The sequence below is a fragment of the Limnovirga soli genome, from assembly GCF_013106755.1.
Taxonomy (GTDB): Bacteria; Bacteroidota; Bacteroidia; order Chitinophagales; family Chitinophagaceae; genus Limnovirga; species Limnovirga soli.
In genome coordinates this window covers 1-52765 of the sequence record NZ_WHPF01000022.1, presented here as the reverse complement: position 1 = coordinate 52765, position 52765 = coordinate 1, and the positions used below count along the sequence as shown (strand labels likewise).

Below are 52765 nucleotides of genomic sequence, written 5' to 3'. Positions count from 1 at the left end.
TTTACGAATGGCATGGTACTACTTACACTGAATCTGGTGATTATACATTTGAATCAATCAATGCATCAGGTTGTACCAATGTGGCTACTTTACATTTAACGGTTAATTACAGCAGCACCAGTGAAGAAACTGCAGTTGCTTGTGATAGTTACGAATGGCATGGTACTACTTATACCGAATCTGGTGATTATACATTTGAATCAATCAACGAATCAGGTTGCACCAATGTGGCTACCTTACATTTAACGGTTAATTACAGCAGCACTAGCGAAGAAACTGCAGTTGCTTGTGATAGCTACGAATGGAATGGCACTACTTACACTGAATCTGGTGATTATACATTTGAATCAACCAATGCATCAGGTTGTACCAATGTGGCTACTTTACATTTAACCATCAATCACAGCAGCACCAGCGAAGAAACTGCTGTAGCTTGTGATAGTTTCGAATGGCATGGTACTACTTATACCGAATCTGGTGATTATACATTTGAATCAATCAATGCATCAGGTTGTACCAATGTGGCTACCTTACATTTAACGGTTAATTACAGCAGCACCAGCGAAGAAACTGCAGTTGCTTGTGATAGTTACGAATGGCATGGTACTACTTACACCACTTCAGGTGATTATATATTTGAATCAATCAACGAATCAGGTTGCACCAATGTGGCTACCTTACATTTAACCATCACCAAAACTGCCACATTATCTGCTTCTGTTACTGATGTAACCTGTAATGCAGGTACCAATGGCGCTATCAATTTAACAGCTGGCGGCGGTACTGCTCCATTCACTTATGCATGGACAGGACCAAACGGTTTCACAGCTACAACAGAAGATATCAATAACCTGGCGGCAGGTAGCTATCAGGTAACTGTGTTCTCAGCAGGTACTTGCAGCAGTGCTGATACTTATACCGTTGGCCAGCCAACACCATTAGTGGTAAGCGTTTCAGCGGGTGTTATTAGCTGTAGCGGTGGTACTACTATTGTAAATGTAGATGCTACCGGCGGTACATCACCCTATAGCGGTACAGGCAGCTTTACCGTAACTGCGGGTGTATATAATTATACTGTAACCGATGCCAATGGCTGTTCAACAAGTAAATCCATTACCATTGCAGCTGGTACCGGTCATGCACCGGCCCAGCCTAAAAAGATCAATGGTCAGTTCTTTAATCTGTGTGGTGGTGGCGTATATAATTTTACCATTAATCCTGTTGCAGGTGCAACCAGTTATGTGTGGACAGTACCGGCAGGATTTAGTGTAACCAGCACTGGTACCAATGCTGTTGTTACGGTTCCTGCAACATTTACCACTACAGCAATCATTAGTGTTACTGCAAATAATGCCTGTGGTATTAGCCCGGCACAAACATTAAAAGTGTATGCAGTGGCTCCTAATCCAACAACTTCTATCAATGGACCAACTACTGTAACGGCAAATCAAAGCAATGTGATTTATCAATTGCCAAACATAGCCGGCTTTACCTATACTTGGAATGTTCCTGCAGGAGCAAGCATTACCAGCGGACAGGGTACATTTAGAATAAAAGTGAAGTTTGGAACTGCAAGCGGTAATGTTAAAGTGTTTATCAGCAATGCATGTGGTAGTTCACCAACAGGTAGTCTGGCGGTTACTGTAGCACCAGCAGCAGTAAAATCTTCTGATAATACAGATCAGGCATCTGCACTGGCACTTAGCATAAAAGCCTATCCAAACCCAACTGCTTCCATGGCCAACCTGGTATTCAGCAGTAACAAGCAGGGCGATAAATACGAGATTGTGGTAAGAGACCTGGCAGGTAAACCGGTATTTACCAAAACCGGTAATACGGTGGCAGGCAGCAATCAGGTACAAATAGACCTTAGCAAATACGCTAACGGCGTGTACATGGTATCGTTAGTGAACAATCAGGGCACGGCTACTGTTAAAATCTATAAAGAAAAATAGTTTTAGATTTCCCCGTTTAATGTTAAAGACCTGTAGCAACAGCTGCAGGTCTTTTTTTATGTAATAATATTTTTGTACCCGGCAAGGGTTTTATAATGGGCTTTAGTTGCGTCGCACACTTGGGCAGGAGTAGCAGCTATTAGCTTTTAGCTGTTAGCCAATAGCTAGTAGGCAATAGCTCATGTCTATTCTGGCGTACAAGTGTGCGACGCAAGTGAAGCTGCACAAAGCATTTGGTGTTGGGTACACAATTTGCTTTTATTCTTATATAAGTGCAGATAGTTTTTATTGAATGGAATTATTTTGTAGTGGTACTGCCCATTTGTATACCCATTTGTTCATAGGCAATATCGTTGGGTTGCCATAGCTCTATTTTGTTTTGTTCCATATCCAGTATATGCACAAATTTGCCGTAGTCAAAGCTTTCAATGCTATCTGTTATGGTTACGTTTTCTTTTTTTAATTGCTCCACCAATGCCTCCAGATTGTCTACCCGATAGTTAATCATAAAGTCTTTGGTAGAAGGGGCAAAATATTTGGTGCTTTCCTTAAAAGGGCTCCATTGGGTAAATCCTTTTTGGCTGCTGTCTGCACCCTGTCTCCATTCAAACACAGCACCATATTGATTGGTTTGAATACCCAAATGCGTTTGGTACCATTCCCTCATTTGTTTGGGGTCTTTACATTTAAAAAAAATACCGCCAATACCGGTAACTCTTTTTAATTCGGGAGTAGCATTGTTTTGCGGGGTAAGCAGCTCATTAACTGCAAAACCCGCCGTAAAGGAAGTGCTAATAATCAATACAAGTAAAATGGCTTTTTTCATTTGTTTGGTGTTTACTGATGAAGTATAGCATACATGCCGGCACTAAAGTACAAAGCTTTTTTTACCATATAACGCCCGGCCTGCAACAACCCAATTGGCAACACATGATGGTGCATGATAGTTATCGCGTAATACACAGTACTTTTAGTTTTCTAAAATTGCCATCATGAAAAAAAGCTGTTTTCTTTTTTGTGCGCTTTGCTTTGCTACCATATTGCCCGCACAGGATGTTTTTAAAGACCTGCGTGCTGCATGGCTGCAAAAAGCCGAAGACACTAAACCTGTATTAATTGAAACCACTAAACAGCCACTAACCCTGGATACACTGGTAAAAGATGCCGGTGTTTTTCAGCAATGGAAAGCAGTTCCATCGCAACCCATTGCCACTTTATACAATACCTCTTTTATAAAGCAACAAACAGCTGTGGTAGATTTTGGTGAACACCTTACCGGCTATTGCAGTTTTACAGTAGAAGAACTAAACCGGGCGGTAGATGCGCCCATACGTATCAAATTTACTTTTGGTGAAGTGCCGTCAGAACTTACTACCCCTTTTGACCCCTATACCGGCGGTTTAAGCCGTGCCTGGCTGCAGGATGAAATTATTACTATTAATGAAGTGCCGGCTACCATTACCATTCCACGCCGTTTTGCCTTCCGCTATGTAAAATTGGAATTATTGGGCAGCTCCGGTTATTCCGATTTTCGTATAAGTCAATTGTCGGTTAAAGCCACCACCTCAGTAAATACTACCCCCGCAGCACTGGCCCCCTCAACAGACGCATTGATTGCCCAAATAGACAGGGTAGGGCTTACTACCCTAAAAGAATGTATGCAAACCGTGTATGAGGATGGTCCTAAAAGAGACAGAAGATTATGGATTGGTGATTTATACCTGGAATCCCTGGCCAATATCTACTCATTTAAAAATGATGCGCTTACCAGGCACTGTTTATACCTGCTGGCCGGTCTAAGTTATAACGATGGGGTAGCACCATCCAATGTATTTGAAAGACCCAGGCCGCATCCGCAAATCAATCCTTTGTTTGATTATGCCTTGATTTATGATGTGGCCGTAAAAGAATATTTGGATGCTACCGGCGATACCCAAACCGCACAGGATTTGTGGCCCATTGTAAAACAGCAACTGGAAGTACCCAAAAAATATATTGGTGCCGATGGTATGATGGATTACCTGCGTGCCGGCAAGGAATGGTGGTTGTTCTTTGATTGGCGCAATGGCCTGGATAAACAGGCTGCTTTGCAAGGTGTAGTAATATGGGCTTATAAAAATACCTATGCTCTGGCTAAAAAACTGGGTAAAGAAAATGAAGTGGCCGACTTGCCTGCGCTGATTAAAAAAATGACTGAAGCAGCCCATAAAAACCTGTATGATAAAACTACCGGCGTATTTATTAGCGGAGAAAATAAGCAGGTTTCCTATGCTTCTCAGGCCTGGATGATATTAAGTGGCGTAGCCACACAGGCAGAAGGGGTGAAGGCTTTCACTGTGCTTCCAACCATGCAACAGGTAGTATATCCCGGTGCACCCTATTTGTATCATTATGTTATGGAAGCCATGATTCAATGCGGTATGAACAAAGCCGCCAAAGACCTGATGCTAAGCTATTGGGGCGGCATGGTACAAAAAGGCGCCGATACTTTTTGGGAAGTATACGATCCCAAAGATGATTTTTTATCGCCGTATAATTTTTTCCCGGTAAACAGTTATTGCCATGCCTGGAGTTGCACTCCGGTTTATTTCATTAGAAAATACCCTGCTATTTTTCAACAGTAAATACAGGTTGTTGGGCCCGGCCCTGGTAGCTTTTGGAGGCTTTACTTGCGTCGCACTCTTGTGCTGTAACAAGTAATGCAGCTTATACCGTAGCGAATAAAATTTAATTGTATATCACAAACGATATTATGGTAAGTTGTGATAAAATAAAAAAACATGATAGATACTTTACAAAAAACAACACTGCAAAAAATACTTCGAATAGTATTGGGTGCATTTATGGTATTGGCTGCTATTGGGCATCTTACTTTTCAGCGAGCCGAATTTCAGGCGCAGGTGCCTGATTGGCTTCCATTAAGCAAAGACCTGGTGGTTATTTTATCCGGTATTGTTGAACTGGTTTTAGGATTGAGCATGATATTCTGGAAACGCGAAAGGATACGAGTAGGTATGGCTTTGGCATTGTTTTATGTGTTGATTTATCCCGGCAATATTGCACAATATGTAAATCACACCAACGCGTTTGGGCTGGATACTGATAATGCCAGAATGATTCGCTTACTATTTCAACCTGTGTTAATATGGTGGGCTTTATGGAGTACCGGTGCGTTGAAATACCTTTTTATAAAAAAGCAATAAAAATGTTTTTTGCTGGCAAAGCAGGTTTTTTGATCAATAAAATTCTTTGGTATGCTGGCTTGTTTTTGCCATTTGCATTAAAGATAAAAGCTGCACCATTGATCCGCACGTACAAGTGTGCGACGCAAGTAAAGCTGCACTGCCATACTACAGCCGGGTACATAAAAAATAACTAAACAGGTTGGCTGCAAAAGTTTATTAGAATCAGATACTGTTATTGCTCTACTTTTAAACAACGATTATATTTTGCCATTACACCCAACACCGGGTGTACATAAAAACAACACATCATGCAAAGAAGAAAATTTATTCAGTCGGGAGCAATGGGGCTTACTGGCTTATTGCTGGCAAGGACTACCAATGCAGCATTTTTTGCCGGTAAAAAAATGCCCAATGTTGGGCTGCAATTATATACCCTTGGCGATATGATGACTACCGACCCACAGGGTACATTGGAAAAGCTGGCCGCCATTGGATATAAAGAACTGGAAAGCGCCGGCTCGCAAAAGGGCAATTTTTATGGCTATAAACCAAAGGAATTGTCGGCCATGATAAAAGCAGCTGGTATGACCTGGCGTTCGGCTCATGTAGGCGGTGCACCGTTTAATATGTCGCAGATAATGAAGATGGCCAAAACGGCGGAGGACTCGGCAAGAATTCAGAAGTATCTGGATAAGATGAAAGACCAGCCAAAATCGCTTAACCTGAAAGAGAATTATCAGGAACTGGCCGATGCAGCTGCTGAAGGCGGTATTGGTTATTTGGTTTGCTCCAGCATTCCGGTAAATACATTGGACGAAATAAAATCGGCCGTAGAAGTATTTAATAAATCGGGTGAAGCCTGTAAAAAAGTGGGTGTGCAATTTGCCTATCATAACCATACCAGTGAGTTTGATGAAATAGAAGGCCACCGCCCGTTTGATTATATTCTGGCCAATACGGAGAAGGATATGGTGAAGATGGAATTAGACCTTGCCTGGGCTACTAAGGCAAAACAAGACCCCGTAGCGCTGTTTAAAATGCATCCGGGCCGTTTCCCGCTATGGCATGTAAAAGATTTGGATAAAACTACCATGAGTCCCGCAGAAGTGGGTACCGGTATTGTTGATTTCAAAACGATTTTTGATAATGCCAAAACATCGGGGATGAAATACTATTTTGTTGAGCAGGATGGTGCGCCAAAGCCTATACAAAATGTAACCAACAGTTATAATTACCTGGATAAATTGTTACATGCATAATAGATGGCGATAGTTTTTTTAGGCTCCTTGCAAAAGGGGCCTTTTTTATTTGCTACCTGCTAGCACGTTTAGTAAAAAGAAAATGTTATTGCGTAAAAAATACGTATTGTAATATTGATGGTAAAAAGATATCTTCGGTACGGGTTTAAACAAGATTGCTTTTATTAACGCCATTTATTATGAAACATGTTCTACCATTAGCTGTACGGGCTGCTAAAAAATGCCTGCATTTGATTTGCATCCTGCTGTTTTTTACCATTGCAGCCAAGGCACAAATAAAAAAAGATACCATTAGTTATATTCAGGTACTGGATATAACCACCGGTAAAATAGATACGCTATTAGCCGTGCATCAGCACTTTGAAGCCCCTAACTGGCATCCGGATGGCTATTTATTACTAAACAGTTATGGCAAGCTATATACTTTTAATCTGGTTACTAAAAGCGTAAATCTGCTAAACACCGGTTTTGCAAATGAATGCAATAACGATCATGGTTTTTCGCCCGATAAAAAATGGTTGGCCATTAGTAACAATAACCGAAAAGACACCAGCAATAAGCCTTATCATTCGGCAGTGTATATCCTGCCGGTAACAGGTGGTGAGCCAAAGCTGTTAACAATGAAATCGCCTTCCTACTGGCATGGCTGGAGCATGGATGGAAAAACACTGGCATACTGTGCAGAGCGTAATAACAATTATGATATTTATACCATCTCTGTGGATGGCGGTGAAGAAAAGCGTTTAACTACCACCGATAGCCTGGATGACGGCCCCGATTATTCAACTGATGGAAAATATATCTACTTCAACTCTTACCGCACCAGGCATATGCAAATATGGCGTATGCATACAGATGGCAGTAACCCCGAGCAACTTACATTCGACGATAATTCCAACTGGTTTGCCCATCCTTCGCCCGACAATAAATCGATCGTGTATATTGCCTATATCACCGATGAAAAACAAAGTCACCTTTTTGGCAAACAGGTAAAACTGCGTTTAATGAATCTGGCTGATAAAACTATCAGGGATCTTACACCGGTGTTTTTTGGTGGGCAGGGTACCATTAATGTGCCCTCCTGGAGTGCCGATAGTAAAAAAATTGCTTTTGTAAGCTATTCAATTCAATAACTTAGTAACCATAAATTACATGCACCATATGTCAAATCACAACCAATCATCACGCAGAAGGTTTTTACAGCAAATAGGCGCCACCAGTTTGCTCACTGCCGCTGCACCACTCAGCAGTCTGGCAGCCAAAGAAAAAGCAGAAGAAAGAACCCTGTTTTACGAAAAGAAAATATCCGCAGGCGATAAAATTCGCCTGGGTGTAATTGGCTATGGCGTACAGGGTCATTTTGATTTGGATACCGCCTTAAAAGTGCCGGGTGTAGAACTGGCAGGTATTTGTGACCTATACACGGGCAGGCTGGTAAATGCCAAAGAAAAATTTGGTAACGACTTATTCACTACCCGCAACTATAAAGAGTTATTGGATAAAGCAGATATAGACGCTGTAATTGTAGCCACCACCGATTGCTGGCATGCACGTATTACCAAAGATGCATTGGCAAAAGGCAAAGCCGTGTATTGCGAAAAACCCATGGTGTATAAAATTAGCGAGGGGCCGGCCGTAATTGCTGCGCAGCAAAAATCAGGAAAAGTGTTACAGGTAGGCAGCCAGCGTGTAAGTAGTATTGGTTTGGCAAAAGCCAAAGAGTTATTGGCAGCCGGCGAAATTGGCAAACTAAATATGGTAAATGCGGTTTATGACAGGCAAAGTTCTATTGGTGCCTGGGAATATACCATACCCAAGGATGCCAATGCCGAAACCACCGACTGGGATAAATTTATTGAGGTAACCGGAAGGATGGAATACGATGCTAAAAAGTTTTTCTGGTGGCGTGCCTTTAAAGAAGTAGGTACCGGTGTTGCCGGCGATTTATTTATCCATTTATTAAGCGGCACCCATTTTATTACCAATTCAAAAGGCCCCGAATCTATTTATGGCACCGGACAGTTTAGTTATTGGAAAGATGGCCGTAATATGCCCGATGTAATGGCTGGCGTAATGCAATATGCCGATACTCCCGAGCATCCTGCCTTTCAATTAACATTGCAGGTAAATTTTATCAGTGGCACCGGCGGACAGGAAGTAATACGTTTTGTAGGCTCTGAAGGGGTGATGGAAGTGCAGGGTAATAGCCTTACCATCAAACATAGTTTAATGCCCGAAGCGCCGGGTTTTGGCGGCTATGATTCTTTGTTCACTTTCTCCAAAAGCATGCAGGACGAAATGCAAAAGGAATACAGTGCCAAATGGACTGATGCACAAAAGATAAGACCTAAAAAAGAAGATGTAATATTCAAAGCCCCTCCGGGTTATAGCGATCACCTGGATCATTTTACCAATTTCTTTGATGCTATCAGAACCGGTAAACCGGTGGTTGAAGATGCGGTATTTGGTTTCAGGGCGGCGGCACCTGCCTTATCCTGCAACGAAAGCTATTTTCAAAAGAAAATCATTCATTGGGATCCTGTTCAAATGAAACTGGTATAAGCGTTTTGTACAATAAAGGGCCTGCGTTGCAGGCCTTTTACTTGCAGCTAACTTCATTTGCTTTAAAAAAACATTCCCACGCAAATACAGCTACCAGCAATAATAGTAATTTGCACTATGCCAACAGGAACATTAGCCACCATACTACACACCGATATTTATTTGATAGACCAGATTTTGAAAAACCGTTATGATGCCGGAGGCACCTTATTGGATGCCGGCTGTGGCGGTGGCAGAAACCTTTCCTGGTTTGTTGAGCAGCCAAATATGGATATTTATGCCGTAGATATGGAGCAGGAACATATTCATCAGTTGCCCGTATTATATCCTTCGCTAAAAAGGGAGCAGCTTATTTGCACGCCACTGCAATCATTGCCTTTTAAAGATGCTTTTTTTGATCATATTATTTGTAGTGCCGTGTTGCATTTTGCAGAAAGTAAAACCATGTTTTTGCACATGTTTGCACAGTTAAACCGCGTATTAAAACCCGGCGGAATATTGTTTATTAGAATGGCTAGTGAAATGGGTATCGAAAACAATATTTTGCCCCTTGGCAATGGCAAATATGCTTTACCCGATGGCAGCGAAAGGTTTCTGTTAACTAGGCCGCTGTTAGAAGAACTGTTTCAGCTTTACCCGCTAACATTAATAGAGCCGGTAAAAACCACCAACGTGCAGGATCTGCGATGTATGACCACACTGGTGATGCAAAAATAATAACCACTATTAGCCTAATTATTTTTTCAAATTGTTGACCCAGCTGAAGCGCTGTAATGATGCTTTACTTGCGTCGCACTCTTGTACTTTCTCCTAGGGGGCAGCTTTTATTGTGGTAGGGTTAAAAAATACGGCACCCTGAACTAGTTCCAGGGTCTCTTAATGTGCGTTGGATGTTGTTGCCCTGAGGTATTTTCTAAGGCACAAGTAGGAAGCTCTGTAAAGGCTTGACTTGGCTGCATACTTACGCAAGCAAAGGATAATGTCTCAGTTGTATAACTCTGGAGTGACGATTATTCTAAATAAATAATCCCCGTTCCTGTCTTGATAATTAAAAAATAAAGTAGTGTTATTATCCCGATAAATTTTACAGGTTGAACTTGTTTTTACGTAATTGATAAGCGATGGCTTCATGTTATCTTTCGACAAGGTAGTGTCAACATTTACCTTGTCTGCATTGATAAATGAGTAATTAAATTGAATCTTATTGGCAGGAAGAACAACTGAATTTTCTAAACGAGTTACACTGTCAACTGTTTTCGGGCAACTTTTGTTTATTTCATCAACAAGAAGTTTGTAAGTGTCATCAAGTTTTGGTTTATTAAAAATTGCCGGAAGTGAAATAAAACAAACAACAGATACTATTGTCAATCCATAAGTTGCCCAATATGATTTTTTATTAATGCTTAATTTCATTATTGTTTCTTTCCTTAGAAATTTTACATGTTTTTGAATTGCACCTAACTCAAAATTAAACAAACTAAATAGCCTTTCCAAAAATAGTGCTCTTTTTCGGCTGCTTAAATGCTTGCAATGGGAATAGCACATTATACAATCCAACCATACAAGTGGGGCATTGTTGTGGCAAAGCAGTAAATACAAAACAAGCGACGATGCTATGAAATTCTATTGCTGGTAAAATGTTTCCATTTACTGTTTGGTAACCTTTAGATCAGTAAAGAACCCTTCTGTACCAACTTCTACCCAAAGCCCTACACTGCCAGTCTTGTCAGCACCAAGTTTTAAATCATTTACTATTAAAGCAGGTTGGTTATTATTATTTAGAAACAGTTTGGCATGTGTGCCATTTACTTCAATCCGCATGGTTATCCATTTATTCATTTCCATATCGGCATAAGATTCATAGCGCTCAGGCGCTTCTTTTCTAAGCCTGTCAAATTTATAATCTGGGTAAGAATAATATTGTATGGAATGATTGCGCCGAACCTGGTCATCTACCCTTGCATTCACCGGACGCAGATAGATGCTTTCATATTTTGTATTATTGTCGTTTATGCGGAAAGCCAGGCCAATAAAGCCTCTTGCAAAGTCGGGTGCATCTTTTAATAACCTGCTTAATACCTTTACTTCAATAATGCCATTGGTAAAATCAATATCTTTTAGTTTTATAAAGGTGGGTTCATCAACAGCTGTTATACCAGCATCTTTAATGGCTCTTATAACCGTTTTGTTTTCCATTTTAGTGATGGTTAGAAAAGCGTTTACAGGCTCGAAATTGTTTTTGTCCAGCTTAATATATTGAGCATGCAGTTGACCGGTAAAAAGTAAAAAACTGCATATCATCCAAAAAAAATATTTTGTATTCATCTGGTAATTGTATGTTGCTGGAATAATTAATTATTTAGCCGACAAGATAAATTGTTTAAGACAATCTAACACAGTTGCTGCATAAAATTACCGGAAGTACAAGTGAGTGACACAAGCGGCGATGCCATATGTACTATCGCCTGAAACAAAAAAAAATATCCATACTACTTGTATGGATATTTTGTATTTAAGCTGTAATATAAAATTCCTTAGTGCTTATAATCCTGTCGATTTTTCCATAGCCTCTGTATAGCGGGTGCCTGTTATTTCTATTTGGGCTGTAGCGGCTTCAATTTCAGCCAATTCGGCTTTTGTTAAGACAATGGCAGCTGCACCATTATTTTCTGTAAGCCTGTGTAGTTTGGTGGTGCCGGGAATAGGAACAATCCATGGTTTTTGCGCCAGTACCCAGGCTAATGCAATTTGAGCAGTAGTAGCATTTCTTTTAGCGGCAAAAGTTTGTAATAAATCTAATAAGGCTTTATTGGCAACTCGTGCTTCTTCTGTGTACCGTGGAAGAATATTGCGTATATCGCCCTCTGCAAACTTTGTGTTTACATCCATCTTGCCTGCAAGAAAACCTTTACCCAGCGGACTATAGGCTACCAATCCAATGCCCAGTTCTTCAATGGTAGGGATAATTTCTTTTTCATGTTGTCTTGTCCACAGAGAGTATTCGCTTTGCAGTGCGCTAACAGGCTGTACTGCATGCGCACGGCTTATTGTATCAGCACCAGCTTCACTCAAACCAAAGTGCTTTACTTTGCCCTCTGCTATTAAATCTTTTACTGTACCAGCCACATCTTCAATGGGCACATTCGGGTCAACGCGGTGCTGATACAGGAGGTCTATCACATCTGTTTTTAATCTTTTTAATGAAGCTTCTGTTACTGCTCTTATATGCTCAGGATGGCTGTTAACACCCGAATATTTTAGTGTTTCAGGGTCAATGCTAAAACCAAATTTTGTGGCAATTATTACTTTATCCCTATATGGTTTTAATGCTTCGCCTACCAACTCTTCATTTGTAAAAGGCCCATATACTTCGGCAGTATCAAAATAGGTAATCCCTTGCTCTACTGCGGCATGTATCAGTTGTATCATGTCATTTTTATCAGCAGCGGGGCCATAACCAAAACTCATACCCATACAGCCAAGGCCAATTGCTGAAACTTCGAGTCCGCTTTTCCCAAGTTTTCTTTTTTGCATTGCTGTATTCATGATGATAGATTTTTATGAAATAAATCTACACAGGTTTGAGCGTAGGGAATAACGAAAACGAAACAAGTAGTTACGAAATTCAAATATTCCGGAATCTTACCAGATTAAGTCGTGTGTGATTTTTTGTTTCATAATATTATTACAAAAAACTTTGTAATAAAAATTTGGTCATTTCTTTCAGACAAAGCTGCGGTGTTGAGCAATTACACAATAAATCTCCCCTTCAGTTCCTGCGGTTAAAGCGTTATCACCCTTCCGCTAATTGTGTATAGCAAAGCACAAGAATTGATGTGATAATACCTGTAACTTTCAGGTAATAGAAAGCTACCACTTACTTTTCAAATTCTATAATATGCGCCGAAGCATAAATGCTTTTATCGGGCTTTATAAATTTTACATATAGTCTGGCCCGTTTGCCGAGGTTCATACAAGTATACTTGTTGCGGATATCTTCTTCGGTATCGAGCGGCTGCAGCGAAGGGTACCATAAAAAATAGCCCGGCCTGTCGAGTAATAAACTGGGTGTGCTCCATTGTTGCGCATTATTACCCGTGCTAAGGTCTTTGTTCCTGTTAAATGAAATATATATGCTGCTGCCTGCCCAGCTAGGCCCCGTTACTTTACCCATAAGCATAACCCAGCAATTAAGGTAGTTGTTCCAGCTAACTGAAGGTCCCCAGTGAAAACCGCCTTCGGGTGACGATGCCGCACTGCCACCGCTATCAACAGCTATCTGCAGCGATGCTATAGGTTTGCCTGTACCATTCCAGGCGGCACCGAAACTGTTACCGTTCCAGCGTTGTGCTTTGCCTTGTGGATCGTCAAGGTCTTTAATGGCAATGCGTGCCACGCTGATGCATTGCCCGCTCCATTCCGTTTGTTTGTTGTAAGTGGCAGAATCGTAGGGCATTGGGTAACTGTATTCTCCAAAAAACAAATACAAATAATCTCCCGATCGCACCGCTGAAGGATCTCCAACCCCACCAGCAAAAGTGTTGGAGGTATTATATGGTTTTAGGATCATTCGTGCCTGAAGGTCTTCAATAAAGAGTCCTTTATTTACCCAATTTCGGCCGCCGTCTTCAGACTTCACAATGCCTATGCGACAAACCGCAGCAGCTGTTGCCGGGCCACGCAAACCCTGGGGCCAGAGGTGATTGATATATCCCTGCCCTGTGCTATCATTGTAAGGGAGGTTTTGCGGGTAATTTTCGTTGTGATACACTGCATACAGCGTTTTGCCACTGCGGTCTTCGTCGCTTTGATATACTGTTTCAAACCACATAGCACCATGAAACCCCGGTTGCCCAATAGGCGCTACCTCTGGCAGTTTAGGACGGCTAAACCCTTCCGCCGTTGTTGCAAATGCTTCCGGCGCATTGCTTCCATCTGCAAACATCAGTTCTTTAGCTGCACCCCACACGGTGTCTTCTCCATATTTGCCGGGAAAAATGCGAAAGGTATCGCCAATCCAGGCCTCGGCCATATTACAGTCTACAAACGAATTGAACATAACGGTATCAGCATCAAGCAGCGCAAAAGTTGATATGGCAGCTTGTTCCGTTTTTGCTTTATTACTGCAGGCGATGCTAAAAAGCAGCAGCATAGTTGTTAAAACAAACGAAACATGGGGAGTATTTTTATTCATTTGGCAGGTTTTAGTTAAAGAAAGAAGCATTGTTAATTCTGCTGTAACATATGTAAAATAATACTTCCTGTTTAATATGGGAAAGAAAAATTTGTGGTCCGGCTAAAGCTTTTGTGGCATCGGTTGTTGTTTCGTATTTATTGCTTTGCCACACAAATACCTCACTTCATCGTTCGGAAGTTGATTGGGCTTTTACCAAATCAAAGATGAAAAAAAGGCATTTGGGGATAATGCCAATAGTCGTGGAAAATAAACAGGCAAACAGTATTCATTTAAAAGAGTACATTCAGTAAAATCACCATCGCCTGGCAGATTCGCCGAAGCAGGCTGCCATTTTAAATATAAAGCGAAACAGCCTATTTGCCTTACAACGGGAAGATAATTAGGCTTATTATTATACAGTAATTTGGTTTCGGAAAAGCTTTTCCTGATACTGCTAAAAGCCTGCTGTATAGAGGCTCAAATGTATTAAACAGCTTCCACAGAAGTACAAGCGAACAGGTAAAAGAAATAACCTTTTTATAAAAGAAAATACGCTGCCAAATGCAAATAAAGTAGCAGACAATGAGCGCTATCTGTGTTCGCTTGAATATATTCAGTATACACGGATTCTTGTAAAGACAATTGAAGGTGAAACAGATTCTGTAGATATTATCGTTGTTAAAAAAGATCTCTTTAGTATTAAATATGATCTTTATGAAGATGCCACTAACTGCTTTAAAGCAAGAATGGGAAATGTAATTTTCGAAGTAAGTAAAAAAGCCCTGCCTGAAAAACCCGGTTTCCTCCTTTTATTGGTGCCGTATAACCAGCATAATCTGTGTATTGAATGTCTTTAAATCCATAATTAAACCTTAGATCTGCACCCAATGATGTATTTATTTTATAGGAAAATCCAAGGTCTATCCCTACATCAACCCGGGGATATCTTCCTGTTTGATCAAAAACACTTTTATTATACCGTACAGTAGAATTGGCAAGATAACCCAGCTCTGGCCCGAGTAGAATGGATAATTTATCGTCAGCCTTATAACAAAAGAGTATCGGCATATTTACATAGTTAAGCCTAATGGCTCCGCTATCACTTGCAAAAGGAGGATGAAATCTGTGCCCTTTACCAGCATAAAGCAATTCTGGTTGAACATAAAATCTTTTGTTTATTTTGAATTGTACAATAGCTCCTGCATTCCAACCGGCTTTATCATCCGGGCATGCATTAAGTCCTTTTGTATTGGAAATGTTTAGTCCGGCTTTAAAGCCAATGGTCTGCGAAAAAGGATACAATTGTAAATAAAGAAACAAAAAATTGGAGGAAAATTCTTTTCATAAGGAGCCATTGAATAATAATCAGTAAAAGTAAAAGAACAGATTTTTATGGAAATGCAAAAAGCACAAATGGCATACACTGGGTTTGCGGAAGATAGGTGGGTTGAAAAAAATAGGGTGGTGGGAAATATTGCTCTTTTCTCAACCTACACATCAAAGAACAATCATAAGCCGGCGGATATTTAGGTTAGCGGATGGTTGCCTGAATAAATTGGGTTGCTGTTAATGGCATTTGCGTTTGCTGATATTGCATCAGCCGTGGGTTAGTGGCAAGGGCTGCGTTGGTTAAATTATTTATGCAGCCTTTGAACATGTTTAATGGACAGTGAAATCATTTTCTTTAAAACAGCAAGATCTACATCTTCAAGCCTTTTGATATAAATACAAGCTTTGGCACTTTTATGTTTCCCTAATTTTTGCAGCAGTTCTTCTCTGTTTTCAAAACTGGAAGAAAGGTAGAGTGATATTTCATTTTTTCTGGGCGAAAATGCAACCAATGGGGCTTCAACTTCTCTGCCACTTTCATATTTGTAATGATAAGCTCCGAAACCAATGATGCTGGGTCCCCAAAGTTTGGGTTCAAATCCGGATTGCTCTTTCATTATTTCAACAAGTGCAAAACAATCCGTTTTCTTTTTTTCATCTGCAATTTGGTGTATGAAATCTACCACACTGTTATTTGTTTCAACTGTTTTAACTGTTGCTTTTGCCATGGATAAAAGTTTACAAGTTTGAGGTACAAATTGCTATTACCTAAAATTCAATTATTTAAGGGATTAGAAACTAAATTGTCTAATGAAATGAAATTGAAAATCAACAAAGGCACCTGGTAGATTTTCATTTGTTTGAATATCAATCTGGTTTGTAAATTATGACAACTAATGCTCTTTATTTACTTTTTGATACTTCCTTGCACATTTAGGAGCAAGTCGGATTGTGCGAATAATTGCATTGTAAATTAGCATTTTGTAGTAAATGATGGGCTTTTTTAATGCCTAACCTGATTCTTTTTGAGAACATTATTTTTAAAAAATTGAATAGCAACCGCAACCGACACAAGTATTGGCAAGCTGATGCTATAAACTTTAAATTTTTTCCTGATTACGATCTTGGTTATCAGGGTTTATAGGGTGTTTTAGCAAAAGATGCAGAAACTGATTTTGAATGAGTGAGATATACACTTGTATTTTTGGAATGTATAGGTTTTTTTGATTAAAAGTAAAAGTTGGTATCGGAATGAATCCAGGGGAATTATAAATTTTGAAGATGTATTTTTTTTTCCTTGCCCAATAATGGGCCGAACGTACAAGTGAGTGACACAACCGGCGATGATAGTAGCAACACTGCCGGGTAACAACAATTAATAACAGTTTTAGCTAATTACTTACACTGTAAACTATATTTGAATGTTACTGCCTTATTTGGAAATGAACAAGACATTTGACCTTCAGAAAATTGCAAGAAAAGGGTTTTAAATATAATAAGTTTGCAATAATGAAAAAAGCAATGCTGGTTCAATGGTTAATGGTTTCATGTATGCTGTTTCCTGGAATTACAGTAAGGGCACAAGATGCAAAAGTTACTGTTGCTGTGGCAGCCAATATGCAATATGCCTTAAAAACACTTAAAACCCAATTTGAAAAAGAAACAGGCATACAGGTGGAAGTAATACTTGGCTCATCTGGCAAGCTTACCCAGCAGATACAGGAAGGGGCGCCTTTTGATGTATTTATATCTGCAGATACCAAATACCCTTTAACGCTTTTTCAAAACAAGTTTGCTACCGATAGCCCTAAAGTTTATGCCAATGGTGTACTGGTTTTATGGTCAACTAAAAGCGATTTAAAACCTGAAGTAAATATGCAATTGCTTTTGATGGATAAGGTAAAAAAGATTGCTATTGCCAACCCTAAAACTGCACCTTATGGGGTAGCAGCTGTGGAAATTTTAAAACGATATAAACTGTACGATAAACTACAGAAAAAACTGGTATATGGCGAAAGTATTACCCAAACCAATCAGTTTATCATGTCTCAGTCTGCAGATATAGGGTTTACGGCCAAATCGGCTGTACTGTCTGATGAGATGTTGGGTAAAGGCACCTGGGTGGAGATAGCACACAATGGTTATTCCCCCATAGAACAGGCCGCCGTATTATTAAAGCATGGGGCCCTAAACAACAAAGAATCCTCAGAAAAATTTTATAATTTCCTGTATTCAAAAGAAGCCAAAAAAATATATGAGCGTTTTGGCTATATTGTAAAATAAACAAACGCAACTATCGTATACTGTATGATTGATTTGGAACCATTGTGGCTTACTTTACAGCTGGCAGTTGTTACTACTGCCATTCTTTTTTTTATTGGTATACCCCTGGCCAACTGGCTGGCGTATAAGAAAACAAAAGTTAAAGCAATAGTAGAAGTATTGGTAAGCATGCCATTGGTATTACCACCATCGGTAATTGGGTTTTATCTATTACTGGCTTTTAGTCCTTCGCAAAGTTTTGGTAAATTTCTGGAAACGCATTTTGATATAAGGCTGGTATTCTCCTTTCCCGGGTTGGTAATTGCCTCTGTTATTTATAGCTTGCCTTTTATGGTGCATCCTATTCAATCTGGTTTTGCTGCTGTTCCTGAAAGTTTGCGGGAAGCAGCTTATTCGCTTGGTAAAACAAAATGGCAAACCTTGATCCGGGTTTTATTGCCTAATATAAAATCCTCTTTACTATCGGCCATTGTATTAACTTTTGCACATACAATTGGTGAGTTTGGTGTGGTATTAATGATTGGGGGCAATATTCCCGGTGAAACCAAAGTAGCTTCCATTGCTATTTTTGATGAAGTAGAATCCATGAATTATGCTTCAGCCGGCACCTACGCCTTTATTTTATTTGCCACTTCTTTTATCATATTACTTAGTGTGTATCTTATTAATCACCGGCTCGATAGAATTAAATCCATATGATAAATTGTGTACTGCATAAACAATTGCACGCAGCCAATGGTGATATGCAGCTGCATGTTTCATTTAAATTGGCGCCCGGGGATTTTATAAGTATTTATGGGCCTTCAGGTGCGGGTAAAACTTCTATTATAAGAATGCTGGCCGGGTTTCTTAAACCCGATGATGGGGAAATACATTTTGAAGGCGAAACCTGGTTTAGTCACCACCAAAAAATACATCTTGCACCCCAAAAAAGAAATATCGGTTTTGTATTTCAGGATTATGCTTTGTTCCCCAATATGACTGTAAGAGAAAATTTGTTATTTGCCTTACAAAAAAATGAGCCGGTAGATATTATTGCCGAACTGATGCAGGTAACCGGTCTGGAACAGTTAAGTAACAGACAGGTGCAGGCACTTTCGGGCGGACAAAAGCAACGATTGGCACTTGCCAGGGCATTGGTACGTAAACCAAAACTATTGTTGCTTGATGAGCCCCTTTCTGCAGTAGATAATGCCATGCGGGAGAGCCTGCAGACAATACTTAAAGACATTCATATCAGGTACAACCTAACCACCGTTCTGGTAAGCCACGATATCTCTGAGATTATAAAATTAGCTAACAGAACCCTGGTGATTGAAAATGGAATTATTATCAAAGAAGGTAATCCGGCGGATATATTTTTTCCTGAAAAGCCGCATAATCAGCTGTTGGTAAACGGACAGATTACGGAAATAGTAAAGACCGAAAATGGGCAGATGGCAAGTGTTTTGCTGCCACCGCAAATAATAAAAGTTGAACTAGCTGAAAATGAGGTAGATCATTTTCAAAAAGGGGATCTAGTGCAAGTTTCGCACCAAAAGTTTAACCCGACCATAAAAAAAATTGAACCCTGAGTTATGGCAAATGCTTTGGCTTTTAGGTATGAATTTGATTAGTTTTTAAATTGTTCCAATTAGCTGCATTTGCTTATCAGATCCAGGCAAAACAGTGTACTGGAAAATGTAAAAGCCTGTTATTGTCTAAGGGCTTTTACCATGGCAGGTGTTACTGTTCCGGGTGATTTATTGCCCCAGCTATTGCGTATAAAATTCAATGCATCGGCTATTTGCAAATCATCCATATAATCCATGGCGGGCATGAGTGTATTGTATTTTTTGCCATTTACTACTATCTCATCAGATTGCCCTTTAAGCACAATGTTGATCAACTCTGCTAATGGCTTTTTTAGATAATCTGCCTTGGCCAATGGTGGATTTACATCGGGCATGCCTTCACCGTTTTCCATATGGCAATTTTGGCAGGAGAGTTCATACACCTCCTTTCCCCTCTTGATACTTTCACTAATATCCTGTGGGATAAAAGCGGTGCCAATAACAAAAATGGTGGTAATAAATAGTAAAGCTATTATTGGTTTAAACATACTGTTTGTTTTAAAAATAGATCATGTAAATTGGCTGGTTTTGTTACTATGCAGACAGAAACTGGCAGGATTGCTCCCTAATCTATACTTGTTGTTTTATTGTTCGCCAACATCCTTAGCGGGTTTGCAATGCAACAATGATGCTAAGAAACACTAGAACCTGAATCAACCTGATTAAATGCTGTAGTGTCAAAGATGTACAAATAGTAGCCCATAGCAGTTAAATACTTAGCCTTACAAGAGCAATTGCACCATACCAGAATTAGTTTCAAAACGCTATTTTAAGCTAGCTAATTTCTTGCTGCTATTGCTGAACACAACTACAACTCCTTGCTAAAAGGCTGCGTATAAAAACGCTTACCCATACTTTTATACAATGCATTTGCCACTGCAGCAAATACCGGCGGAAAAGGTGGTTCGCCCAAGCCGGTGGGGTCAATATTGTTTTCTACAAAATGTACATCAATTTTTCTGGGTGCTTCCCGCATCCTTATTATTCTGTATCGGTTAAAATTATTTTGTTCAGTAACGCCATCCTTATGTGTTAATCCCCCATACATGGCATTTCCAATACCATCCACTACCGCACCCTGCACCATATTGGTGGCCGCGTCCGGGTTTACAACAATGCCACAATCAATGGCACTGATTACCCTTTCTACATAAGGCTGACCATCTTTTTTTAGCATATCAATTACATGGGCAGCATAAGAATTATGACAAAAATAAGCTGCAACACCGCGACTATATTGTTTGTTTTCCGGGTTATTCCAACCAGATTTTTCTTTTACCAAATGTAATACACCAGCATACCTGTCAACATCATATTCATTGTTTTTACCAACAGGTTTTTCTTTTGCCCGCTGTAACAGTTCTAATCTAAAATCAATAGGGTCTTTGCCCATGGCTTCTGCCAATTCATCTAAAAATGCCTGCTCGGTTGCCCCATTAAAATTAGAACCGGGTGCACGGAATGCCCCGATAGTGATATTGGATGGAATCGCCCATCCCTCTGCAAGATAATTATCAATTGCACCAGCAGGAAACCTGTTAGGATGTACTGCATGTTCAGGAATGCCGCCACCTTTTATATGAAAGGCAATAAGGTTTTTGTTGGTATCCAATGCAGCCCGGTAAGTAACCGTATACATGGGGCGGTAAATGCCGTAAGTCATATCATCTTCCCGGCTATATACCAGTTTTACAGGGGCTTTAATTTTTTTTGAAATAAGCGCCGCTTCTGTAACAAAATGCCCATAAGCCCTTAGTCCAAAGCCGCCACCCATGCGAGCTATACGTATTTCAATTTTATCGGCAGGCAAGTTTAAAATTTTAGATATAGTAGGTTCTATCCAACCCGGCGCCTGATGAGGCCCAACCAGTAAGGCTTTTTCATCCGTAACATGGGCAAAGAAATTCATTGGCTCCATACAGTTGTGCGCCAAAAATGGTGCGGTATAGGTGCGTTCTATAATCTGTGCAGCATTCTTGAATGCCGTTTCCGAGTCACCATCTTTTCTTAATTGTTGCGCCGGTTTTTTTGCATATTCAGCCATTTGGGCTAATTGGGTGCTTGTACTTTCCAATCCGGCGGGGATAGTTACTACATTTTTACCACGAAATCCGGCAACCGTTTCTTTGGTTTCGCTAATAGGTTCCCATATTACTTTTAGCTTTTTACGTGCATTCATTACTTCCCAGGTGGTTTTACCCACTACTACCAGTAAGTCATTAAATGTTCTTGTATCAAAACCTGCCTGTTCATAGCCTTCTTCATACATTTTCATGCTAAAAACATCTGTAATGCCGGGCATTTTTAGGGTTTCGGTGGCGTCAAATGATTTTAGTTTCATCCCAAATGCACGTGGATGTTCTATCATCGCAATCAACATACCTTCCTGTGTATAATCCATTCCAAACAACGGTTTGCCGGTAACAATATTTTTGCCGGCAACATTTTTCTGGGAGTGTCGCACCACATTAAAATCCTTTGCATCTTTTAGTTTTACCACTTTGGGTATAGGAAGTGCTGCCGCAGCTGATGCAAAGCTGCCATAAGTGCCAGATTTGCCGCTTTTTTCATGATAAAGTACACCTGCCTTGGTACTTATTTCATTGGCAGGTACTCCCCAGCCTTGTGCGGCTGAGTCTATTAACATTTGACGGGCAGCAGCACCCGCTTCCCGTAGTGGTTTCCAATACATTCTTACCGAATTGCTTCCTCCGGTAAATTGTGGCCCTAATTTCACATTATCGTGAGGGCCCATTTCAACTACTACTTTTTGCCAGTCCACACCTAACTCTTCCGCCACCATCATGGGTAGCGAGGTCATTACGTTTTGCCCAAATTCCGGATTGGGATTATATATTTTAATAATATTGTCAGCCGTAATTTTTATATATCCGGTTAATTCATTCCATTGCTCGGGTAGATCCAAAGTGCCGGAGCTGCCTTTAAAGGTAAACTCAGACAGCAGCTTAAAGCTAATTAAAAGTCCACCGCCTGCCAGTACAGACGATTTTAGAAATGAACGCCTGTTTTGGGCAGTTTTATTTTTTTCCATTATTAATGCTTTGAATGGTTTGAATAGGTTTTTAGCAATAAATTATTGATGACTGGCAGCTGCTCTTACCGCTTCCTTTATTCTCACATAAGTGCCACAACGGCAAATATTGCCCGACATGGCCGCTTCTATTTGAGTATCAGTTGCATTTGGATTGGCTTTAAGTAAGGCCACAGCTGTCATTATCTGTCCGGTTTGGCAATAACCACATTGCGCCACATCGTGTTCAATCCATGCTTTTTGTACAGGATGATCCCCGTTTTCTGAAAGTCCCTCAATAGTAGTAACCGCCTTATCTCCAACAGCCGAAACGGGTAGTTGACAGGAGCGGATAGCGCTATCACCCAAATGAATAGTACAGGCACCGCATTGTGCAACACCACAACCATACTTGGTGCCAACCAGGTTAAGGTGCTCTCTGAGTACCCATAACATAGGTGTGGCAGGGTCTACATTTACCTGCTGTTTTTTACCGTTTACGTTTAATGTAAATATGGCCATATCGAAAATTTTATTAAGAAACCGTAATCAAAATAATCCTAAAATACCCCTTAGTAAAGTTGCCTGATTTTTTTGAACAATAATTGCATTAATCAAACAAAAAGCTATTTAAATCAAATAATATAACAAGACAAAGGCCATGTTGTTGCCAGCTTAGGTGTTACATGGCATCGCCGCTTGTTATGTATTTGCTGCTTTCTCACGCAAATACCTCAATTGTACTTTCTGAACATTGATGGACTTTTATTTGAAGTAAATTTCCTTTTACCATGGAGTAAATACACCAGTACTCAAAGGCACTATGTAGATGCTTACATAGGCGCATAAATTACCAACTACAACTGTATTTGTAATTCCTAAACCCAAAAATTGGATTACTGATTCTAAAAACTGAATTTATGCTTATGCCTGAATTTTATTACCAGATAAATACTTTTTGGTAAGCCATTTTCTTACTGGTATATCGTAAACTTTTAGGAATACATAGGCTAGTACTATTGAACTTATCAACAATAATAAACCCATCGGCCAGCCTTGTGCAATGGTTTTCTGATGATCTACCACCCATGCTGTATATATGTAAATTAAGGGATAATGAATGATGTACACAGGGTAGGAGATATCACCAAAAAAGCGACAGATTTTTGCCAGTAAATTATTTTGTATAGTACCACTTGCACCCAGGTAAACAACCAATGGAAAAACAAGCACAATGCTTAATGATTCATACAGGCCATTCATCCAGAAATTGTTTATATCGCTGCCTCCAACCCTTGGAATAGAAAGGATCACAATCAAGATTAAACTACACCACACAAATGTATTGCCCAGGTTTCCGGGTTTTATCAAACGCGACAGTAACATACCTGCAAGAAAGGGATAACTTAACCTGGTAAAGCCAATCCTCAACTGTTCTGCAGTTAATGACCAGCCGCCAATTAAATCGCCACGAGTACCGCTTACCCCATATTGTATTAAAACAGCAGCGGCAATGATGGTAAGTATGGCCAATACTGTTTTGGAAGTATTTCTTAACACAAGTGCATACATGATATTGGCAATGTATTCAAAGAAAAGTGTCCATGCCGGTCCGTCAAGCGGGTGCATTTCGCCCCAGCCGCGAATATCAAGTGATAGTGGTACGGGTATAAGTGTATAGCCTATCAGCATTACCAGTATCAGTTTCCAAACCGGTGTACTGCCAAGGGGAGGGAATACAATATCAGATGCACTGAAATAAAAGCAAATAGCACCAACCGTCATACCAATAATGATCATTGGGTGCAAACGAATAAGCCTGCGTTTAAAAAAGTCTTTTATACTCATATTGCTCCACCTGTCGTCATAGGCATGTGCAATAACAAAGCCGGATAACAGAAAGAAAAAATCAACTGCCAGGTAGCCATGATTGATATACATTTTGGTAGCATCCCCACCTGCAAAACTTTCCATGATGTGCATGCTAATCACCATAATGGCGGCCACGCCACGCAATCCGTCGAGTATTTTATAGTGGCTTTTTGAATCGGAGAAAACCGAGCTTACTACCTTATTATCCATGTGCAGTTGTTTACTGCAATATACATATTGGTAGCATTTTGCAATGCCCAAGGGTTGATTATTTTAAAATCTGTGTAATTATTAGACTTAGTTGGTAAAAATAATCTTGCTAAGTAAAAGATATTAACTAATAAAAAATGTGTTACTGATTTTAGGAGGTATCAGAAGTGTATATATCCTGGTATTTAACCTGGTTGTTTAAATAATATGTTGTGCAATCGCCAAATGCATAACGGCTATTGAAATAGTTTTAATAGTCAACTAACTATGTTTTTTTAAATCAACCGGATTGAAAGAAATAATGATGATACCAGCCTTTGTATGGTATGGCATCGCCACTTGTGTCACTCACTTGTACGTCCGGAAATTTGCTGGGCTTTTATCTCAGCAAAGATTGGAGCGAATGTTGTTGGTCAGGCGACCAACAATGGCGGAGAAAGCCTGGCTGCATACTTGCAACAGTGAGGGGGGAATCCCCCTTGCTTACTGGACTATGTGCCGCTATTCTTCACCAATTTTGAATTTCAATTGCCAGTATTTGCCCTTGTTGTCTTTTGTCAAAATAGAGTTTCGATAAATAAAGGAAATGTTTTCCAACAAAGTGTCTTTCTTGCCGTTTAGATAAAGCCTTTTTTTTATAACCCCATTCTTTATCTCGCAAACTTGTATCTGTTGTTCTTCGTCTGTACCAGGATTATTGATGCAAGCAAAATCTCTCATGTTTTGAGCAAATACAGGTTGTCCGATTAAAGTGTCAATAGTTCCTGTCAAACCATTAATTAGATAAAACTCTTCGCTGTTGTAGTCAGTCCTTTTTACTAATGAAAGTTTTGTCCCTTTAATGATACCTAAATAATCAAATTCATAAAAGTTCTCATCAGAATTGTCGTCTTTGAAAATTTTTGAATCTTTTCCCGAAACAGGAATTGTCAACTTACCAGCCTGTTTCTTTATTTGAGGATTTGCAATTATATAAGAGGTCTTAACGCAACTGTCAAATTGTGTTTTATTAATTTCAGTATAACGATATGAAACTCTTCTTTGACCAATAGCAGATATTGTCAGTGTCAGAAAAGCAATTATGGTTATTAGGGTCTTCATATAGTGGCACATAACGGATTAGGGCTTTGTGTTGTGGTGGGAATTAGGGAACGTCAGCCCAACCCATAACCAAAAGCCAAATTGAAAAACTAAAGATGAGCTTTGTTCGTCAGCCCACCATAACACAAAACCCATGTAAGCGGTAGTTGTGTTTACAAATTGCCCGATTCCCAATTTGTCCAATGGTTGTTGGGTTTGAGTTTAGGTTTCCAATAAGTTGTGTCCCTTGTTACTAAGATTTTGGAGATTAATTGATATGTCTCTTGACTGCTTGGCAAGTTACTTTTGTCGTAAGCACTTACAAAATGAAATTTGTCAAGTGTCATAAGTTTTGGAATGTCTTGCGGAATATGCTGTTTGATTTCATCTTCGGTTGCACTAACTAAGTCAGGGTTCGTGTCGCTGAAAAATCTAACGATCCCGCCATAGCCAATAAGACTTTTTGGATTGTCGTAGCCCCTTGGTTCAATTCCCAATGCCAAATATTTTTTTGTGTCGTGGTCGATTGTAACTTTTTTTCCGTGAATGGTTAAGTCGCTGGCATTAGGGCTAATTAGCTCAAAATCTTCCATGTCTTTGCCTTCCTTGTTTCTTATCCTTTCATATTCTTCCGAAGTTATTAAAACGATATTGCTTGCATTTGTGATGTAATTCCTTTCAGGATATTTGTCAATAGGATAGTTTATGCAATTTCCAACAAAGTCAAGTTGTATTTCCGCTCGGTCTCCACGATTTTGGTAACCACATTTTTCAAAGACAATTGCCCACCTGGTTGAGTCTGCATATAAATGAATTTTGTTACCTGCCGTTTCGCAATAACCATGTTCTAAATCAAGAAAAAAGTTGTACTTGATGTCGCCATTATTTCCTGCTGGATAGTCTTCTGCCGGTTGTCCATTAAATGCTAGGTCAAGCTTATGAAAAATATCTTTTTCAGTAAAATTCATTTTTTTGCTGTCAAATTTTAAATTGTCTTGTCGGTATGAGCAAGATGTCAACAACAGTGTTATTAAAATCAGGATTGTCCGCATACAATTACCGCTTACGCAAGGATTTATGCTATTAGACGATCTATTGAATAAAAGAAATATATTGATAATCAACAAATTAGTATTATACATTTTGTATAGTTTATAGCATCAAACTAATGTATAAAAAATTGTAATATTTGCTTTTTTGTTATTATTTGGTACGGCTTCGCATACTCAGTCACATCGTTGAGGGTGCGAATTATTGTTTGTAATGTAGCATTTTGTTATATGCAAATTGCTTTTTAAGCTTCTTTTTTTAAAGGCTATTGCTACCAATCAATTTTTCCCCCGATAATGGCGCAAGTAGGCAGGGTTGGCAATAGTTGTGTCGTACTTGTGCCCGCGATAAAGATGAGGTTTAACTGTGGTACAAGTACGCTGTGCTACCAAGCCTGGCTGCATAATTGCGCCAGTGAGGGGCGTTACTGGCTTTGTCCAATAGCTGCAACCGGTTGCTATGGTACAAGTGAGTGACACAACCGGCGATGATACAAGTTATATCGCCCGCTACATACTACTTGCATTGCTGCTAAAGGTCCTATTATTTTATACGGAACCAATCGATATCTACATATCCGCCGGTTGATTTGGTGGCATAGTTGAAGAGGCAAAATTTGTTGCCGGTGAATATTTTTAGGTTAAAAAGCATGGATAACTCATCTCCAAGGGTGGTGAAATTTTTGTTGTTGATGCTATAGGCAAAACTGGCTTTGCCTGTGCTATTTGAGGCGATGGTTTTTAGATAGATGCTAGGTTGATGGATAAGCACCGAATCGATGGTTTTTCCATTGTTTACCATAGTGATATAGTTTTGGTTATTTTGTTTTCTGATGGCAATATAGGCATAGGGATCCTGGAAGATGGCCAGTCCTGCTATATCACCCTCCTGCATATGGCTGATATCTATTTTTGTGGTAGCTGTTGTAGGTACGCTCTGGTTATAATTGGCAAAAGGCCGTTGGGTAAGCGTATTGATAGCTGTTGTAAAATTGGCAACCACTTTGGCGGTGGCTAATCTTAAATAACCGGGCCTTTTTGTTAGCGACCATTTGGTGCTATCGGGGTTATGGTTCCAGCCCCATTGCATGCCAAGGGTATTGGTATTAAATTCATCGGCAGCAGGCATTTTTTTTATGGGATATGATTTGCCCATAGTTGGTTTTTTATAGGTGGTAACGGCTTTGCCATTGATGCCAATCATGGGCCAGTTATCAACCCAGGTAATGGGTTGTAAGGAAGGGAAGCGGCCAAAAGGACCACTGTCTACAAACAAAATCGTCCACCATTCCCCGGTTTGGGTTTGAATAAGTGCACCCTGATGGATGCCATAATTGATGCCTTTTGTGGTATCGTATATCAACAGCTTTTGTTCGTAAGGGCCATAAATATTTTTTGAGCGCAGCGCTACCTGCATACCATCTAATCCGCCATAAGTGCAATACAAATAATAGTATCCATTTAGTTTGTAAACGTGGGTACCTTCCAGGCCTTTGCGAATATCACCTTTATATACCAGCGAATCGGGACCGATGGGCGCCAGGTTAGCATCTACTTCAGTAATAGAAATATTATTATACCCCTGCGCAACATATATTTTTCCGTTATCGTCAAAGAATAAACCGGCATCATAAAACCCCTTTGGTAGCCGGGTAATTTCCCAGGGGCCTTCGGCTTTATCTGCAGTACAAACAAAGCCACCTTCATCCAGTGTAATAAACAATAAATAAAATTTGCCATTATGGTATTTCATACTGGTGGCCCATTGACCATGACCATAACGGTTACAACTATCCAGGTTATAACATTTGCTGTAATCAAAGCGGGGCACAGCATTACTGCAATATTCCCAGTTAACCAAGTCATGCGATTTTAAAACAGTAACACCAGGAAATACAAACATGGTGGTGGTAACCATATAATAGGTGTCGCCCACCCGTATCACATCGGGGTCTGGAAAATCTGCAGGGATTAACGGATTGGTATATGTGCCTTTGCCGTTATCACTAATTTTTTTTTGAGCAGTAGCCATGGTTGTTGAAAGCAGGGCAGTTAAAAGAACGCTATATAATTTTAGTGTTTGCATATATCTTTTTTAAAACTGTCAAAAAATAATCATCCATTTTAGTGTACATAGAAAACTGTTGAGCTGTTTCTTTTGTAGCCAGGCCAATGTATGCTATGGCATCGCCTCTTGCGTCGCACACTTGTACTGCTTAATTCATGGCAACAATTTTCAATTACTGCATGTAAATGGATGTATTGGTGCATTTATTTCATCTCATACATGCCATGCTATATTTGTTGTTTTAACTGTTGCTTTATCTGGTAATACATATCATCATACGTTCAAAGCTATTCAGTAATAATATCTATTTCGGCATAGCCTGCAGCATTATTGTTTTGTATATTATGTAAGGCACTCAACTTTATATAACGTGCATTAATTGGTTTGAACATGTTGGTTTGCCAAAGCGGATTGTTTTTAATATTAGCAAACTCTCCGGAGGCTACAAGTTGCCACTGATTATTGTCGTTGGAAATATAAAATGCATAGTTGGTAACAATATCACTTGCCCACCAGTTTTGGTCGGGCAAATACCTGAAACCAGCAAGTTTTTCCGTTTGCCCCAAATCAATGATCAGGTCAACAGGTGCTGTGGTGTTTTGCTGTTGATGCCAGGAGGTGCTTTCCAAACCATCCATAATGGCATAGACATTGCTATCTGCTGTTCCCAGTATTTTCCATTGCTTTTTTGAAATATCAAAATGCTCAATAGTTACGGTGCTGCTTTTGCCTGTAACCGCATTGTATGCCATTGCTTTTACTTCAGCTTTCCCATTACCCGTTTCTATAAGCCCTGTATATCTGCCTGCATTTCTTGTTGGTATACTGCCATCCAGTGTATAAAATATGTCCGATTCAGGATCGGCTGGAATGATGCGTACTTTACCAGATTGCTCACGAATTATTATGGGTGGCGTTAAGATCTGTGGTGCCTTATATACTTCCATATTGGTAATAAGCGGACAGGCTTTTGCATCCAAAACGGTAAACCTTAATTTGGTAGAGGAAACAGTGGGAAAACGTAGAATGCGTTTATACCCGATGGTGGTTTGTTTATCGAGTAATTTCCATTCGCCTTTTACCCATGCTTCAATGCTAAAAGCTTTTACCCTTTGCCCGAGGGCTATATATTCCTGTACCAGAAATCTGTTGAAAGAAACAGCTTTTCCAAAATCAATTGTTATGGATGCCGATTTGATACTATCATCTGTTGACCAGTAACTGTTTTTATTGCCATCTGTCACTTTGCTGGCATTATAGATGGCATTTTTGCTACGTACATTCGTAGCTTTTGCTGGTGCATTTTTTGCCAGATTAATGGCAAATGCGGCTTTTACTGCATGCGCAAAATCAAGTGCTGCCTTTTCGTCCTTTTCGTTAATCAAGCCATTTGGCATAATGGGGAAATTCATCAGTAAAGTCGCATTCCTTCCAACTGAATTATAATAAATATCCATCAGTTGTGGCAATGTTTTTACTTTCCCGTCTTCTTTTGGATGATAAAACCATTCTGGTCTTATAGAGGTATTCACTTCACCCGGTACCCATGCATTGCCATTCTCCACGCCATGTCGTAGCATCTCTTCGGGCACATCTCCTGTTTTGTTTAATAGACTCCAGTTGGTTTCTCCTATATAACCAGCTTCTGTACCCACCCAACGTAAATCCGCCCTGTCGCCGCCATCATTCCAGATCACAATATTGGGTTGCAGTTCCCTGATCATTTTATAAGTGTTCGCCCAATCGTAATAAGTTTTTGCATCTATTTTTCTCGTTTCATTGGCACCACCATAATAACCTGAACCACCATTGGCACCATCAAACCAAATTTCAAAAATATCGCCGTAGTTGGTAAGTAATTCTCTTAATTGATTACGGAAGTAAGTAATATATTCAGGCTTACCATAATCTGCACTGTTTCTGTCCCATGGGGAAAGATAAATGCCGAGTTTCAGCCCATAGGCTTTACATGCATCCGACATTTCCCGTACTATGTCGCCTTTGCCATTTTTCCACGGACAGTTTTTTACAGAGTACTCAGTATACTTAGAAGGCCATAGACAAAACCCGCTGTGGTGTTTGGCAGTGATGATAATTCCTTTCATGCCAGCTTCTTTACAAATGCGTGCCCACTGCATACAATCTAACTGCGAAGGGTTAAATATGTTGGGGTCTTCATTGCCAAAACCCCAAGACATGTCCGTATAGGTGTTTACAGAAAAGTGTACAAAAGCATAATATTCCATTTGCTGCCAGCGTAACTGATTAGCTGAAGGTAAGGGGCCATAAGGCTTTGGTGCATTCACCTGTCCGTATACAATTACCCCGGGAAATATCAATATAATTAAGGCAATAAATATTTTTTTCATGTTCATCTGCTTGGTTTAAAACAATTATATCAACGATGGTATTTAGGCCTGCAAAACAATATATATGCAAGAATTGCTTTAGCCGCAAATAAGCCCTGTATTCGTTTATTGTAACGCAATAGCTCTTTAGTTATATACTACCTGATGGTAGAAACACTTACAAGGTTTTACTCATTTTGATTTTGAACACAGTAGCAATAGGATTGGCTGCACCTGCAGGTTTTTTAATGTGCAAACCCGATGTGGTTTGTTCCCATTTGATAGGGGCATTACTACCTAACATTTCAATTGAGAGGATGCGGTTTTGCATGACAGTTTTGCCAAGGCTTTTTATGATGATGTCTGCATCGGGTAGCCCCATAATTGTGACATATAATACATTGCCTTGCTGGTTAAAGCGAATATCTTTTGATGTGTATTTTGTTTTGCCTTCATTAAAACCCTGTGCATTGATAGGGTTAGCCGCCTCAGCAGACGGGCCTTCTCCAAATATTTTCCATGGATGGGTATTGAAAATACTTTCTTTGTTAATTTCCATCCATGTGGCAATTTCTTCCAGTATTTTTATTTCTTTATCATCAATAGTGCCATCGCCTTTTACGGGTATATTTAAAAGCAGGTTACCGTTTTTACTTACAACATCTATCAGCTGGTGTATTACACTTTTTGCAGATTTGTACGAGTTGTTTTCATAAATAGCGGTATTATAATGCCAGTCGCCAATACAGGAACAGGTTTGCCAATGGTCTGGCTGAATTTGATCCGGGGCACCTCTTTCTACATCCCAAACCATACATTTTTTTTGCGCATCAGTAAGTATTTTACCAAAAAGCACCGCTTCCAGATTGCCGTTATGTAAAGCCATATTACTGTTATAATAATGCGCCGCAATTTTTAAACCCGCATCGCTGATGGGATACAATGGAAGTCCGGTATCATCAAAATATAATAAGTCTGGATGAAACTGATTAATAAGGTCAATAGTACGGTTATAGAATTTGTCACAATATTCCTGAGATGGAATAGATGCCCCATTGGTCCAATCCCATTGACTATGAATGGCATAAATATTATTGCTGTTACTGCTTAAGGGATGATTTTGGGCATATAGTTCCTGAATATCTATCCCTTCCCACCATTGGCCTTTGCCATCAGCTTTGGTGAGTTTTCCATCATAAGATACTCCCTTTAAATTACCTGAGGTATCGGCATGCTGTGCGGTTTCGTACCATGTCCATGCATGTGCTGCATGCACACTTAGTCCAAATGGCAGGTTGTTTGCTTTAGCTGCATTGGCCCAGCCTGTAAGAATATCTTTATGCGGACCAACATTTACTGTATTCCATTCCTGGTATTTGCTGTCCCACATATCCACATTATCATGATGGTTTGCCATCGCAAAAAAATATTGTGCTCCGGCACGCTTATACAAGGCTACTAATTTTTCAGGATTCCAGTTTTCAGCTTTCCAGCTGTTGATGACTTCCTTAAAACCGGCCACCGAAGGATGCCCATAATGTTCAGTTTGCCATTTATATTGTCTGCTTCCGGGCTCATACATCCAACGGGCATACCAATCGCCTTGTCCAGGCTGGCACTGTGGCCCCCAGTGTGCCCAAATACCAAATTTTGCATTCGCAAACCATTCGGGTATTTTGTATTGTGATAATGATTGCCAGCTAGGCTCAAATTTTCCGGCAGCAACAGGTTCCTTTGTTGAATTGATGGTAACCAAATAACCCGTTTGTGCCAACATGCTTATTGGCAGCAGTAACAAAATAAAAATGATATGCTTTTTCATGAGTGGAAGTATTAAGTAAAAGCTGCTATGCGATGATTGAAATAAAACAAGATGTTTTTCGTCCTCCATTTTATTTACCTGTTTTTAACTCAATAATGTTAACCGAATATGGATCGATTGTTTTTGTAAAAGATGTTTTAATACCTTTTATGGTTGAAGTTACCGGAAGTATATTTTCGCGGTTCATGATGGTATTTGTATCATCGGGTTGATTCCCTTTTATTACAATCATTGTTGCTTCCGGCTCAATGGTAGCAACACATTTAAGATTGATTTTTATGTTTTGTTTTTTAGCTGATGCATTTACTATTTTTAAATAAATAATTCCGGTTGCATCATTTCTTGTGGCCGAATAAAACAGGGTGGGAGCAGAGACAGGTTTTTTACCTTCTGCACTATCAGTTTTGGAAAGTGGCTTGTTTTGAAGCGGCACGTTTTCAAATGTAGCCGGCACAATTTTATTGCCAAGATATAGATTAAATAATTTTTGCACGTAATAAGAAGGGGAACCATAACTGTTTAGCGCATCATAACCAATCAGGTCAGAATCCCACTGCCAGGCCCTTGTGCCCGTTGCTGAATCTTTACTAACGTTTACAAACAAGGGAGCATAACAGGACATGATAATTAAGTCTGAATTTCGCTCCATGCCCGTCATCCAGGCTGCATCTCCAAATGCAGCATTCAAATTTGTTGTTGGTATGCCTTCGCGGGTTGCCCATTCACCCACAAAAATTTTAGGGCCCTTTCTGTCATAGGTATCATACTGCGATGCGTTCTCCCACATATCCCAGGCGTTGCGGTAATAATGTTCATCTACTACTGCCGCTTCTTTACCTTTCACGCTCATAGAAGGGTATTGTGTTGCCGGTATGGTAGAAATACAGATTAGGTTTGGATACTTTGCCTCAATGGCTTCCCTGAATTGTTTAAACCTGCCGTCGTAGCTGTTGCTTCTGTCGAACCAGTCTTCATTGCCAATTTCCACATAGGTAAGTTTAAAGGGTGCAGGATGCCCGTCAGCAATACGTTTGGCGCCCCAGTAAGTATTGGCATCACCGGTAACATATTCAATCTCGTCCAGGGCATCATCAATATATGTCTTTAATAATGGACCCGAATCCACATGATCGCCTTGTAAAGAATAACCTGCATATAAACCTAATAACGGTTCAGCACCCATATCCTCACACCATTCCAAAAACTCAAGCAAGCCCATTCCATCAGAAGCGCGGTAGCCCCATGAGCCATTGTGCCCAGGCCTGTTTTCCAACATCCCCAAAGTTGTTTTCCAGGGAAAGGCATCTGTGATCAATGGCCCTTCTAAATAATTACCGCCAGGGAAACGCAGGAATTTTGGCTTCATATCAACCAGCATCTGCATCAGGTCCTGCCTGTTGCCATTTTCCCGATTGTTAAAGGTTGGCGGAAATAAGGAAACAAGATTAAAGTAATACAAGCCGGTGCGGTCAGTCGAAATAACAAAACGGGCATCTTTTGTGGGCTGTATATTACCGGCTGTTGTTAACGTTAATTCATACTTTTTCCAATACATACTTTTTTCAAGTTGGATGGTGCCCGATGCATATACCGTTTTCCCATCCTTGCTTTCGATTGAAACAGTAATTGGTCCGGGTGTGTTATTCGGAATATCGGCAAGTGGCGGAGTGTTAGGTTTGGGTTCCCAGGGCCAGCGAAATGGTTCGCTGCGCTCCGTACCTTTTAAATAGAATGATGCTTTGTATGCAGTAGCTGGTGTTACGGGTATTCCCCAATAACCTTCATTGGCAATACCAACCCTGCCTGAAGCTTTTTCAACAGTTAGTCTAAGGCAGGTAGTAAGTGAGCCGTTAATGGCATGCTTTCTTTCATCATAAGGAACATATTCCTCAGAGGTGGCCATCAGTTTTATGTTGGCAGTATCAGCTGCATTATCTTTTACCAGGCTCCATCCATCCGGTATTTTTTTATTGTCTTTAAAAATACGGTTGCGGATAAGCTCAGCGTATAAACCACCATCATAAGAATGGTTAATTTCTTCAGTCATTAATCCATATAACATTGGGCTAACATCAGCGCCGGGTTTGTTTATATCCAGTGTAAGTGTTGTTTGCTGGGCGTACCCACTTAAAACCGCACAACCCATAAATCCCACAACTCCCAACATTTTTTTCATAAATTTCTTTTGCATCAATAAAAATTTAAATGGTGATCCTCTTTATTATGTTACTATTCATCAATATTTTCTGCTGACTGGTACATTTTGCTTGTTCATAAGCTGCAGTAAACTTTGCCTTGCTGGTTGTAGGGCTAATTACAATTACTTAAACAATAACGGAGCAAATTCATACAAATCTTTTCGCCATACCGGCCAGGTATGTCCACCCGGGTATTCATAATAAGTATGCTTAATACCCAGCGCATCTAATTTGGCCAGCATTATCTGGCAGTTATTGTAAGCAATATCTTCTTTGCCACCCATGGCAATCCAGAATGTTTTCAGGTGGCTGTTAATGGCTGCGGTATTTTTTTGCATATAATCATATTGTTTGTCTGCCTGTTTATCCAGCATTGGTTTTATCCAGCCCGAACTAAATACACCCAGATGCGCAAACAAATCTGTATTGTTGATACCGGTGTATAATGTATGCAAGCCACCCATTGATAAACCTGCCAGTGCACGGCTTTTCGCATCGGATAATACACGGTAATTTTTTTCAACGAATGGCATAATCACCTGCTTCAATTCAGCTTCAAACATCCGCTCCGAATTTTCTATGCCTTCACTTGTAAAACCACCCAGGCCAATATTGGCATCGGGCATAACAATAAGCATGGGTGTTGCTTTTTTATCGGCAATAAGGTTATCTAAAATAAGATCTGTTTTCCCCTGTGTTGCCCATCCTGTCTGGTCTTCGCCACCACCATGCAGAATATAAAGCACCGGGTATTTTTCACTGGTGTTGGCATCATATCCTGGTGGCGTATAAATATACATGTCGCGCCATGACCGGGTTACGGTAGAATAATATTTCTTAATTCTTACATCGCCATGTGGCACCTCTGTTACTGCATAAAAATCATCTCCTTTAGCAGGTATTTCTATGCCACTTGCCATTCTGCCCATGCCATAATATGTTTGACTGGAAGGGTCTGCCAGCGCCACGCCATCTATCAGTAAAGAATAATAATGAAAGCCTTCGCTAATAATATCTGTAGTAACTGTCCAGTAACCGCCGGTGTCCTGTATCATATCATATTTCCTGCCCAAATCAATTTGGACTTTTTGTGCCTCGGGTGCTTTTATACGAAATGCTACCCGGTTATCTGGTAATAGCTGCGGATATTTGGCAGAACGCACATTAGTAGCTGCTGGTGTTCCTAAAACAGTGTATTGCGGAAATGTGGTTGCATCCACCGGCTTGAATAAAAATTGAGAGTACATATATAAGCCATTCTTCCAAACTTTAAAATCGTGTACCCCTGGCTCAATATAATAAATATGGGGTACATCATTTTTCTGTAGGTAATCATGTGTTCTTTTACTAAAACCAATTAACCCGTCAGCATCACCGCAGGAGATCCATAATAATTTCAATTGCTGTGTTGCTTTTGCTGCATCAGGTACCAGCACTTCGGGTGTTTTGGTATTTGGCGCACTGGAAAAACCACCTACCCATGCAAATTTGTCCAGGTTGCCTAAACCAAAATTGAGTGATTGCCCGCCACCCATCGACAAGCCTGCAATGGCACGATGTTCACGGTCAGTATACACCGGGTATTTCTTTTCAATATAGGGAATCAGGTCATTTAGTAAATCTTTTTCAAAATTGGCAAATGCCTGCACTTTGGCACTATCAAAAACATTGCCTATTGCACGATCGTCTTTCATGGCCCGGCCATTGGGCATTACAATAATCATGGGTTGCACTTTGCCCTGTGCATATAAATTATCCATAATCACCTGCGGAGTGCCACCGTTAAGCCATTCTTTTTCATCGCCTCCAATGCCGTGTAACAAATACAACACAGGGTATTTTATTTTTTTTGAAAAGCCGGGCGGTGTATAAATAATCGCTCTTCTTTTGGTGCCAACCGTTTTAGATTCGTAGATAATGGTGTCGATTGCTCCATGAATTATGTTTTGCTGTATCGAATCAAACCCTTTTGGCGCCTGCTTTTCAACGGGCTGTGCCATGCCATTTATGGCCAACAGCGTAACTGATAAAAGAAATAAAAATTGTTTCATAGTTGGTTGTTTTTATTGTATGAACCCGGCAATAGCACTTTTATTAAGCATCCTTGCGTCGCACTCTTGTACGTTTAGCTCCCTATTGAACAAGGCGTACAAGTGAGTGACACAAGGAACGATGATAGCAGTACCCATGCTTAGGCAATCATTAAAACTATTGTGCTGTAAACGTGTATATTTTTCCTGGTGCTGTGGCTATATCATACACAAATGTGTTACTCAATTCCGGCTGCTGAATGTTGGCTTTGGCTGAAATAATAGGTGCAGGTATTTTTTCTACCTGATAAAAACTATTGGCATTTTCTCCCACTGCTTTGTGTAATGCAATTCCATTGTTCAGCTTTATTAGGTTGGGCACCCGCAACCGCAGATTGCCACCCAGTGTAGATTTGATGATGGCTTTTACCAGACTGCCATTTTTCCATTCCAGATGTACAATTTCAAAACCACCTCTGGCACGTAAACCGCTAATACTACCATTTTTCCATACATCGGGCAAGGCAGGCAACAGGTCCAGTGTGCCATCGCTGCTTTGCAACAGCATTTCGGTAATACCCGAAGTGCAACCAAAATTGCCATCTATTTGAAAGGGCGCATGGGCATCAAATAAATTATTGTAGGTGCCACCGCCGCCTTCATTGGTACCTACTGGCGTAAGCTGGTTTTGGATGAGTTTGTAGGCATGGTTGCCATCCAGCATTTTTGCCCACCAGTTTACTTTCCATCCCATGCTCCAACCGGTTGATACATCACCACGCTGTAATAAAGTGTTTTTGGCAGCACTATATAATTCGGGTGTGCGGTAGGGCGATATTTGGTTGGATGGAAATAAGCCATACAGATGGGATATATGGCGGTGATGATCATTGGGGTCGTCTATATCATCCAGCCACTCCTGTAATTGCCCGTATTGACCAATATGCATGGGCGCCAGTCGACTGCGTAATTGTTTTAAGGTATCAATAAAGGCAGCATCTTTATGTAAAATTTGGGCGGCTTGAATTACGTTGGAGAATACATCAAACACAATCTGGTTGCTCATGGTAACACCCGCATCCAAAGAGGAACCGTCGTGGGCAGCAGGTGCATTTTCCGGCGACATATCAGGGCATAAAACCAGCCAGTGCCAGGTGGGGTGCTCTATCAAAAAGTCCGCATAAAAAAAGGCTGCACCCTTAAGTGCCGGATATACGGATGCTAAGTAGGATTGATTGCCATTGTATAAATAATGTTCCCAAAGATGCTGGCTTGTCCACCCGCCGCCATTCAACCATATACCCCAGAATGCGCCATCCACAGCGCCTGTGGTACGCCAAATATCGGTGTTGTGGTGGGCCATCCAGCCCCTGGTACCATACATGTTTTTTGCTGTTGCCTGTCCGGTAACTGCCATTTCTTCCACCAGTTTCAGAAAGGGCTGATGCAGTTCGGGAAGATTTGTTTTTTCGGCGGGCCAGTAATTCATTTCTGCATTGATATTGATGGTGTATTTGCTATCCCATGGCGGATATAGCTTATTATTCCATATGCCCTGTAGGTTGGCGGGTTGCCCGCCCGGTTGAGAGGAAGAGATTAACAAATAACGCCCATACTGATAATAGAGTGTAACCAGGTGTGGATCGTTGGTACTGGTAAAATTTTTCAATTGCTGGTCTGTAGGAATATTATTTGATGTGGCCATTCCAAGATCCAGCTTTACCCGATGGAAATATTGCTGGTATGCCGCCACATGTGCCTGCTGAATGGCAGCAAATGATTTGTTTACCGCTTTGGCTAATAAGCTGGCTGCCCGTTCATTTTCATTGCCACTGATGTCGTTGTAAGTATTAAAATTGGTGGCAATAGAAATATAGATGGTAACCTCATTTGCCTGCTTTACCAATACCGAGGTATCTGTATAAGATATACTGCCACCCGCCGTTTTAAACTGTACAATGCCTTTGTATTTCAACAGGCCTTTTACGCCTTCATGATCGATGGTGGTGCCGGAAAAATTGAGTTGTTGTGCAGCGGTTGTGTTTACGGTTACCTTAGGTTGTGGGGAAGTGTACAATGCAGTAAAGGAAATACTGCCCGGTTTACTGGCAGTTAAGTGCATCACAATTACCCCATCTGGCAAGGAGGCCAGGGTTTCACGGGTATAACTGATATCTCCAATGGTGTAAGTCGTTTTTGTGATGGCCCTGTCAATATCCAGTTCGCGGTAATAATCGCTATAATGGGTATGGCCATCAAATACCAGGTGCAGCTCACCGGCTGGTTCAAACATTTGCCCATGAGATTGTTGGCTCAGTATTACCCGGTTAGCCATTTGCTCTGCTTCTTTTTGCTTACCATCAAATATGAGTTTTCGTATAATGGCCAGTGAATCTTTTGTAAAAGGATTGTCATTCCGGTTGGGGCTTCCGCTCCAAAGGGTGTGTTCATTCAACTGAATAGTTTCTGTATCTACATTGCCATACAACATGGCACCCAACCGGCCATTGCCAATAGGTAAAGCATTTTCCCAGGTAGCACCTGCGGGAGTATTGTACCAAAGTTTTAGTGCTTGTTTTGTTTGGGCATGGCAAATAAGTGCCGGCAAAAGTATAAAGGCCAGTATACCTTTTTTCATCGTTAAAAATTATGATGCTAAAAATAAGTGTTTTATTTACAATTATTTCATGCGCCATTTATTTTTTACTGGTAAAGGGCAGGTGGATGTTTGGGTACAGGGATAGCTATTGGTCTAAATGTTAATTAGGAAGAAGCGCATCATACCCGGGAAGGCGAGGTGTTTTTATATGTGAAAGATGTAGGTTTTGGTAAACCGAAAGGTACTGGTTCAATTTATAGGTTCCTGAATTTAAGCGGGCTTAATGCTACATGCTTTTTAAAGAAATTATTAAAATGGGTGAGTTCGTTAAAACCCAGCGCATAGGCAATTTCTGATACTGACCAGGTGCTATGCTTTAGCAGCACTTTCGATTCCTGCAGTATCCGCTCCGCTATTACCTGAGAAGTAGTTTTGGCAGAAATTTCTTTTACCGCCCGGTTCAGGTGGTTTACATGTACATTCAACTGGCGGGCAAAATCGGATGCAGAACGGAGGCAAACCGAAGTATGGTTTTCATCAATGGGAAACTGCCGTTCCAATAATTCCATAAATAGGGTAGATATCCGTTGCGAAGCACTGGTTTGCTGTTTGCTGGTTTGTATGGTTGGTTGCATTTTTAGGGCAAAATGCAGCAGTTCAAATACCAGGTTACGCAACACATCGTATTTGTGAACATAATCCGATTTAATTTCTTCAAACATCTTTTTATAAATCACAATCACCTGTTTGGCTTGTGCATCGGTTAATTCAAACACATGGTTGCCGGCGGGTTGAAAAACGGCGTACTGATTTAAATCGCCAAACTGATGGAAGAAATGTTGATTAAAAATGCAATAAACCCCAGTTTTTATTTTTTCTATCTGTTCGCAGTTATAGGGTATTTGCGGATTAGAAAAATAGAGTGCCTGCTTTTTTACTGCTACCACCTGATCGGCATAGTTGATAGTAATATCACCCTCTACCAGCATAATCTTATAAAAATCCCTTCTTTTATAGGGCAGTATCCTGGGTTTGCCGGGCTCCAGTATTTCATGGTGAAACACATTGAAATGCCCGATATCGTTTTTGATATTTTCGGGGATCCAATCGAATTTGTTTTTGTAAAATTCTTCTATGGTTTCAATCGTTCTCATCTCCCACAAACTTACTGATTTCATGAGACAAGCTATTGTTTCACATAATTATTATTAAACGCATAAGTCAGGCTGGCATTCCATACAAAATTTTTCCCTGGGATGGTGGTGTGAATAATTTTATTAATAGTAGAAGAAACCGTAAACGGACAATTCTTTTTGCCGGCCGTAAGGGTAGATGTAAAATAAACACCCGCCTGTGCATCCAGTTGTAAATAATATAGTTGCGGGTTAAACCTCAAAAAATATTGATCATTTATTTTAATATGCGAAAAATTGGTATTCAGGGTAACAAAATGTGTGTTGCCTATGGTACCTGCGTCTAACCCATGAGAGTACAGATAATAAACACCCACACTAATATTTTTTGTTATGGAATACCTGGGGAAAATTTCGCTGGCCAAATACCTTCTGGTAACAGTAGTAGTGCTGGTATCTCCGTTAATCGCCAGGGGCGAAGTTTTAAAATTGAGTCCTAAATGGGCACCCACATTCATATTAAATTTACTGCCTGTAACTACTTTATAACGGCCCCAAAAAAGCATCGACCATGGTTTGCCGGCAAGTGAAAACCGAATATCCGGATCAAAACTAAGTCGTTTTTTACCCACCGAAGCATTGAACTGTACAGCAGGCTTATCCAATGAAAAGGATGGCACAATCGAAATGCCATTATTGGTTACACCTATAGCACCTGACATATGTGTAATACTTTTGGTGCTATCATTGTTTTGTGAATAGGAGCAAAAAGCAATACTTACAAAGGCCAACAACAGCAGGTGCTTTTTAATGCAATACTTCATAAAGCTTATTTAAAATATAAGCTGCAAAGCAATTCTACTTACCGGTTTTTATATAACGAAATTCAAAGCAATAGTTACGATTTTCAAACAACCCCACATCATCATGATTGTGTAAAGCCATTTTTGGGGTACCAGCTATGCCTACAGAGGAGGCTCCAGTTGTGTCACTCACTTCGTGGTTCGGGGCAATGGGCGGCAAGCGTTGTTGGGCATTTTAATATTACCCGTTTTTAGCAAATGCAAGTATAAGGCAGCAGATTTTTTTATACAGTTTGTGCAAACCGGTATAAATAGGGGGCTTTATGGCTTTTGCCATTATATTGTTTTTCCAGTCTTTCCAATACGCCCAGGCTCAGCATTTTTCGCTGAAAATTGGTGCGCACCAATTTTTTCTGGTAAACACTTTCATATAGCTTTTGTAGTTCAAGCATGGTAAATGTTTCACCCAATAAATTAAAAGCCGCTAATTTTTCGTCAAGATCCGCCTGTAATCTTTTCAATGCTTTTTGAATGATGTTATCATGGTCGTATAATACCCTGGGGAGTTTGTTGATATCAAACCATTTCACCTCCGTAAAAAAAGCTTCCGTTACTGGGTTTACTTTGGTATCATCAACCAATGCATAATAGCAAACTGAAACAAAGCGTTGCCCAAACCAATTACTGTTGGGAATAGTGCCAATCATCTTAAATGCTAATTCAACAGCCACCTTTTCATTTGAGCGACTTATATTGCCTGATGTGTAAAACTGTTCCAGATAAATATTCTGTAATTCGGTTCTTTCCTGTAAAATGCGTAAAGCTGCATCATCCAGGTCTTCTTCTTTTTTAATATATCCTCCGGGCAAAACAAAATAAGGTGTATTGCCAAAACGTAGCAGCAATACTTTTAATTTATCATGATGAAACCCGAAAATTACCGTGTCAACCGAAACCCCGGCCATATAAATATCCGGTGCGGTTTCCAGAAATTGCCTGATCCCATTTTTTAATGCCGCGTCGCTGATGATATCTATCTTAGTCATTTCAAATGCAATTTACTGTAAACTCTCTCTTCCTTTCTGTATATGAATGCGCTTTTTTCCTTAAAAAAAATAAAATTAGGCATTATTGTATCATTTTGATACAATAGATACTATATTCGTAAAATATTTTTCTGTACGCTTGTTTGCCTGAAGGATTTTTATAAGCATTTGGGATAAGATGAATTGCCTGAATAAAACATACAACTGCTCATTAAACTCAGGTCAAAATTGTTGCGGAAATTGACATAAAGTTTTTTATTTAAATACAATTGAGTCACTAATACAAATACATAAACATTCAAAATCAGGTAAAACATGAAAAAGTTAAGTTCAATTTTCTTTGCAATTTTATTTATTGCTATCTCATTTACAGCCACAGCACAATCAAAATCAGGAGCGGAGTATTTTAATGGCAAATGGAGTGTATTAATTAAGGGTTTGCCACAAGGCGATACCAAAATGATCTTTTTGCTTGAAAACCGTAACGATTCTATTGCTGGTGTAGTACAGGATACCACCGGCGGAGAGATTGCGAAAATTACGAGTGTTGAATTAAAAGACAACGAGGTAACCCTTTATTTTACTGCACAGGGTTATGATGTAAACCTGGTTTTAACCAGGAAGGATGACGACCATGCAACAGGTAGCCTAATGAGCATGTTTGATGCAGAAGCTGATCGTGTTAAAGTGCCTGTTGTTTCTAAATAAACAGGAATAGGGCAGCATTTTTGTTGCCCTATTCTATGCTTTTTTACAGCGCTATCCGGTAATTCCCTATGTATTTTGGTATTTGGGATTTTCAATATTATTCCCCGTTTCAATAATTTTTTTTAGAGAGGCAATAGTATTTATCTGTCTTAATTAGTATGGTTTACCCCGGGGTGGAATCCGGGGCAGGCTTTTGATTGCTGCTCATTCGTGTGCCAGGCGTGCAAGTGAGTTATTTGCGAGGCAAAGCAGCAAATACATAACAACCGCTGACGCCAAAATAACCACAGCTTGTACACACAAAAAATAGTATCAATATGAATCGTATGAATAAGAAAATGCTGTTTGTTTTTTTGTCATTTTGTTTTTTGATTACAACTATCAAAGTGTCTGCGCAATCGCGTATCCGCCCATTTGACGACAATTGGCGTTTTTCAAAAGATAGCGTGGTAAATGCAGACTCCCCGGGTTTTAATGATTTGACATGGAGAACCGTAAAGCTTCCCCACGATTGGAGTATAGAAGACCTGCCCAATCAAACTACCGGCAATATGATTGGTCCATTTAGCAAAAGCAGTATCGGGCAATCTGCCACTGGTTTTACAGTAGGTGGCACAGGCTGGTATAGAAAGCATTTTACCACCACAAAAGCAGATGAAAAAAAACTGTTTACCATACATTTTGATGGCGTGTATATGAACTCGGATGTTTGGTTAAATGGTCATTTGCTGGGCAATCATCCCTATGGGTATACGCCTTTTTATTATGATTTAACCCCTTATCTAAAACCTGCCGGTCAGGAAAATATATTAGCCGTTAAAGTACAAAATGAAGGAAAGAATTCCCGCTGGTACAGTGGTTCGGGCATTTACCGGCATGTATGGTTAACGGTTACAGCGCCAGTGCATGTGGCGGTATGGGGCGTACGGGTTACTACCCCTGTAGTATCTAAAAATAGTGCTACCATTCAAATACAATCAACCCTTAATAACGAACATAATATTGAAGGCAATTATAGCCTTATAACAACCATTCTTTCTCCTTCAGGTAAAACAGTTGCTCAAACGCATAAACCTTTAGTGTTTGCTGCAAATACATCAAATACAGATTCACAACATATTTTCCTATCCAACCCGCTTTTATGGTCGCTGGAAAACCCTGCATTATATAAACTGGTTACTGAAATAAAATCAGGTAACACCGTCATCGATCGTGTTGAAAACAGGTTTGGAATAAGAAGCATTCGCTTTGATGCTGCCAGTGGCTTTCTGCTAAATGGCCAACGGGTAATATTGAAAGGTGGCTGTATTCATCACGATAACGGTCCATTGGGTGCCGCCGCCATAGACCGGGCAGAAGAACGTAAAATAGAACTATTAAAACAACTGGGTTATAATGCGCTAAGGTTAAGCCACAACCCGCCATCACAACAATTACTGGATGCCTGCGACCGGCTTGGGATGCTTGTTTTAGATGAAGCCTTTGATATGTGGGAGCTATCCAAAAATCCGCAGGACTACCACTTGAATTTCGACCAGTGGTGGGAAAAGGATTTGGATGCCATTGTATTAAGAGACCGCAATCATCCTTCGGTGATTATGTGGAGCATTGGAAATGAAATTTATGAAGCACCAGATACTGCCGGCTACCGCCTGGCAAAAATGCTGGCAAACGAAGTACGCCAACTTGATGCTGCCAGACCTGTAACTGCTGGTATTGCCTACTTGCCGGGTTATACCAAAAAACCATGGGAAGATTTTGAGCCCCACCTGTTGCAACTGGACATAGATGGCTACAATTATTTTTTAGAAAATCAGTCAAAATATTTTGTTCGCGACAGTGCCACTGCCCACCGCTTTGAAACAGAGCATGCAAAGCATCCGCAAAAAACTTTTATTGTAACAGAATACACCCCACAAAGTGCGCTGGAAAATTATGAGTACTCGTTAAAAAATCCTTACTTGTTGGGCAGCTTTAAGTGGACAGCCATGGATTATATTGGCGAAGCAGGTATTGGCAGACCTATTCAGGTGCCTGCAAACAGAAAACTGCCAATTGGGCTAATCCGCATGGGTTTGTTCTACAAAGCAAGCTGGCCGGTATTTAATGCTTATTGTGGCGATTTGGATTTGATTGGTAATAAAAAAGCAGCATCTTACTATCAGGATGTAGTATGGAAAAGAAGCCCGGTAGAATTGTTGGTGCATCGCCCGATGACTGATGGTGTGCAGGAAGTAGTGGCCCCCTGGGGATTTCCTGATGAATTAACTTCATGGACATGGCCGGGGCAGGAAGGCAAAAAAATGCTTGTGCATGTATACACCAGAAGTAAGCTGGTAAAACTGGAACTCAACGGAAAAATTATTGCAGAACAAACCCTGCCGGATACCAGTATTACCGCCAGTTTTGAAATCATCTATCAGCCAGGTACACTGGTGGCCAAAAGTTATGATGGCGATAAGTTAACAGGATCAAGCACTTTGTCAACAGCAGGCAAGCCGGTGGCAATACGTTTAATTGCAGACAGAAATACCATTCACGCCACCACCAATGATCTTGCTTTTATAAGTGCAGCGATTGTAGATGAAAAGGGCAATGTAGTGCCCAATATTGATGATATAGAAATTACCTATTCGCTTACAGGTAATGCCACCATAGCAGGTGTGGGCAACGGAAGTTTTGATGATGCCTCCAGCTTTCAGCAACCTCATAAAATAGTATATCAGGGCAGAGGGTTGGCAATTGTAAGGCCTAATGGAAAAGCGGGTACCGCAACGCTTACCGCAAGTGCAAAAGGACTTAAAAATGGTGTAGTAAAGGTGGTGATCAATAGTGTACCATAGCTTTTTATGAGCCAAACTGTTAGTACTTTTCTCAGCTTTACTTGCGTCGCACTCTTGTACGTTCAGCTCAATAATAAACAATGCGTACAAGTGAGTGACACAACGATGCCAGATAGATAATCTAATGCCGGGTACAATACTATTTATTCTTTTACTATCAATTAAACATAGCAACATGTTATTTTCAAATCTTCGTAAAGGCTTACTTATTCTGTTTGTCCTTTGCTCTTCCATCACTTATGCCCAAACCAATTTGGCACAAATAAATGATGAGCTAGTAAAAAGCTTTACCATCAAAGACACTATGTTCAAAACACCTTATGTAGATATAGATGAGTGGCGGGATACACCTGTTCGTCATCATTATATACATGGCGGATTTACGGGAACAGATACCCGTTTCTCATTTTACTTTCCTGCAAAAGAAAAATACCAGGGGCACTTTTTTCAATACATCACCCCTGTACCCGACAATGAAAATCTATCTCAGGGTGCAAATGGTGAAGGTGATAAGATTGGCTTCTCTATTACAAGCGGTGCTTACTTTATAGAAAGCAATGGCGGTGGAAAATATGGTACCGGTATGCCAGGTTCTGGTATTGATGCCACTATTGGCGCTTACCGTGCGAATGCTGCCTGTGCTCAATTTTCACGGGTTGTGGCAGCTAAAATGTACAACACGAAAAATCATATTTATGGGTATGCTTTCGGTGGCAGTGGTGGAGCATACCGTACCATTGGCGGACTGGAAAATACTGATGGTGTTTGGGATGGTGCAGTACCTTATGTACTTGGCTCGCCCATGGCAATACCCAATGTATTTACGGTGCGTATACATGCTATGCGTATATTGCAGGATAAATTCCCTGAAATAGTTAATGCAATTGAACCGGGCGGTGGAGATATTTACGCCGGCCTAAATGATGAAGAAAAACAAGTATTAACAGAAGTTACCAAAATGGGTTTCCCATCTAAAGCATGGTTCGCGTACAAAACAATGGGTTTGCATGCTTTCCCTGTGCTGTATCCCGGTGTTGCAATGGCAGATGCAAAATATTTTAAAGATTTCTGGTTGGTGCCCGGTTATCTTGGTGCTGATCCTGCAAATTCAGTACACAAAGCACGTATTCAGCAAAGCAGCAAAATAAAGACAATCATAACTGCTGATCTTGCTGAGAAATTTGAATTGCCTCCTGCTGAAAATGCAGGCCAGTCCCGTGGTACAGCCGATGCTGCCTGGAAAAGTATTGGTGGGGCAGCAGGTGGTATGCCAGTAGCTTTTCAATTGGAAGATAAATTGCCGGCAGCTAATTTTTTGGGCGGTGATCTTTTCATAAAAAGTGGCGCTGCTGCTGGTAAGAAATTGTTTGTATCGAATATCTCTGGCGATAAAATAATTTTTAGCAACAGCGATATAAAAGTGCTTGCACAAATAAAAGTGGGCGATGAAGTGCTGCTCGACAATTCAGATTTTCTTGCTGCACAAACTTATCACCGGCATCAGGTACCCGGTAAAGAATATCATGTATGGGATCAGTTTCGTGATTCAACAGGTAAGTCCATTTATCCGCAGCGCCCTATGTTATTGGGGCCATTGTTTACCAAAGCAGCTTCTGGTGTATTGCCATCGGGCAAGTTTAAAGGTAAGGTAATCTTACTGGGATCTTTATGGGATAGCGAAGCCTTTCCCTGGCAGCAGGACTGGTATCGCACAAAAGTGCAGGAGTACTTTGGTGACAGCACCGATGCGCATTTAAGAATCTGGTTTACTGATCATGCTAATCATGCAGATTATGTTATACCCGGCGACCCGGGCCATCTCGTAAGCTATCTTGGAGTGCTACAACAAGCACTGCTTGATTTAAGCGCATGGGTTGAAAAAGGAATTCCTCCACCTGCAAATACCAGTTATAAATTAATCGATGGGCAAATTGTTGTGCCTGCAAATGCAGCAGAACGAAAAGGCATTCAGCCAACTGTAACAATAAAAGCAAATGGCAACGAAAGCACTGTAGTTAACATAAATAAGCCCGTTGTTTTTACTGCGTTAATAGACCTTCCGCCAAACACAGGCAAGGTAGTAAGCGCCGCATGGGATTTTGAAGGCGCAGGTACGTTTGGGGTTGAAGGGAAATTAATTGTTGATAGTAAAATAGCTTCCCGTGTAACGTTGAAGACCACTTATGCCTTTAGTAAGCCCGGAACTTATTTTCCTACGGTAAGAATAGCTTCTCAACGGCAGGGCGATAAGAAAACACCTTATACGCTCATAAAAAATCTTGGTCGTGTTAGGGTAGTGGTAAAATAATAAATAAAGGTGCAAGCTGAATTTTTTATGAGCCAAACTGTTAGTGCTTTTCTCAACTTTACTTGCGTCGCACTCTTGTACTTCCTGTTCAATATGGTGCAAGAGGTACAAGTGAGTGATACAACAGCTGATTCTTGGAGAAAAAAAACTTGAACACAAAAAAACAGGATCATTATTGAATAAATAGTTTGCAGAGCCTGCTCATTTATCCCGCAAAATGTTGATACTTTAGCAGCAACTTTTTTAAACGATTACTTTGACCAATAATGAACCAGCCGCACAAGAGTGCGACGCAAGAAAAGCTACATATATTTACTGGCCTCTGGCCCAAAAACAGTTATTAAAACCAACACAGAAACTTTAAAATCAGAATTATGAAACAATTACCTGCGGTTGTGCCAACTGCAAGAATGCTTACGATTGCATTGCTACTTTTCTTGTTTGGCAGCAGCATGTTATACGCCCAAACACAGCGTGTGCTGGTGTTTTCTAAAACAGAGGGTTTTCGCCATGCATCAATAGGTGCGGGTAAAACTGCCCTTACAAAAATGGCTGCAGAAAAAGGTTTTGCCATAGATTTTACTGAGGACGCTACAATGTTTGTAGCTGCCAACCTGAAGCAATACAAGGCAGTTCTATTTCTTAGCACTACCGGCGATGTTTTGAACGATGAACAACAGCAGGAATTTGAAAGATATATTCAAGCGGGTGGCGGCTTTTTGGGCATTCATGCTGCGGCAGATTGTGAATACAACTGGCCCTGGTATGGCAAATTGGTAGGTGCCTGGTTTTTAGACCATCCGATGCCCAACAATATTCAAAAGGGTAAATTTTATTTGGCAGATAAAAACAGTTTTGCCACCAAGGGTATGCCCGATGAATTTGAACGCACCGATGAATTTTATAGTTTTAAACAAATCGATCCATCTATACATGCATTGATAAAGATTGATGAAAGCTCTTATCAGGGTGGAAAAAACGGTGATAATCACCCAATGAGCTGGTACCACGATTTTGATGGTGGTCGTTCTTTTTATACCAATATGGGCCATACCGATGAAACATTTACTGAACCACTTTTTTTAAATCATTTGTGGGCAGGTTTGCATTATGCCATGGGTGGCGATGCACCGGCTGCATTGGATTTCACTAAAGCCAAACCTGAAGAAAATCGTTTTGCAAAAGTGGTATTGGCCGAAAAGCTAAATGAGCCCATGGAGTTAACCGTGCTAAATGATGGCCGCGTTTTATTTATTGAAAGAAAGGGCGCTGTAAAACTCTATAATACCAAAACCAAACAACTTAAAACCATTGCTACTATTGCCGTAAGCACCAAATATAAGGATAAGGATGGCAAGGAATCTGAAGCAGAAGATGGATTGCTGGGTTTGAATAAAGACCCCAATTTTGCTACCAATCACTGGATTTATTTGTACTATTCCGATCCTGCCAAGTCGCAAAATATTTTAACGCGTTATACGCTGAAGGGCGATGTACTGGATATGGCATCTAAAAAAGTAATACTGGAAGTAGCTACCCAAAGGGAACAATGCTGCCATACAGGCGGCTCCATCGCCTGGGATGGGAAAGGCAACCTGTATTTGTCAACCGGCGACAATACCAGCCCCAGGGCAACTGCGTATGCGCCAATTGATGAGCGCCAGGGAAGATCGCCATGGGATGCTCAAAAATCATCTGCCAATACCAATGACCTGCGTGGAAAAATTATCCGCATTACACCACAGCCCAATGGTACTTATACTATACCTGAGGGCAATCTTTTCCCCAAAGGCGAACCACTTACCCGACCAGAAATTTTTGTGATGGGTAATAGAAACCCATTCCGTATTTCAGTTGATAAGGCATCTGCCTTTGTATATTGGGGCGAAGTAGGGCCCGATTCAAACGATCCTGATTCATTAAAAGGTCCGGCCGCACAGGATGAAATAGGACAAGCCAGAGCCGCAGGTAATTTTGGATGGCCTTATTTTGTGGGCGATAACAAAGCATATAATCATTACGATTTTGCTACCAATACATCAGGTCCAAAATTCGACCCTGCCAAACCCGATAATAATTCACCCAATAATACGGGTAAAAAAATATTGCCACCGGCACAAAAAGCCTTTATCTGGTATCCTTACGGCGAGTCGAAAGAGTTTCCTTTAGTGGGTAATGGTGGCAGAACAGCGATGGCTGGTCCGGTGTTTCATTCCAGTGATTTTAAAAATGCTGCAGCAGCTTTTCCAAAATATTACGATGGCAAATTATTGATTTATGAATGGATGCGCGGCTGGATAATGGCCGTAACCCTGGATAAGGAGGGCAACTATGTATCTATGGAAAGATTTATGCCCAGCTACAAATTCAGCAACCCAATGGATATGGAGTTTGCCGATAATGGCGATTTATATATGCTGGAATATGGTTCAGGCTGGTTTACTGCAAATGATGATGCAAGGTTAATACGCATCGAATACAATGGCGGCAACCGTAAACCTGCTATTCAGGTAGCGGCAGATAAAATGAGTGGCGCCATTCCTTTTGCAGTAAATATTTCTTCAAAAGGTACAAAAGATGCTGATGGGGATACATTAACTTATTCCTGGAAAATCACCTCAAAAAATGGGTACACCAAAACCATCAACGGGCCCGATGCTGCACTTACCCTGGCTAAGGCGGGGGTATATAAAGCAACCTTAACGGTAAAAGACAGTAAGGGTGCCATTTCTGTTCAGTCAATGGAATTAACCGCCGGCAACGAACCTCCGGTGGTTGCATTTGATATGGGCAAAGCCAATAAAAGCTTTTATGTACCCAATCAAACCTATAACTACAAGGTAAATGTAAAAGACAAAGAAGATGGCTCTACCGCCAATGGTAAAATAAAACCGGCACAGGTAGTGGTAAGTATCGATTACCTGCCCGAAGGTTTTGATAAAGCCGAAATTATACAGGGCCACCGCACTGCAGAGCAGGCAGCGGCAGCGCCCAATGTTACCAAAGGTTTAAAACTAATTACCGCCAGTGATTGCCGGTCCTGCCATGCAGATTATAAAAAATCTATTGGTCCATCTTATTTTAATGTATCAGTAAAATACAAGGGTAGTAGTACGGCATTGGAAAAGCTTACCAAAAAAATCATTGCGGGTGGTAAGGGCGTTTGGGGCGATGTACCCATGGCGGCCCATCCACAATTATCTACTGAGGATGCTGCTGAGATGATCAAATATATCCTGAGTCTTTCGCAGCCAAAACCAAAGGTAAAATCCCTGCCTGCAGAAGGTAGCTATACCACCAAACCACCTGCCGCCGATAAAGGCCAGGGGGTATATATTTTCCGTGCAGCGTATACCGATCGTGGGGCAAATGGCCTGCCCGGTGTAAGTACCGAAGAAACCTTTACGTTGCGTAACCCAAGCATTAACCCCACCAAATATGATGAGTTGGTAGATGCAACCAAAATGAGTTTTGGTGGCAATAACTTTATAATACCTTCCAAAAATGGTAGCTATATCAGCCTTAAGCAAATTGATCTAACTGCCATCAGCAGTATACAATTTAGTGCTATGGCCCCAAAAGCACAGTTAAATGCTGAAGGCGGTGTGATTGAATTGCATATGGATGCGCCTAATGGAAAGCTGTTGGGAAAAACAGATTTTATTGGCGATGCCGGTGGCCCATTAAGTTTTAGTGGTACCCCGGTTTCATTATCTGTAACGCCTACTGAGGGGGTACACGATATTTATCTGGTATTTACCAATCCAAAAGCCAAAATGGGCGCTTCGCTGATGATTGTATTAAACACCACATTTAAAACAGCCGGGGATGGTGCTGCTACCCAAAATGCAGCGCCGGTAGTACCCAAAGTTGATTTAAATGATTTTGTAGGAAAATATACTATGACGGGATTGCCATTTCCCTTTATTGAAATAACCTTACAGGATGGAAAATTAATGATGAAAGCCGGTGAGCAGGGTGGTGCCATTACCCCAATGGAAGAGGCCGATAAATTTGATGCTGGTGGTAAAGCCACGATATTCTTTATCCGCGACGAAAAGAAAAAAGTAACCAAAATGCAAATGGAAGCCATGGGCTTTAAGTTTGATGGGGTAAAGGAATAATTATTAGCCTGGCAGTTCAATAAGAATGAAACTGCCGTTGCGTCGCACACTTGTACGGCAGTAACACGTGCAGCAAAAAGCAAATAGCGGTCTACAGCTTTTATAGCAGTAGGCCGCTATTTTATTGGAGC

General features: G+C 40.5%; 36 protein-coding genes. 14 read left to right on the top strand and 22 right to left on the bottom strand.

What is annotated here, in order from left to right; translation table 11 throughout:
- On the top strand, nt 1-1955 hold a 1955-nt coding region (locus GD597_RS21200; RefSeq protein WP_171609924.1), incomplete at its 5' end, for a T9SS type A sorting domain-containing protein.
- A gap of 298 nt (nt 1956-2253) precedes the next feature.
- On the opposite strand, the gene GD597_RS21195 is transcribed toward GD597_RS21200, so the two are convergent.
- Nucleotides 2254-2781 (bottom strand): VOC family protein, encoded by a 528-nt coding sequence (locus GD597_RS21195; protein ID WP_171609923.1) that lies wholly within the window; start codon nt 2779-2781, stop codon nt 2254-2256.
- A gap of 166 nt (nt 2782-2947) precedes the next feature.
- Between GD597_RS21195 and GD597_RS21190 the strand changes: the two genes are divergently transcribed.
- The 6 genes from GD597_RS21190 to GD597_RS21165 all read left to right on the top strand — a co-directional run bounded on the left by GD597_RS21190 (nt 2948) and on the right by GD597_RS21165 (nt 9678).
- Nucleotides 2948-4579 (top strand): alpha-L-rhamnosidase-related protein, encoded by a 1632-nt coding sequence (locus GD597_RS21190; RefSeq protein ID WP_171609922.1) that lies wholly within the window; start codon nt 2948-2950, stop codon nt 4577-4579.
- Nucleotides 4580-4735: 156 nt separating this feature from the next.
- Nucleotides 4736-5158: a DoxX family protein gene (locus GD597_RS21185; RefSeq protein WP_171609921.1), complete on the top strand. Its 423-nt coding sequence runs from the start codon at nt 4736-4738 to the stop codon at nt 5156-5158.
- A 290-nt stretch (nt 5159-5448) separates the two neighbouring features.
- Nucleotides 5449-6399: a sugar phosphate isomerase/epimerase family protein gene (locus GD597_RS21180; protein ID WP_216368648.1), complete on the top strand. Its 951-nt coding sequence runs from the start codon at nt 5449-5451 to the stop codon at nt 6397-6399.
- 179 nt (nt 6400-6578) lie between these two features.
- Nucleotides 6579-7532 carry a TolB family protein gene (locus GD597_RS21175; protein ID WP_171609920.1) on the top strand — a complete coding sequence of 318 codons (954 nt, stop codon included), beginning with the start codon at nt 6579-6581 and terminating at the stop codon, nt 7530-7532.
- A 28-nt stretch (nt 7533-7560) separates the two neighbouring features.
- Nucleotides 7561-8961: a Gfo/Idh/MocA family protein gene (locus GD597_RS21170; RefSeq protein WP_171609919.1), complete on the top strand. Its 1401-nt coding sequence runs from the start codon at nt 7561-7563 to the stop codon at nt 8959-8961.
- Nucleotides 8962-9078: 117 nt separating this feature from the next.
- Nucleotides 9079-9678: a class I SAM-dependent methyltransferase gene (locus tag GD597_RS21165; RefSeq protein ID WP_171609918.1), complete on the top strand. Its 600-nt coding sequence runs from the start codon at nt 9079-9081 to the stop codon at nt 9676-9678.
- A 267-nt stretch (nt 9679-9945) separates the two neighbouring features.
- Here GD597_RS21165 and GD597_RS21160 read toward each other — a convergent pair whose 3' ends face one another.
- The 6 genes from GD597_RS21160 to GD597_RS21135 form a co-directional block, all read right to left on the bottom strand.
- Complete coding sequence (locus tag GD597_RS21160) at nt 9946-10455, bottom strand: hypothetical protein (RefSeq protein WP_171609917.1); 510 nt, start codon at nt 10453-10455, stop codon at nt 9946-9948.
- A 153-nt stretch (nt 10456-10608) separates the two neighbouring features.
- Nucleotides 10609-11286: a hypothetical protein gene (locus GD597_RS21155; RefSeq protein WP_216368647.1), complete on the bottom strand. Its 678-nt coding sequence runs from the start codon at nt 11284-11286 to the stop codon at nt 10609-10611.
- Between the two features lie 216 nt (nt 11287-11502).
- Nucleotides 11503-12507 (bottom strand): aldo/keto reductase, encoded by a 1005-nt coding sequence (locus tag GD597_RS21150; RefSeq protein ID WP_235954390.1) that lies wholly within the window; start codon nt 12505-12507, stop codon nt 11503-11505.
- 331 nt (nt 12508-12838) lie between these two features.
- Nucleotides 12839-14155, bottom strand: coding sequence for a hypothetical protein (locus GD597_RS21145; protein WP_235954389.1), 1317 nt, complete (start codon nt 14153-14155; stop codon nt 12839-12841).
- Nucleotides 14156-14872: 717 nt separating this feature from the next.
- Nucleotides 14873-15457: a porin family protein gene (locus GD597_RS21140; RefSeq protein ID WP_171609915.1), complete on the bottom strand. Its 585-nt coding sequence runs from the start codon at nt 15455-15457 to the stop codon at nt 14873-14875.
- Nucleotides 15458-15771: 314 nt separating this feature from the next.
- Nucleotides 15772-16194, bottom strand: coding sequence for a DUF1801 domain-containing protein (locus GD597_RS21135; RefSeq protein ID WP_171609914.1), 423 nt, complete (start codon nt 16192-16194; stop codon nt 15772-15774).
- 781 nt (nt 16195-16975) lie between these two features.
- On the opposite strand from GD597_RS21135, the gene modA reads away from it, so the two are divergent.
- Genes modA through GD597_RS21120 form a run of 3 tightly spaced genes read left to right on the top strand, consistent with a single transcriptional unit; the run spans nt 16976 to nt 19323 of the window.
- Nucleotides 16976-17749 carry a molybdate ABC transporter substrate-binding protein gene (gene modA / locus GD597_RS21130; protein ID WP_171609913.1) on the top strand — a complete coding sequence of 258 codons (774 nt, stop codon included), beginning with the start codon at nt 16976-16978 and terminating at the stop codon, nt 17747-17749.
- Between the two features lie 24 nt (nt 17750-17773).
- Entirely contained in the window at nt 17774-18448 is a 675-nt protein-coding gene (gene modB / locus GD597_RS21125; RefSeq protein WP_171609912.1) for a molybdate ABC transporter permease subunit, read from the top strand.
- Nucleotides 18445-19323, top strand: a complete 879-nt coding sequence (locus tag GD597_RS21120) for an ABC transporter ATP-binding protein (protein ID WP_171609911.1) — start codon at nt 18445-18447, stop codon at nt 19321-19323. The genes modB and GD597_RS21120 overlap by 4 nt, the downstream gene beginning before the upstream one ends.
- Before the next feature lie 119 nt (nt 19324-19442).
- Here GD597_RS21120 and GD597_RS21115 read toward each other — a convergent pair whose 3' ends face one another.
- From GD597_RS21115 to GD597_RS21045, 15 genes are all read right to left on the bottom strand, one after another.
- A complete protein-coding gene (locus GD597_RS21115; RefSeq protein WP_171609910.1) occupies nt 19443-19850 on the bottom strand; it encodes a c-type cytochrome in 408 nt (135 codons plus the stop codon).
- A gap of 320 nt (nt 19851-20170) precedes the next feature.
- Nucleotides 20171-22414: a xanthine dehydrogenase family protein molybdopterin-binding subunit gene (locus GD597_RS21110; RefSeq protein ID WP_171609909.1), complete on the bottom strand. Its 2244-nt coding sequence runs from the start codon at nt 22412-22414 to the stop codon at nt 20171-20173.
- A 42-nt stretch (nt 22415-22456) separates the two neighbouring features.
- Entirely contained in the window at nt 22457-22915 is a 459-nt protein-coding gene (locus GD597_RS21105) for a (2Fe-2S)-binding protein (RefSeq protein ID WP_171609908.1), read from the bottom strand.
- Between the two features lie 402 nt (nt 22916-23317).
- On the bottom strand, nt 23318-24475 hold the full coding sequence (locus GD597_RS21100; RefSeq protein ID WP_171609907.1) for an acyltransferase family protein: 1158 nt from the start codon (nt 24473-24475) through the stop codon (nt 23318-23320).
- Nucleotides 24476-24976: 501 nt separating this feature from the next.
- Nucleotides 24977-25576, bottom strand: coding sequence for a hypothetical protein (locus GD597_RS21095; RefSeq protein WP_171609906.1), 600 nt, complete (start codon nt 25574-25576; stop codon nt 24977-24979).
- Nucleotides 25577-25728: 152 nt separating this feature from the next.
- A complete protein-coding gene (locus tag GD597_RS21090; protein ID WP_171609905.1) occupies nt 25729-26523 on the bottom strand; it encodes a DUF7003 family protein in 795 nt (264 codons plus the stop codon).
- A gap of 625 nt (nt 26524-27148) precedes the next feature.
- Nucleotides 27149-28690, bottom strand: a complete 1542-nt coding sequence (locus GD597_RS21085; RefSeq protein WP_171609904.1) for a glycoside hydrolase family 43 protein — start codon at nt 28688-28690, stop codon at nt 27149-27151.
- A gap of 269 nt (nt 28691-28959) precedes the next feature.
- Complete coding sequence (locus GD597_RS21080; protein WP_235954387.1) at nt 28960-31041, bottom strand: alpha-L-fucosidase; 2082 nt, start codon at nt 31039-31041, stop codon at nt 28960-28962.
- Nucleotides 31042-31198: 157 nt separating this feature from the next.
- A complete protein-coding gene (locus GD597_RS21075; protein ID WP_171609902.1) occupies nt 31199-32842 on the bottom strand; it encodes an alpha-L-fucosidase in 1644 nt (547 codons plus the stop codon).
- Between the two features lie 70 nt (nt 32843-32912).
- The gene (locus GD597_RS21070) at nt 32913-35018 is read right to left on the bottom strand and encodes an alpha-L-arabinofuranosidase C-terminal domain-containing protein (RefSeq protein WP_235954386.1); all 2106 of its coding nucleotides are present in this window, start codon (nt 35016-35018) and stop codon (nt 32913-32915) included.
- Between the two features lie 144 nt (nt 35019-35162).
- Nucleotides 35163-37091 (bottom strand): alpha/beta hydrolase, encoded by a 1929-nt coding sequence (locus GD597_RS21065; RefSeq protein WP_171609900.1) that lies wholly within the window; start codon nt 37089-37091, stop codon nt 35163-35165.
- 157 nt (nt 37092-37248) lie between these two features.
- Nucleotides 37249-39708: a glycoside hydrolase family 95 protein gene (locus GD597_RS21060; protein ID WP_171609899.1), complete on the bottom strand. Its 2460-nt coding sequence runs from the start codon at nt 39706-39708 to the stop codon at nt 37249-37251.
- A 215-nt stretch (nt 39709-39923) separates the two neighbouring features.
- The gene (locus GD597_RS21055; RefSeq protein ID WP_235954385.1) at nt 39924-40847 is read right to left on the bottom strand and encodes a helix-turn-helix domain-containing protein; all 924 of its coding nucleotides are present in this window, start codon (nt 40845-40847) and stop codon (nt 39924-39926) included.
- A gap of 8 nt (nt 40848-40855) precedes the next feature.
- Entirely contained in the window at nt 40856-41626 is a 771-nt protein-coding gene (locus GD597_RS21050) for a hypothetical protein (RefSeq protein WP_171609898.1), read from the bottom strand.
- Nucleotides 41627-41889: 263 nt separating this feature from the next.
- Nucleotides 41890-42651, bottom strand: a complete 762-nt coding sequence (locus tag GD597_RS21045) for an NUDIX hydrolase (RefSeq protein ID WP_171609897.1) — start codon at nt 42649-42651, stop codon at nt 41890-41892.
- A gap of 315 nt (nt 42652-42966) precedes the next feature.
- On the opposite strand from GD597_RS21045, the gene GD597_RS21040 reads away from it, so the two are divergent.
- The 4 genes from GD597_RS21040 (at nt 42967) to GD597_RS21025 (ending at nt 52634) form a co-directional block, all read left to right on the top strand.
- On the top strand, nt 42967-43359 hold the full coding sequence (locus GD597_RS21040) for a hypothetical protein (protein ID WP_171609896.1): 393 nt from the start codon (nt 42967-42969) through the stop codon (nt 43357-43359).
- A 317-nt stretch (nt 43360-43676) separates the two neighbouring features.
- On the top strand, nt 43677-46202 hold the full coding sequence (locus tag GD597_RS21035; protein WP_171609895.1) for a glycoside hydrolase family 2 TIM barrel-domain containing protein: 2526 nt from the start codon (nt 43677-43679) through the stop codon (nt 46200-46202).
- A gap of 175 nt (nt 46203-46377) precedes the next feature.
- Complete coding sequence (locus tag GD597_RS21030) at nt 46378-48510, top strand: hypothetical protein (protein WP_216368646.1); 2133 nt, start codon at nt 46378-46380, stop codon at nt 48508-48510.
- Between the two features lie 374 nt (nt 48511-48884).
- Complete coding sequence (locus GD597_RS21025; protein WP_171609894.1) at nt 48885-52634, top strand: ThuA domain-containing protein; 3750 nt, start codon at nt 48885-48887, stop codon at nt 52632-52634.
- Nucleotides 52635-52765: the final 131 nt, after the last annotated feature.

Excerpts from the sequence above, each read along its gene's own strand:
- GD597_RS21195 (WP_171609923.1), bottom strand. The coding sequence starts at position 2,781 with ATGAAAAAAGCCATTTTACTTGTATTGATTATTAGCACTTCCTTTACG.
- GD597_RS21190 (WP_171609922.1), top strand. The coding sequence starts at position 2,948 with ATGAAAAAAAGCTGTTTTCTTTTTTGTGCGCTTTGCTTTGCTACCATA.
- GD597_RS21185 (WP_171609921.1), top strand. The coding sequence starts at position 4,736 with ATGATAGATACTTTACAAAAAACAACACTGCAAAAAATACTTCGAATA.
- GD597_RS21180 (WP_216368648.1), top strand. The coding sequence starts at position 5,449 with ATGCAAAGAAGAAAATTTATTCAGTCGGGAGCAATGGGGCTTACTGGC.
- GD597_RS21175 (WP_171609920.1), top strand. The coding sequence starts at position 6,579 with ATGAAACATGTTCTACCATTAGCTGTACGGGCTGCTAAAAAATGCCTG.
- GD597_RS21170 (WP_171609919.1), top strand. The coding sequence starts at position 7,561 with ATGTCAAATCACAACCAATCATCACGCAGAAGGTTTTTACAGCAAATA.
- GD597_RS21165 (WP_171609918.1), top strand. The coding sequence starts at position 9,079 with ATGCCAACAGGAACATTAGCCACCATACTACACACCGATATTTATTTG.
- GD597_RS21155 (WP_216368647.1), bottom strand. The coding sequence starts at position 11,286 with ATGAATACAAAATATTTTTTTTGGATGATATGCAGTTTTTTACTTTTT.
- GD597_RS21150 (WP_235954390.1), bottom strand. The coding sequence starts at position 12,507 with ATGAATACAGCAATGCAAAAAAGAAAACTTGGGAAAAGCGGACTCGAA.
- GD597_RS21145 (WP_235954389.1), bottom strand. The coding sequence starts at position 14,155 with ATGAATAAAAATACTCCCCATGTTTCGTTTGTTTTAACAACTATGCTG.
- GD597_RS21135 (WP_171609914.1), bottom strand. The coding sequence starts at position 16,194 with ATGGCAAAAGCAACAGTTAAAACAGTTGAAACAAATAACAGTGTGGTA.
- modA (WP_171609913.1), top strand. The coding sequence starts at position 16,976 with ATGAAAAAAGCAATGCTGGTTCAATGGTTAATGGTTTCATGTATGCTG.
- modB (WP_171609912.1), top strand. The coding sequence starts at position 17,774 with ATGATTGATTTGGAACCATTGTGGCTTACTTTACAGCTGGCAGTTGTT.
- GD597_RS21120 (WP_171609911.1), top strand. The coding sequence starts at position 18,445 with ATGATAAATTGTGTACTGCATAAACAATTGCACGCAGCCAATGGTGAT.
- GD597_RS21115 (WP_171609910.1), bottom strand. The coding sequence starts at position 19,850 with ATGTTTAAACCAATAATAGCTTTACTATTTATTACCACCATTTTTGTT.
- GD597_RS21110 (WP_171609909.1), bottom strand. The coding sequence starts at position 22,414 with ATGGAAAAAAATAAAACTGCCCAAAACAGGCGTTCATTTCTAAAATCG.
- GD597_RS21105 (WP_171609908.1), bottom strand. The coding sequence starts at position 22,915 with ATGGCCATATTTACATTAAACGTAAACGGTAAAAAACAGCAGGTAAAT.
- GD597_RS21100 (WP_171609907.1), bottom strand. The coding sequence starts at position 24,475 with ATGGATAATAAGGTAGTAAGCTCGGTTTTCTCCGATTCAAAAAGCCAC.
- GD597_RS21095 (WP_171609906.1), bottom strand. The coding sequence starts at position 25,576 with ATGAAGACCCTAATAACCATAATTGCTTTTCTGACACTGACAATATCT.
- GD597_RS21090 (WP_171609905.1), bottom strand. The coding sequence starts at position 26,523 with ATGAATTTTACTGAAAAAGATATTTTTCATAAGCTTGACCTAGCATTT.
- GD597_RS21085 (WP_171609904.1), bottom strand. The coding sequence starts at position 28,690 with ATGCAAACACTAAAATTATATAGCGTTCTTTTAACTGCCCTGCTTTCA.
- GD597_RS21080 (WP_235954387.1), bottom strand. The coding sequence starts at position 31,041 with ATGAAAAAAATATTTATTGCCTTAATTATATTGATATTTCCCGGGGTA.
- GD597_RS21075 (WP_171609902.1), bottom strand. The coding sequence starts at position 32,842 with ATGAAAAAGCATATCATTTTTATTTTGTTACTGCTGCCAATAAGCATG.
- GD597_RS21070 (WP_235954386.1), bottom strand. The coding sequence starts at position 35,018 with ATGAAAAAAATGTTGGGAGTTGTGGGATTTATGGGTTGTGCGGTTTTA.
- GD597_RS21065 (WP_171609900.1), bottom strand. The coding sequence starts at position 37,091 with ATGAAACAATTTTTATTTCTTTTATCAGTTACGCTGTTGGCCATAAAT.
- GD597_RS21060 (WP_171609899.1), bottom strand. The coding sequence starts at position 39,708 with ATGAAAAAAGGTATACTGGCCTTTATACTTTTGCCGGCACTTATTTGC.
- GD597_RS21055 (WP_235954385.1), bottom strand. The coding sequence starts at position 40,847 with ATGAAATCAGTAAGTTTGTGGGAGATGAGAACGATTGAAACCATAGAA.
- GD597_RS21050 (WP_171609898.1), bottom strand. The coding sequence starts at position 41,626 with ATGAAGTATTGCATTAAAAAGCACCTGCTGTTGTTGGCCTTTGTAAGT.
- GD597_RS21045 (WP_171609897.1), bottom strand. The coding sequence starts at position 42,651 with ATGACTAAGATAGATATCATCAGCGACGCGGCATTAAAAAATGGGATC.
- GD597_RS21040 (WP_171609896.1), top strand. The coding sequence starts at position 42,967 with ATGAAAAAGTTAAGTTCAATTTTCTTTGCAATTTTATTTATTGCTATC.
- GD597_RS21035 (WP_171609895.1), top strand. The coding sequence starts at position 43,677 with ATGAATCGTATGAATAAGAAAATGCTGTTTGTTTTTTTGTCATTTTGT.
- GD597_RS21030 (WP_216368646.1), top strand. The coding sequence starts at position 46,378 with ATGTTATTTTCAAATCTTCGTAAAGGCTTACTTATTCTGTTTGTCCTT.
- GD597_RS21025 (WP_171609894.1), top strand. The coding sequence starts at position 48,885 with ATGAAACAATTACCTGCGGTTGTGCCAACTGCAAGAATGCTTACGATT.